Origin of the sequence: Sulfitobacter sp. 1A13353, assembly GCF_043557255.1 — a bacterium.
Taxonomy (GTDB): Bacteria; Pseudomonadota; Alphaproteobacteria; order Rhodobacterales; family Rhodobacteraceae; genus Sulfitobacter; species Sulfitobacter faviae.
Window position 1 is genome coordinate 1 of record NZ_JBIFFS010000001.1, and the last position, 57496, is coordinate 57496.

Genomic DNA, 57496 nt, shown 5'->3' on the forward strand with positions numbered 1-57496 from the left:
CCGTCTGGCGCCCCAGCGGTGCGTCTCAGCGCCGCCGGTAGAGGGGGTTCTAAGGTTACTGGGGCAAAGCCGCAAGCCGTTTTTTGAAGTTTTGTGCAGTTTTTGTGAAAGCCTTATAAAAGCCCTTCAAAACAGTGATTTATGGCATGCGAGACACTGCAGAGGTTAACCTAAACCCCCGTGATCTGCCGCCGTTATGTTAACGCCATCAGTTATCCACATGCCACAGCCCGGAATCGCGCGTTTCAGACGCGTGAATCACGACCTCTGTTGCCCCTTCCGAGTCGCCCATCCCCGCGGGCCTTTCTGCCAAAGGCCACTTAACGGCAGCCGATAGATCAAAAGCCCCGCGACAAGGCCGGCATAGACCAGCGGCTCTAGCTGAAACCCTTTCGCCAGCCATAGGAAATGTAGGGCTGCCAAGAGCGCTGCCACATAGGTCAGCCGGTGGAGCTTGCGCCAACGCGCCCCCAGCTTCCGCAGCGACCAATTGTTGGATGTGGCCGCCAGCGGCACAAGGCAGAGGAACCCCGCCATGCCGATGGTGATATAGGGCCGTTTGAGAATATCCGCCCAGATGCGCGACAGCCCCTGCACGTCGAGCAGCGCCCAGACCGCCAGATGCGCGAGCGCATAGACGAAGGTCATGACACCGATCGCCCGGCGAAAGCGCAGCAGGTTCACCCCAAATACCCGGCGCAGCGGGCTGATCGCCAGACCGGCGATCAGCAGGCGCAGCGCCCAGAGACCATAGAGGTGTTCGAGCCCCTTTACCGGATCGCGCCCCAGCCCGCCGGTGAGTCCTTGGTAAAAGAACCACGGGATGGTCAGGGCCAGCAGGAGATAGACTGCCCAGACCGGGGTGCGGCGGGCGGCCCGGTTCAGGGCATCGGTCAGGCGCGTCATGTTGCGGCCACGCCAGACTGAGGCGCTTGGACGAAAGGACGGGGCATATATATCGCGGCAGGCATCAGAAGTTCGCCGTCAGGTCCATGCCCTCGTAAAGCGACGCCACCTCTTCTTCGTAGCCGTTGAACATCAGCGTCGGCTGGCGCCGTGCGAAGAGCCCGCCGCCGATGAGGCGCTCATCGGCCTGCGACCAACGCGGATGGCTGACCTTGGGGTTCACATTGCTGTAGAAACCATATTCTCGCGGCGCAGCCTTGTTCCAACTGGTGGGCGGCTGCGTGTCGGTGAGCGTGATGCGCACCACGGATTTGATGGATTTATACCCGTATTTCCACGGCACGACCAACCGCAGCGGTGCGCCGTTCTGGTTCGGGATGTCCTTGCCATAGATGCCGGTGGCCATGATCGTCAGCGGGTGCATCGCCTCATCCAGCCGCAGCCCTTCGACATAGGGCCAGTCGAGCACGGGGAAACGCAGGCCCGGCATCTCTTCGGGGCGGTAGGCGGTCTCGAAGGCCACGTATTTCGCGCCGGATTGCACCCCGGCCATATTGAGCAGATCGGCCAGTTCGAACCCATTCCACGGCACCACCATCGACCACGCCTCGACACAGCGCAACCGGTAGATGCGCTCTTCGATGGTCATCGCCTTCATGATATCCTCGAAAGCGTAATCGCCCGGCTTGTCGACCATGCCCGCGATGGTCACGGTCCAAGGGGCGGTCGTCAGCCCGCCTGCGTATTTCGCGGGATCGTCCTTGCCCGTGCCGAACTCGTAGTAATTGTTGTATTGGGTGATGTCTTCATAGTCATTCGGGGTCAGCCCCTCTTGGGCCGCGGCGCCCTGCCCCAGCCCGGCAAGACCCAGCCCCGCCATCGCGCCGCCCATGATCTGCCGCCGGTTGAGGTATTGCGCCTCGTCGGTCACGTCACGGTCCGTCAGTCGATTGATCCAGCGATTGGCCATTTCAGCGCTCCCTACTATACTCATGCAAAGTTAGCGCCCGCCGGAAGCCATACCAAATCCTTTCGCCCGGATTTCAGCCAGCACACCGGAATGTCAGGCGCCGTTATTCAAAGGAGTGCCGCCATGATCCGTTTTCTTTTCGCCGCCGGTCTGATTTGGGCCAGCGCCGCCCAAGCGGATGAGATGGTCACCTATACCACCGACCAGAGCTTTGGTGATGTGACCTTCGGGGTGGAGAACGCGATCCTGAACCAAGGGCTCATCCCCGAGAACGTCAGCCATGTCGGTGAGATGCTCGACCGCACCCGCGCCGATGTCGGGTCGGACGTGGTGCTGTTCGAGGCCGCGGAGGTGTTCAGCTTTTGCTCGGCCGCGCTGTCGCGCAAGGTAATGGAGGCGGATGTGATGAACATCGGCTTTTGCCCCTACGACATATTCGTCATGCAACTGCCCGAGAGTGAAGAGGTGACCATCGGCTACCGCGCCTTTCCCGATGGCGCGATGCAAGAGGTGCAGAGCCTGCTCGACCAGATCGTGAAAGAGGCGATCGGGGAATAATGGGCGCCTTTCGCGGGCTTTAGTCCAAGCAAAAAGGCCGGGAAAACCCCGGCCTTTCTCAATGTTTTGGGCGTTTAATGCACCGTAGCATCATCCGGCTTGGGCCGGTTCGACGCGGCCACCTGATCGCCGATGATCAAGCCATCGGCCCCGGCGCGGACGGTGACAGTATCCCCATCCTTCACATCCCCGGCCAAGAGCATCTCAGCTAGCGGGTCCTGCACAGTACGCTGGATCACCCGCTTCAAAGGACGCGCCCCGAAGACCGGGTCATACCCCTCATCCGCCAGCCATTTTCGCGCGGCGTCGTCGAGATCGAGTGTGATCTTCCGCCCGGCAAGCCGCTTGAGCAGCCGCGCCATCTGGATATCGACGATCCCGTCCATATCCGCACGGCCCAGACGGTCAAAGATGATCGTCTCGTCCAGACGGTTCAGGAATTCGGGCCGGAAGTGCGCCCGGACCGCATCCATCACGTCACGCTTGGCCGCCGCCATATCGCCGCCCTCGGGCAGTTGGCTCAGCGCCTGCGCCCCGAGGTTGGAAGTCAGCACGATCAGCGTCTGTTTAAAGTCTACCGTGCGGCCCTGACCATCGGTCAGCACACCATCGTCGAGCACCTGCAAGAGCACGTTGAAGACATCGGGATGCGCCTTTTCGACCTCATCGAAGAGCACGACCTGATAGGGCCGACGCCGCACCGCTTCGGTCAGAACACCACCTTCGTCATAACCGACGTAGCCCGGAGGCGCGCCGATCAGACGGGCCACGGCATGTTTCTCCATGAACTCCGACATGTCGATGCGCACCATCGCATTGTCGTCGTCAAAGAGGAACTCGGCCACGGCCTTGGTCAGTTCGGTCTTGCCCACACCGGTCGGCCCGAGGAAGAGGAAGGAGCCCAGAGGCCGGTTCTCGTCGTTGAGCCCCGCACGCGCGCGGCGCACGGCATTGGCCACGGCCTTCACGGCGGCGTTCTGCCCGATCACGCGGTCATGCAACTGCTCTTCCATCCGCAGCAGCTTGTCGCGCTCACCTTCGAGCATCTTGCCCGCCGGGATGCCTGTCCAACGCTCGACGACGGAGGCGATCTGGTCCGGGCGCACGGCCTCTTCGACCATCATGTCATCCTCACGGCCTTCGGCGGTTTCAAGGTCGCGTTCCAACTGCGGGATCACGCCATAAGATAGCTCGCCCGCACGCGCGAGGTTGCCTTCGCGTTTCGCGATGTCGAGTTCGGCCCGCGCCTGGTCGAGCTTCTCCTTGATGTCACGCGCCCCGGCGAGCTTGTCACGCTCGGCCTGCCACTGCGCCGTCATCTCGGCGCTGCGGTCTTGCAGATCGCTGAGGTCTTTTTGCAAAGCCTCCAGCCGATCCTTGGACGCGGCATCGTCTTCCTTCTTCAGCGCCTCCGCCTCGATCTGAAGCTGCAGGATCTGACGGTCCAGCGCATCCAGTTCTTCAGGCTTGCTGTCGACCTCCATCCGCAGGCGGCTTGCCGCCTCGTCCATCAGGTCAATCGCCTTGTCGGGCAGGAAACGGTCGGTGATATAGCGATGGCTCAGCGTCGCCGCCGCGACCAGCGCGGTGTCGCTGATGCGCACGCCGTGGTGCAGCTCATACTTCTCTTTAATGCCGCGCAGGATCGAGACGGTGTCTTCCACCGTCGGCTCCTGCACGATCACCGGCTGGAACCGCCGCGCAAGTGCTGCGTCCTTCTCAACATATTTGCGGTACTCTTCGAGGGTGGTGGCACCGACACAGTGCAATTCCCCCCGCGCCAGCGCAGGCTTCAGCAAGTTCGACGCATCCATCGCGCCATCGGCCTTACCGGCACCGACCAGCGTGTGCATCTCGTCGATGAAGAGGATCACCTCGCCCGCGGCTTCGGTCACCTCGGTCAGCACGGCTTTCAAACGCTCTTCGAACTCACCACGGTATTTCGCGCCGGCGATCAGCGCCCCCATGTCGAGCGCGAGCAGACGCTTGTTGCGCAGGGATTCAGGCACGTCACCATGCACGATGCGCAGCGCCAATCCTTCGGCGATAGCGGTCTTACCGACGCCGGGCTCGCCGATCAGCACTGGGTTGTTCTTGGTGCGGCGGCTCAGCACCTGCATGGCGCGGCGGATCTCTTCGTCCCGGCCAATGATCGGGTCGATCTTGCCCTCTTCGGCCCGCGCGGTCAGGTCGAGGCTGTACTTCTCCAGCGCCTCATAGTTGTCTTCGGCAGTGGCGCTGTCGGCCTTGCGGCCCTTGCGCACATCATTGATGGCGGCATTAAGCCCTTGGGCGGTCACCTGCCCCGCTTCCAGCGCCGTCTTTGCGCCGGATTTCACCATGCAAAGCGCGGTCAGAATGCGCTCGACAGTGACGAAACTATCGCCTGCTTTCTTGGCAATCGCTTCGGCCTCGGCCAGCACCTTGGCGGTGGTGCCGTCCAGATAGACCTGCCCTGCATCGCCGGTGACTTTAGGGATCTTGCCAAGCGCCAGGTCAAGCGCCTGCACCACGCGCGCACCGTCGCCGCCCGACGCGGCGATCAGATTCCGCGCAAGTCCTTGGTCGTCGTCCAACAGTGCCTTGAGGACATGTTCCGGGGCCAACCGTTGGTGGCTTTCCCGTGTTGCAATGGTTTGCGCCGCCTGAATGAAGCCGCGCGATCTTTCCGTGAACTTGCTCAAGTCCATGGGTATCTCCTTTTCTACAAGCGCTCCAAAATGCCGCGCCCGATATGTGGCACGCGGCGGTCTGAGCCTCGGTATCAATTTGGGAAGCGGTGTTGCCGGTTCAAGACCATCCAGATGCAAAATACCGCCGAGAGCGGCGCCGCCAATAGGAAAAAATCAGCCAATAAGGCAAAAATACGGCAACTTTGAGACATAAAATACATCCCTATGTTACTGATATAAATACATTGTTAACCTTTATCCACAGAAGCTGTAACCATAATGAAACCATTTTGCCACCTCTCGCGTTTACCCAGCAGAGGAGAGCAGGACAAAGCAGCCTGCCAAGGTTCAGAAGAACGCAAGAGGTGAAACGATGCAGACGCGCCCGATCCAGTTGACAGATGTCACCTTTAATGCGGCCACTCAGTGTTTCGAAGCGCTGGTGACCGTCCAAGACGGGGAGCAGCTGCGCCGTTACGCCTGCGCCATTGATGCCCCGATCACCATGTCATACCACGATGCCGCCGACGGGCTGTCCCGTCAGGCGCTTCGTCGCCACGCACAAAAGCGTGGCCTGAGTTCCGAAGTTCTGCGCCACGTCCCCGCACAGCGGGCCGGACGCCGCAGCTTCGACCCACTGCGTTGGCTGGAAGAGGTCATGCACCTCCCCGGTCGCGACGCGGCTTGACCCCCTTCCGCGCGGCGCCTGCCTGCCGCGCGGCTGCCCGCGGACCTGCCGCCACCTCATCTGTCCCGATGTGGCGTTCCGCAAACCAGAGACCAGTGCCTGCCTGCTAAGTCTCTGATCACTTGGCCCGGACCCGCTCAGCGGCGTTCGGGCCTCTTTTTTGCGCCCTCCCCGCATGAATGATGGACTTGCCCCGCGCCGCGGCGTAGGTCAAAGCGGTTTGAAATTTGGCAGGAGCCCTCGCATGTCTGATGACCGTCTGATTGTCGCCCTTGATGTTCCCCATGCGGTCGCGGGGCTGGAACTGGCCGAAAAGCTCGGTGATGCCGTGGGCTTTTACAAAATCGGTCTGGGGATGCTGACCGGCGGCGGCTTGGCCTTGGCCAATGAGCTGAAGCAAGAGCATGGCAAGCGCATCTTCCTTGATATGAAACTTTTCGACATCGGCGCCACCGTCGAGGCGGCGGTGCGGGGCCTTGCGCAGTTCGATCTGGATTTCCTGACCGTCCACGGCGACCCGCATGTGGTGGCCGCGGCCAAACAGGGGGCCGCGGGCACCGATATGAAAATCCTCGCCGTCACCATCCTCACCTCACTGGACCGTGCCGATCTTGACGCCGCGCTCATCCAGCCGGGCGATCTGGGTGATCTGGTGCTGACCCGGGCGGGCCGGGCGCTGGACGCGGGCGCGGATGGGGTCATCGCCTCCCCCCAAGAAGCCGCCGCGATCCGCGCCCTGCCCGAAGCGGGCGGCAAACTGATCGTCACCCCCGGCGTGCGCCCCCAAGGGGCCGCATTGGGCGACCAGAAACGCGTCGCCACTCCGTGGCAGGCCATCACGGACGGGGCCGATCACATCGTGGTAGGCCGCCCGATCTGGCAGGCTGAAGACCCCGCCGCCGCCGCCCGCGCCGTGCTCCAAGAAATTTCCGAAGGTTAACAACGGGCTCGCCCCCGCCTGTAGCAAATCGACCACAGCGCGCTAACATGCGCGCGAGCGCTTTCATCAACGTTAGGCGAAAACGGCCCCATATGTTATGTTGAACCCAGGTGATACTCCCCGACGAACTGGTTCTTCCTGATGTTCGTCACCTCCCCCCGCTCACGCAGGCGGGGGGCCTTTATTTGCCCGAAACCTTCGTGTCCGCAAGATAGACCCGCAAGCGGTCCTGAAAGGCGGGCACCGCGCGGGGATGGTTGAGAAACTCCGCCACGGTCATCAAGCGCCAGCGCTGCCCCTCGTCGCCAAAAACGATCTGGGCCTCTGCCTCGGCAGGCAAGCGCGCGACGAAGAACCATTTGATCCGCCCGCCCTCGTCAAAGCTGCCTTCCCAGATCACGGCACCTTCAGGCACCACGATCCCCAATTCTTCGCGGCATTCACGCAACGCGCAGGCCAACGGGGTCTCATCCCCCTCGCGGCCCCCGCCGGGCAAATCCCAGTGATCGGCAAAGAGCAGCCCCGGCGTGTCATCGCGCAGGATCACGGCCAGCTTGTCCCCAAGGTAGAGCGCGAGCTTGGCGCCATCAAAGACCATGTTCAATCCCTCGCGATCTGGTTAGAATCGTCGCCCGAACCCTGCCCTCCCGGTGTACCCATGGCTACCCTCTGTCGCGATTGTCTGTCTGAAATCCCGCCGTCGCGGCGCTGTCCGCGCTGCGGCAGCCCGCGCGTGCTGTCCCACCCGGAACTCTTTGACCTCTCCATCGCCCATATGGATTGCGACGCCTTCTATGCTTCGGTCGAAAAACGCGACAATCCCGAACTCGCGGGCAAACCCGTCATCATCGGCGGGGGACGGCGCGGGGTCGTGTCGACCGCTTGCTATGTCGCGCGCATTCGCGGCGTGCGCTCGGCCATGCCGATGTTTCAGGCGCTCAAGCTCTGCCCCGAAGCGGTGATCATCAAGCCGCGGATGGAGGTCTATGTCGAAGCCTCCCGTGCGATCCGCGCCATGATGGAAGAGATGACCCCGGCCATCGAGCCGCTGTCGCTGGACGAAGCCTTTCTCGACATGACCGGCACCGCGCGGCTGCACGGCCAGCCCCCGGCGATGATGCTGGCGCGGCTGGTGCGGCGGATGAAAACCGAACTGGGGCTGACCGGCTCCATCGGGCTGAGCCACAACAAGTTTCTGGCCAAGGTCGCCTCGGACCTCGACAAGCCGCATGGGTTCTCTGTCATCGGCGCGGGGGAAACGGCGGACTTTCTGCGCGACAAACCCGTGGGCATGATCTGGGGCGTCGGTGCCGCCACCCAGACTGCACTGGAGAAGGCCGGCATCCGCAGCTTTTCCGATCTCCTGCGGTGGGAACAGACCGATCTCATCGCGCGCTTTGGCAGCATGGGGGACCGGCTGTGGCATCTGGCACGGGGCCAAGACACCCGCCGCGTCTCGCGCCACCGCCCGGTGAAGTCGATCAGTAATGAAACGACATTCTCCGACGATACGGGCGACGCGGAGATTCTGGACGGCCATATCTGGCGTTTGGCGGAAAAGGTGGCGGACCGCGCCAAGGCGAAAGAGATGGCGGGCCGGGTGGTGACGCTCAAGCTCAAACGCGCCGATCATACCGTGCTGTCGCGCCGCCTCTCGCTGCATGATCCGACCCAATTGGCCGACCGGATTTACCGCACCGCCCGCGCGCTTTTTGATCAGGTCGACCACCAAAGCGCGTACCGGCTCATCGGCGTGGGCCTATCCGATCTTTCGGGTGCGGAAGGGGCGGATATGGCGGGCGATCTGCTCGACCCCGGTGCAGCACAACGCAGCCGCGCGGAACGCGCCGCCGATAGCATCCGTAGCCGTTTTGGTGAAAAAGCCATCGTCAAAGGCCGCGCGCTGCGCTGAGCCTACTCCGCGGCAAGCGGAAGCCGCTCCTGCCCGATCTGCGCCACCTCGGCCACGACGCGTTGCAACGCCGCCTGTACCGCCTCGAAAGCGCCATTGGGGCGAATCAACCGCTCGTTCATGTAAAGCGCGCGGTCGATTTCCACCTGCACCGCATGCTGCCCCCGGGACGGGCGGCCATAGGCTTGGGTGATATAGGCCCCCGCGAAGGGCGAATTGCGCGTCACCACGAACCCCGCGTCGACGAAGGCCGCTTCGATCCGGTCGACCACCTCGCCCCCCGCTGCCGCGCCAAAACGATCCCCCAGCACGACATCGGGCCGCCGCATCCCACCGCGCGCCACGCCGTCCATCGCCTCATGCGGCATGGAATGGCAATCGACCAGCACCGCTTGGCCATGGCGGCGATGCGCCCCGCTCAGCAACTCCTGCAATTTCGCGTGATAGGGCCGCCAGTAGCTGTCGATTCGCAACTGCGCCTCTTCTTGGGTCAGTTTGCCGCGATAAATCGCCCGGCCATTGGCCACCACGCGGGGAATCACCCCCAGCCCCGAGGCCACGCGCGGGTTATGCCCCTGCCGCGGAATGCCTTCGATGACCGACGGATCCAACTCCTCCGGCGCGCGATTGAGGTCGATATAGGCCCGCGGGGCCCCGGCTTTGATAAAAGAAGCGCCATGCAGCGGTGCGCAGTCGAACAAGAGATCAACAAAGGCATCTTCGGACGAACGGATCGCATGTTCGTCCAAAACCGACCGCCGCAGGAAAGACGCCGCATAATCCCGCCCCGAATGGGGCGATGCAAAAACCACGCAAGAGCGGTTTCGGTCCGGATGCAGTACTTCGTAAGCGGTCATCGGCATAATAAATTCCTCTAAGTCGAACATAGCGTGTTTATTCCGCGCCAAAAGCCCTTGATCCCGCCGCCGACTCCTTTTATAGGACCCCAACGGCGCGAAATTTCGCGCCCCATTTAGTTTTGGGGCCGATACGGAAACGCTGAAAAGTGGGTGATTAGCTCAGCGGTAGAGCACTTCGTTGACATCGAAGGGGTCACTGGTTCGATCCCAGTATCGCCCACCATTTATTCATCGACCCGCCCTTGGCGGGTTGCCCGCAACCCAGGCGCTGGCCCGCGCCACGACATGAGGAGACGACCATGAAGGTTCGCAATTCGCTCCGCTCGCTCAAGAATCGGCATCGCGATTGCCGTGTTGTGCGTCGCAAAGGCCGCGTTTACGTCATCAACAAGACGCAGCGCCGGTTCAAAGCCCGTCAGGGCTGAGCTTCGCAGCTATTCGATTTAAAGGCCGCTCCTTCGGGGGCGGCTTTTTTCGTTGCGCCTATCTGCTTGCAACCCCGGCGCAAAACCCCACCTTCAAGGCAGGCTTGAATAACAAGGAAGACCATCATGTCGGACACCCCCGAATATACGCCCCCCAAGGTTTGGAAATGGGAATCAGAGAGCGGCGGCAAATTCGCCAGCACCAACCGGCCCATCGCTGGTGCGACCCATGACAAGGAACTGCCCGTTGGAGAGCATCCCTTTCAGCTTTACTCCCTCGCCACGCCCAACGGGGTCAAAGTCACGGTGATGTTCGAAGAGCTGCTGGCGGCGGGCCACAAAGCGGCGGAATATGACGCGTGGTTGATCGATATTTCCGAGGGCGATCAGTTCGGCTCCGGCTTTGTCGAGGTGAACCCTAATTCGAAAATCCCCGCGCTGCTGGACCGTTCCGGCGACACGCCGCAGCGGGTCTTCGAATCGGGGGCGATCCTGCTCTATCTCGCCGAGAAGTTCGGCGCCTTCCTGCCCCAAGACCCCGCCCGCCGGACCGAAGCGCTCTCGTGGCTCTTCTGGCAGATGGGCAGCGCGCCCTACCTCGGCGGTGGTTTTGGCCATTTCTATGCCTATGCGCCCGAGAAGTTCGAATACCCCATCAACCGTTTCGCGATGGAGACCAAGCGCCAGCTTGACGTGATGGACAAACATCTGGCCGAGCACGAATATTTCGCCGATGAATACTCCATCGCCGATATGGCGATCTGGAGCTGGTATGGGCAGTTGGTTCTCGGCAGGCTCTACTCCGCGGCGGAATTCCTCGATGTGACCTCTTACAAGAACGTGATGCGTTGGGCCGAGGCGATTGACGCGCGCCCTGCCGTGACGCGGGGCCGGATGGTCAACCGCGCCTTCGGCGATGACCTGTCGATGCAATTGCACGAGCGTCACGACGCCAGCGATTTCGACACCAAGACCCAAGACAAGATCGGCAGCAAAGACTGACCACGCAGCCCCCCGGCCCGGCTTGGCCGGGGGCTTTCCGACCAAATCTCTCGGAATTGGTTGCAGGAAGGGGTGAAATCTGTTTCTTACTGTTTCAGTCAAGTTATCCCAATGGAACAGGACCCTGATATGACCTTCTGCAAAACATCGACTGCCGCCGCCGCGCTGATGGCGCTGGCCCTTCCTGCGCTGGCCGATGGCGAGTTGAACCTCTACTCTTCGCGTCACTACGACACCGATGAGCGGCTCTACTCCGACTTTACCGAAGCGACCGGCATCACCATCAACCGCATCGAAGGCAAGGCCGACGAACTGCTGGCCCGTATGGAAGCCGAAGGCGCGAACTCCCCCGCCGACGTCCTGCTGACCGTGGACACAAGCCGCCTGAAGCGCGCCAAGGACTTGGGCCTGCTGCAAGCTGTTGAGAGCGAGACGCTGGAAGAGCGCATCCCCTCGAACCTGCAAGACGACGACAACCAGTGGTTCGGCCTGTCGCAGCGTGCGCGGATCATCTTCTTCAACAAAGAGACGATGGACAACCCGCCCGAGACCTACATGGACCTCGCCGATCCGGCGTACAAAGGTCAGGTCTGCATCCGGTCCTCGACCAACACCTACAACCAGACCCTGCTGGCCTCCATCGTGACCCATGAGGGCGAAGAAGCCGCGACCGAATGGGCGCAGGGCGTGGTCGACAACATGGCGCGCGCCCCGCAGGGCGGTGACACCGACCAGCTGCGCGGCATCGTTTCCGGTGAGTGCGACATCGCGGTCTCCAACAGCTACTATTTCGCCCGTGCGATCCGCACCGATGTCGATGGCGTGAGCGCCGATATCGGCAAGATCGGCGTGATCTGGCCGGATCAGGAAGGCAACGGCGCGCATATGAACCTCTCGGGCGGCGGTGTGGCCAAGAACGCGCCGAACCGTGAGAACGCGGTGAAATTCCTTGAGTATCTCGCCTCGGATCAGGCGCAGGTCTACTTCTCGGCGGGCAACGACGAATTCCCCACCGTGGAAGGCGTGGAACTGGCCGACAGCGTGAAACAGCTGGGTGAGTTCAAGGCCGACGACGTGAACCTGTCGGACGTGGCCGAGAACATCGGCACCGCGCAGAAGATCTTCAACACGGTCGGCTGGGAATAATCAGCACGGCAATCGCGCAGGAGGCGGGCTTTCGGGCCCGCCTTTTTTTGTTGCGCTGCGCTGCCCGCATCTAGCGCCCCGCCCGTGGGAACCACGGGCATCGCCCTCCCTCCCCCCGGAGGGCGATTTTGCAACGCTGGCCCATGACGCAGCGCCTGCGCCCTTGGCAATGACAATGCAGAAAGCAGGCCGATCATCGCCCCCCAGGGAGGGCGCTGCCCTCATCGCCAGACGGCCCGGAATCAAGCCGCAGGCGCCGGGCCATCGCCTGCCCGTCCCGTCACGCCAAAGGCGTGCCGATCAATAACGGCGCACCTCTGGTGCGACGGGGGGGCGATTTGGTGAGGCTGGGTGGAAGTCATCTAAGTCACACCAAGGCGGCACCATAAATTGGCACGAAGGCACGTTAGGATCGCCACCCCACGGGAAGGCGCTGGCCCTCGAAATCTACCGCTGACGCCCCACCTGTCGGCAGATCAGGATCACCGGCAACAGCCCCATTGCCACGATCACCAAGCTCGGCACCGCCGCCCCATTGAGCCGCTCGTCGCTCGCCAACCGATACGCCTGCACGGCCAAAGTGTCATAGTTGAACGGCCGCATGATCAGCGTCGCGGGCAATTCCTTCATCACGTCGACGAAGACGATCAGCAGCGCGGTCAGCAGGCTCGGCGCGAGGATCGGCAGATGCACCCGGCGCAAAGTACCCAGGGGCGTCTGCCCCAGCGAGCGCGCAGCGGCGTCCATATTAGCATGCACCATGGACTGCCCGCCCTCGTAGGCGCCAAGCGCCGCGGCCAGAAAACGCACCAGATAGGCCAGCACCAACAACCAGATCGACCCGGTGATCAGAAGCCCGGTGGAAATGTCGAAGGTCTCGCGCATCCAAGCGTCAAGCGCGTTGTCGAAGGCCGCGAAAGGCACCAGCAGCCCCACCGCGATCACCCCGCCCGGCACCGCGTAGCCAAGCCGCGCCACATAGGCCGCACCCTGCGAGACCCGTCCCGGGCGCAGCCGCCGGTAGAACCCCACGCTGATCGCCGCCAGCACCGTCAGCACCGCCGCGACCCCCGCAAGCGTCACCGAATTGCGCATGAAACCGAGGTAGCGCGGGCTGAACAGGCTCTGCTCACTGTCGAGCCCCATGGTCACGAGGATCACCACCGGCAACACCGCCCCGAAGAGCACCGGCACCCCGCAAAGCACGATCGCCGCCGCGGCCTGCCAGCCCTTCAACTCGGCCGGCGGCGCGGACTGGGTCCGGCGCGCGGGGTCGTGATACTTGGCCTTGCCACGCTGTGCGCGCTCCAGCATCGCCAGCAGCAGGGCGAAACTCAGCAGGCAGAGCGCCAGTTGCGCCGCCGCGGCGCGGTCGAACATCGAAAACCAGCTGGTGTAGATGCCGGTGGCGAAGGTCTGCACGCCGAAATAGGCCACGGTGCCGAAATCGGCGATGGTCTCCATCACCGCCAGCAGCACGCCGCCCGCAATCGCGGGTCGGGCCAGCGGCAGGCTGACCTTGAAAAACGCGGCCCATGCGCTGGAGCCGAGCGCGCGGGCGGCCAGAAAGGTCGTCCCGCTCTGCTGCAGAAAGGCGGCGCGCGCCAGCAGATAAACATAGGGATAGAGCACCAGCACCAGCATCGCCGCCGCCCCGCCGAGCGAGCGGATCTCGGGGAACCAGTAGTCGCGCGGCCCCCAGCCGGTGACGTCGCGCAGCACGGTCTGCACGATGCCGGGATGGTCCAGCACATGGGTATAGGCATAGGCCAGCACATAGGCCGGGAAGGCCAGCGGCAGCACCAGCGCGATTTCGAGAAGTTTCGCCCCCGGAAAACGCGTCATCGTGACCAGCCACGCGGCCCCCACACCGATGGCGAAGGTGCCCAGAGAGACCAGCAGCACCAAGAGCAATGTCGTGACCGTGTAGCGCCCCAGCACCGTGTCGATCAGGTGCTGCACCGTCTCCGTCCCGCCGCTGAGGGCGGCGATCAGCACCGCCAGCATCGGCAGCGCACAGAAGACGGCCACGGTCAGGGCGACGGCCGACAGGGCGCGCAGCCCGTCGCGGGCGCGGCGCAGATGGGGCGTCTCGGTGGAGGCGGCGTTCAGCGTCATGCGCCCTATTTCGACGATTTCACTCGGAAATGCCAGAGGGCGCGACGCCGCGCCTCAATCGTAGCTGCGGGTATCCTCGATCACCAGCCCGTCGCGCGGCAGGCTGCCGGGGGCAACCAGTTCGACACGCCCCTTGAGCTTGAGCAGATCGGCCACGGATTGGGCATAGGCGTCCTTGTCCTCTCCGGCGGTCTCGATCTGCACCGTCATGACATCGGCCTCGCCTTCCCGGCTGGCGATGACGCGGGCCTTCTCGATCTCGTCGTGCTGGGCGACCAATGCGGCGACCTGCTCGGGCCGGACGAACATGCCCTTGATCTTGGTGGTCTGGTCGGCGCGGCCCATCCAGCCCTTGATGCGCATATTCGTGCGTCCACAGGGGCTTTCACCCTCCAGCACGGCGCTGAGATCGCCAGTGGCGAAGCGGATGAGCGGGTAGTCGGGGTTGAGCGTGGTGACCACGACCTCGCCGACCTCGCCCGGGGCCACCGGGATTCCGGTGCCGGGGGTGACGATCTCGACGATGACCTGCTCGTCGACGATAAGCCCCTCCATCGCGGGGCTTTCATAGGCGATATTGCCCAGATCCGCCGTGGCATAGGATTGCAGGCAGGTGATGCCGCGCTCCTGATAAAAGGCGCGCAGGCTCGGGAACAGCGCCCCGCCGCCGACCGCCGCCTTGGTGATGTTCAGCTTCACCCCCATGGCATCGGCCTTCTCAAGAATCACCTTCAGGTAATCCGGCGTGCCGGCATAGGCGGTGGAGCCCACGTCGCGCGCCGCGGTGACCTGAAGCTCGGTCTGGCCGGTCCCGGCAGGCAGCACGGTGGCCCCCACGGCGCGCGCGCCGCTTTCGAAGATCATGCCCGCGGGAGTCAGGTGGTAGCCAAAGCAATTGTGCACCACGTCGCCCGCGCCGATCCCGGCAGCATGCAGGAACCGCCCCATTCGCCACCAGTCGGGATCGTTGCTCGACGGCTCATAAATCGGGCCGGGGGATTGGAAGACATGGGAGAAGTCATGCACCGGCTTGGTGGTGAAGCCACCGAAGGGCGGCTGGCCGGCCTGCGCCTTGCCGAGCTCAGACTTTCGCAGCACCGGCAGGTCGGCGAGCGCCTCGGCCGAGGTGATCTGCGTGGCATCCACATCCTTCAGCGTGTCGCCATAGCCCGGCAAACCCTGCGCGCGGGCGATCTGCTGCGGCAAGGCCTGCGCCAGATCGGCCGCCCGTTGGTCGGCACTGCGGGTTTCCAGATCGTCGAAATGGGGCTTGGTCAGCATCCCTGTCACTTTCCTGCTATAGCATCACTGGAGAGGGCATAGGCCCGCTCTGGTCTTCTCTTGGGTCTTTCCTTCGGGGCCGGGCGAAGCCGGCTTAGCTGAGCCAGCGCTTGCGGCGGCGGTAGCTGCGCACGTCGCGGAAGCTCTTGCGGCCTTCGTCGGACATGCCGAGGTAGAATTCCTTCACGTCCTGGTTCTCGCGCAGGTCCTTGGCGGGACCGTCCATCACCACGCGCCCCGATTCGAGGATGTAGCCGTAATGCGCGAAACGCAGGGCCACGTTGGTGTTCTGCTCGGCCAGAAGGAAGGTCACCCCCTCCTGTTCGTTCACCGATTTCACGATCTCGAAGATCTGCTCCACCAGCTGCGGGGCCAGACCCATCGACGGCTCGTCCAGAAGGATCGTCTCGGGGCGGGACATGAGCGCGCGGCCGATGGCGCACATCTGCTGCTCGCCGCCCGAGGTATAGCCCGCCTGAGATCGGCGGCGCTCCTTCAGACGGGGGAAATAATTATAGACCATCTCAAGGTCCTGCTGGATCGCGGCATTGCCGTCGCTGCGCGTGTAGGCGCCAGTGAGCAGGTTTTCCTCGATGGTGAGGTGTTCAAAACAGTGCCGGCCTTCCATGACCTGCACGACCCCCTGTTTCACGATCTCGGCGGGGTCTTGATGCTGGATCGCGCCGCCGCGGTACTTGATCGAGCCCTTGGTGACCTCGCCACGTTCCGAGGCCAGCAGACCCGAGATCGCCTTGAGCGTCGTCGTCTTGCCCGCGCCATTGCCGCCCAGAAGCGCGGTGATGCCGCCCTTGGGCACGTTCAGGCTGACGCCCTTCAGCACGAGGATGACGTGGTTGTAGATCACCTCGATATTGTTGACCTCGAGCAGGTTGTCGACTGCGACGTCATTGGTGTTGGCGGCATCCAGCATGGGCATGACCTTTCTTGGGGTTCGAAGGTGTCCCCGGCCACCCGCAAGGTGGCCGGGAGCAGGGTTCTTAGCAGTTGCCCTCGATGGCGTTTTCCTCGGCATAGGCCGAGCTGTCGGCATCGATCAGCGGCTGGATCACGTCCTGATCCGACTGCATGAAGTCCGAGACGAGGTTCCACTCCTTGGCCTCGGCATCCCACTGCGTCACGGCCACGAAACCTTCGCCGCCGTGGTTCTCGCAAGAGACGCTGAACTCGGGGCCGAAGTCCGGCAGGCCAAGCGCCGCCATCTTCTCTTCGGTGATCTCAAGCTGCTCCATACCGTCGCGCATCTGGCCGCTGGTGATGTCGGTCACGCCGTGGATTTCCTGCGCGGTGCGCGCGGCCTCGGCCACCAGCATCGCGGCGTAGATGCCACGGTTGTACAGAACGGAGCCGACCTGATCGCCTGCGCCCGCGGCTTTGCCCGCGTCGACAACGTATTCCTGAAGGTCGTCATAGAGCGGGTAATCGGAACCGACGTTGTGGAAGGTCAGCGCCTTGTAGCCATCGGCCTTGGCGCCCGCGGCCAGCACGTCGTTCTCGGAGCCGGACCACCAGATGCCGATGAACTTGTCCATCGGAAAGCGGATGTTGGCGGCTTCCTGAACGGCAACTTGGTTCATCACGCCCCAGCCGTACATGATCACATAGTCGGGCTTGTCACGGCGGATTTGCAGCCACTGTGATTTCTGCTCCTGACCGGGGTGGTCAACGGGCACTTCCTTCAGCTCGAAACCATGTTTCTTGCTCAGTTCCTGCAGGGTGCGGATCGGCTCCTTGCCATAGGCGGAGTTGTGATAGACCAGCGCGATCTTCTTGCCCTCAAGGCTGCCGCCCTCCTGCTCCATGATGTGCTTTACCGCGACCGAAGCGCCATCCCAATAGTTGGCCGGGAAGTTGAAGACATGGCTGAAGACATTGCCGTTCTTGGCCGAGGTACGGCCCAAACCGGAGGTCAGCATCGAGATGTCATCGGCGGTGACCTTGGGGATCAACTGGTAGGTGATGCCGGTCGAGAGCGGCTGGTACACCAACGCGCCTTCACCCTTGGTGGATTCGTAGCATTCCACGCCCTTCTCGGTGTTATAGGCGGTCTCGCATTCCGGGACGCGGATAGGCTCGCCACCGATGCCGCCGTCACGCTCATTGAGCAGGGTGAAGTAATCGGCATAGCCGTCGGCGAAGGGGATGCCGCCCGCGGCATAGGGCCCGGTGCGATAGCTCAGCGACGGAAAGACAAGGTCCGCCATCACGGGGCTTGCGGCCATCAGGCCAGCTACGGCCAGTGTTCCCAGTTTGTATTTCATCGGTGTTTCCTCCCTTGGATTGTCCGACTTGGGTGTTTGGGCCGGGTTTCCTCCCTCCGGCCTCGCTTTTCATGGCTCCCGCTTAGTGCGGGAAGGGCCACAATCTCAATTTCTCCTTGGCCACGCGCCACAGCTGCGCCAGCCCGTGCGGCTCTGCGATCAGGAAGACCACGATCAGCCCGCCCACGATCACCAACTGCAGGTGCGCCACGATATCCGTGGGCCAGCCCAGCCAGTCCACGCCGACGATCTTGAGCAAGACAGGCAACAGTACAAGGAACGCCGCCCCGGCGAAGCTGCCAAAGATGCTGCCCAAGCCGCCGATGATGATCATGAAGAGCACGAGGAACGATTTGTTGATACCAAAGGCTTCGCCCACTTCGACCGCGCCCAGATAGATCGAGAAGAAGAGCGCGCCGGAGATGCCGATGAAGAAGGAGCTGACCGCGAAGGCCGTGAGCTTGGCGCGCAGCGGGTTCACCCCGATGATCTCGGCGGCGATGTCCATGTCGCGGATCGCCATCCACTTACGGCCCACCGAGCCGCGCGTCAGGTTGCGCGCCACCAGCGCCGAGCCCACGGTGAAGATCAGGCAGAACATGTAGGTCGCCCAGGCTTCGGTATTGGGGCCGGTGATCAGGATGCCGAAGGTGTCCCGCTCGGGCGCGCTGATTTGGCCGGAGGCGGAGTAGTTGTAGAACCACGGCACCCGGTTGAAGAGCCACACGAGGAAGAACTGCGCCGCCAGCGTCGCCACGGCGAGGTAAAAGCCCTTGATCCGCAAGCTCGGCAGACCGAAGAGCGCGCCCACAGCGGCGGTGATGCCGCCCGCCAGCAGGATGTGGATGAACATGCTGACCTCGGGCATGGCCGTCATCAGCTTGTAACAGGCGTAAGCCCCCACCGCCATGAAGCCCCCGGTGCCAAGGCTCACCTGCCCGCAATAACCCACGAGGATGTTCAGCCCGATCGCCGCGATGGCGTAGATCAGGAAGGGCAGGAACAGCGAGTTCACCCAGTAGTCGTTGACCACGAAGGGCACGACGAAGACCGCGATGAACAGCACCAGATAGTAGCGGTACCGGTCGAACCGGATCGGGAAGGTCTGCTGGTCCTGGGCGTAGGATGTGTTGAAATCGCCCGCTTCACGATAGAACATTAGACTGCTTTCCCTTCTGCGGTAGTCATTTGCACTGCGCTTGCCTGCAATGCCGTGCCATAGGGTGCGCGCGCGCCGCGCACCAAGCCGTTATCAACCCGGGGCTTCGCCCTTTGAACAGGCGAAACTGTCCCCCGGACAGTTTCCGGGTAGCCTGTATCAAACCCGTTCAATGATCTTCTCCCCGAAGAGGCCCTGCGGGCGGAAGACAAGAAAGACCAGCGCCAGCATGTAAGCGAACCAGTTCTCGGTCGCGCCGCCAAGGAAGGGGGCGCCGATCAGGAACTCGAAGAGCTTCTCGCCCACGCCGATGATCAGACCGCCGACGATGGCGCCGGGGATCGAGGTGAAGCCGCCCAGCATCAGCACCGGCAGCGCCTTCAGCGCGATGAGCGAGAGCGAGAACTGCACCCCCGACTTGGCACCCCACATGATCCCCGCGACCAGCGCCACGAAACCCGCGAGCGACCAGACGAGGATCCAGATGAAGTTCAGCGAGACACCGACCGAAAGCGCGGCCTGATGGTCATCCGCCACGGCACGCATGGCGCGGCCTTGTTTGGTGTATTGCGCAAACATCACCAGCCCGATCACGAGCACCGCCGCGACGATGGAGGCCACGATATCGAGGTTGTCGATGAAAAAGCCGTAGCCGGTGGCGTTATAGGTGAATTCGTCGATCCAGACGTTAATGCCCTGCGGCAGGCCGACGTCGAGCGTCTTGATCTCGGACCCCCACATCAGGTCGCCGACCCCTTCGAGGAAATAGGCCAGACCGATGGTCGCCATGAAAAGGATGATCGGCTCCTGCCCCACGAGGTAGCGGAAGACGAAGCGCTGCACGCAATAGGCCAGCACGATCATCACGACCATGGTCAGCACGATGGCAAGGAACGCCGGAATGTGCCAGCCGAAGTGATGCACCTCGGTGCCAAGGATCGCGTTGATCAGATGGCCGAAAGGCACCTGCCCTTCCATGATCCCCACCAGCGTCAGCGCGGCAAAAAGCGCCATGACGCCTTGCGCGTAGTTGAAGATGCCCGAAGCCTTGTAGATCAGCACGAAGCCAAGCGCCACGAGCGCATAGAGCACCCCGGCCATCAGCCCGTTGAGAAAGACCTCGATCGTAAACGCCAGTTGCTCAGGCATCATTGGCCCTCCCCAAAGTCAGAACGGCAGTGTCGTTGCGGGTGATCGTGCAGCGCTCAGTCATGGGCCACCCCCAGATAGGCGTCGATCACCTCTTGGTTGTTGCGCACCTCGTCGGGCGAGCCGTCGCCGATCTTGCGGCCGTAATCCATCACGACCACGCGGTCGGACAGATCCATGACCACGCCCATGTCGTGTTCGATCAGCGCGATGGTGGTGCCGAACTCGTCGTTCACGTCGAGGATGAAGCGGCTCATGTCCTCTTTCTCTTCGACGTTCATGCCCGCCATCGGCTCGTCCAGCAGCAGGATCGTCGGCTCGGCCGCCAAGGCGCGGGCCAATTCAACGCGTTTCTTCAAACCGTAAGGCAGACGCGCCACGGGCGTCTTGCGGATCGCCTGAATTTCCAGAAAGTCGATGACCTTCTCGGCGATCTCGCGGTTCTCAATCTCTTCACGCTCCGCTGCGCCTTTCCAGAAGGATTGCGCCAGCATCCCGGTTTTCATCTGCGTCAGACGCCCCGTCATCACGTTGTCGAGCACCGACATGCCTTCGAAAAGCGCGATGTTCTGGAAGGTCCGGGCGATGCCCTGCTGGGCCACCTGATAGGGTTTCATCGGGGGCCGCTTGGCGCCCTTGTACCAGACCTCCCCCTCCTGCGGGACATAGAAGCCGCTGATCACGTTCAGCATCGAGGACTTGCCCGCCCCGTTCGGCCCGATGATCGCGCGGATCTCGCCCTCGCGGATGTCGAAGGAAATATCCTTGATCGCCTCCACACCGCCGAAGCGCAGGGTGATGTTCTTCATCTCCATCACCGTCGGGCCGATGGTGCGGCCGTCGTTGGTGACATAGCTGTCAGCCTGATCTTTCACGCTGTCCCTTTCCATAGTTCCCGCCTGCCCGGCACTGACGCTTGCCGCGCTCATTCCGCTGCCATCCGGCGGCTGACCGGCTGCACCGCGGCGTCGCGGATTTCGAGCGTCGCTTTGATCGAGCCCTTGCGCCCGTCCTCGTAGGTCACTTCGGTCTCGGTGCTGACCTTGTCGGACCCGTCATAGAGTGCGGCGATGATATCGGCGTATTTCTCCTCGATGATCTTGCGGCGCACCTTGCGGGTGCGGGTCAGCTCGCCATCGTCGGCGTCGAGTTCCTTGTGCAGCACGACAAAGCGGTGCACCTGACAGCCCGAAAGCATCTCGTCCTCGGCGACCGAGCGGTTCACCTCCTCCACGTGGGCTTGGATCGTGTCCATCACCTGCGGATGCCGGGCCAGTTCCTGATAGGAGGCGTAGCCGATATTATTGCGCTCGGCCCAGTTGCCCACCGCCGTCAGGTCGATGTTGATGAAGGCGGTGCATTCGGTGCGCTGGTTGCCAAAGACCACGGCCTCAAGGATGTTGGGGAAGAACTTGAGCTTGTTCTCCACGTATTTCGGCGCGAAGAGGCTGCCGTCGGCCATCTGGCCCACGTCCTTGGCGCGGTCGATGATGCGCAGATGGCCCGAGCTTTCCTCGATGAAACCCGCGTCGCCGGTGGCGACCCAGCCTTCCGGGTCCTTGGTGTCGGCGGTGCTTTCGGGGTTCTTGTAGTATTCCACGAAGACACCCGGCGAGCGGTAGAAGACCTCGCCATTGTCGGCGATCTTCAACTCCACGCCCGGGCAGGTGACGCCCACGGTATCGCTGCGCACCTCGCCATCGGGCTGCGCGGTGATGAAGACCGTCGCCTCGGTCTGGCCGTAGAGCTGCTTCAGGTTGATGCCGAGCGAGCGGTAGAAATCGAAGATTTCAGGCCCAATCGCCTCACCGGCGGTATAGCCCACGCGCACGCGGCTAAAGCCGAGGGTGTTCTTCAGCGGGCCATAGATCATCAACTCGCCCAACGCGTATTTCGCGCGGTCCCAAGCGGACACTTTTTTGCCGTCCAGAATGGCGGGGCCGACCTTGCGGGCATGGGCCATGAAAGTGTCAAAAAGCCATTTCTTGAACCGGCTCGCGTCCTCCATGCGGATCATGACGGAGGTCAGCTGCGTCTCGAAGACACGCGGCGGGGCGAAGTAATAGGTCGGCCCGATCTCGCGCAAGTCGACATGCATCGTGTCGGCGCTTTCGGGGCAATTGGTGCAGAAACCGGTCCAGAGCGCTTGGCCGACGGAGAAGATGAAATCCCCCACCCATGCCATCGGCAGATAGGCAAGAATCTCGTCATTGCGCTTGAGGTCGTCGAACTCCGACGACGACTTCGCCGTCTCGATCACGTTGCGGTTGCTCAGCACCACGCCCTTGGGCTTGCCGGTGGTGCCCGAGGTATAGAGCATCACGCCGGTGGAATCGTAATCCAGCTTGGCCTGACGCGCCTCCAACTCGGCGATATGTTTCTCGCGGTTGGCGCGGCCCATCTCCTGCACGGCGGTATATTGGTCGAGCTTGGAATGGTCGTATTTGCGAAGGCCACGCGGGTCGAGGTAGATCATCCGCTCGAAGTCGGGCAGCTGGTCCTGCACCTCGATGATCTTGTCGACCTGCTCCTGATCGCCCACCACGGCAAGACGCGCGCCGCAATGGCCCATGACATAGGCCATCTCTTCGGCATTGGCGTCCTGATAGAGCGGCACCGGCACGGCCCCGGCCATCTGCGCGGCCATCATCGCCCAGTAGAGATAGGGACGGTTCCGCCCAATGATGGCGACGAAATCGCCCTCGTTCAGCCCCAGTTCCAGAAACCCGAGGGCCAGCGCCTCGACCTCGTCGCGGGTCTGCGACCAGGTCCAGCTTTGCCAGATCCCGTATTCCTTCTCCCGGTAAGCGGGGGCGTTTGCGAATTCACTTGCGTTGCGGTGCAACAGCGCCGGCACGGACTGAGGTCCGTCGGCACGCGTCAGCGGCTTGGCCAAATTGTCTTCCTCCCATGCCCGCCCTCCCCGGCGGGTTCGATCGCTTGTGCGATTCTATGATCCCACAAGTGACGTTCTCTTTTTTGTGGAGGTCAACTTTTTCCTGATCTTTTCCGAATTCTAACGAATTGTTACAGCGCCCCCGCGGCCCATTTTCCGCTAGTCGATCCCGTTGGCGCGCTGCACTTCGCGCACATAGGTCACGATTGATTTCACCTCTGCCGGGGTAATCCCTTCGACCGGGGGCATATTGCCGAAAGACCAGTGATGCTGGCGCACGCCATTGGTGGCCGCGACCATGAATGATGCATCGCCGTGATGGCTGGGCTCATAGATCTTATGGATCAGCGGCGGACCACCCCCCTCGCGCCCGGCGGCGTTGACCCCGTGGCAGGCGGCGCATTGCGCCTCGAACGCCCGCGCGCCGATCTGCGCGGGGCCACTCAGGCTCTCCGGCACGGTGACCCTTACCATGGCCGCGCCGCTGGCAGCGGGGGCCGGGGCGTCTTCGGCCTGCCACCAGATATATCCGCCTGCCAAGACCAGTGCCGCCGCTGCGCCTGCTCCGATTTTCTTGTTCATGCTCTGCCTTTCCGGTTTCCATTCGGCGCGCTTCTCGGGGCCTCCAGCGCAAGAAGGTCAAGCGCGATTTACGCGCGGCTCTTTGCCTTTCGTCCGCGCGGTGCTAGCCCTATGCGAAAGGATGCCGATGCAGATCACCGACGACCAAACCAAAGCGCTGACCAATGCCGGTCTGAACCTGATCGCTCAGGCGCTGACCATCTATGACAGCGACCTTCGGCTCGCGGTCTGCAACGCCCCGTTTCAATCCATGTTCGACCTGCCGGACCGGCTGGTGACCCCCGGCGCGCCCTTTGAGGATACGATCCGCCATCTGGCTGGCACCGGCGAATATGGCGAGGTGGGGAATGTCGACGCCTTCGTGGCCGAACGGGTGGAACAGGCCCGCGCCTTCGTGCCGCATTACATGGAGCGGACCCGCTCGAACGGGCGCACCATCAGTGTCGAAGGCTCGCCCCTGCCACAGGGCGGCTGGGTCACCGTCTATACCGACATCACCAACACCAAGCGGCAAGAGGCGCTGTTGCGCGCACGTTCAGACGCGCTGAGCGATCAACTGCTGTCCCATGCCGAACAACTGGCCGCCACGAACCGCCAGTTGGAGGCGACGATTACCGCGCTGGAGGAAGCCAAGCGACAGGTCACCGAAAGCGAGGCCCGCACCCGGCTCACGACCGAGATGATGCCCGCCCATATCGCCCATGTCGACGCGAGCGGACATTACATCTACTCCAACCGCCGCCTTAGCAGCGTGATGCCGGGGCGGCCCAGCAACATCTACGGGCTGCATATCAGTGACGCGCTTGGGGCGGCGGCCTATGCGCGGATCAAGCCCGCGCTGACCCAAGCCTATGCGGGCAGCCCGGCGGTAATCGAATTCACCCATGATGAATCCGCCCGCCGCATTCGCGGTGCCTTTACCCCCGATGGGCGCGGCGGGGTCTATATCCTGTCGATGGACATCACCGAAGAGACCCAGACCCGCGTCGCCCTGCAACAGACGCTGAAACGCGAGTTGGCCTCGCGGATGATCTCTGGGCTGGCGCATGACTTCTCGAACCTTTTGACGATCATCCTCGGCATGCAATCGAAACTGGCCCGGCTGCCCGACATGCCGCCACAAGCGGGCGAATTGGTCGAAGGCACCTTGGCCGCCGCACGGCGGGGCGGCACGCTGCTGAGCTCCATCGCCGATGTGACCGAACCCCGCGCCCTGCGCCCCGTGGCCACCGACCCCGCCGCTTTGCTGAGTGAGCTTTCTACCCTCGCCGCCCCCACCCTGCCGCCGAAATGCGCGCTGATGGTGCGCAATGACGTGCCCGAAGGCGCGGTGCTGCTCGACAAAGGTCGGGTGCAGGATGCGCTGTTGAACCTCATCCTCAATGCCCGCGACGCCTGCGGCGCGCGGGGCACCATCACGCTGACCCAACGGCTGGTGCATGACACTTGGATCGAATGGGTGATCCACGACACCGGGCCGGGCTTTTCGCCCTCTGCTCTAGAGCGTGGGGTCGAGCCGTTTTTCACCACCAAGGGCAGCGAGGGATCGGGGCTGGGCCTGTCGATGGTCTACGACATGACCAAATCCTCGGGCGGCGATCTGCGGCTGAGCAATGCGCCCGAGGGCGGCGCGCAGATCAGCCTGCGCCTGCCCTACCGTGCCGCCGTGCCCGCCACCACCGGGCTGGTGCTGCTGGTCGAGGACACCACCGATATCCGCGCCGTGGTGCGCGACATGCTGATGGATCAGGGCCATTCGGTGATTGAGGCGACCAGCGCGGATGAGGCCACCGCCCTCATCGCCGATCTGCCCGATATCGCGCTGGTCCTGTCGGACATCCAGCTTTCGGGCGAGGGCACCGGGATCGACCTTGCCCGCCGCGTCGGCAGCAGCCTACCACTTTTGCTGATGACCTCCCTGCCCCCCGATCACCCGCTTTTCGTCGAGGCGCAGACCCTCGCGCCGGTGCTGCGCAAACCCTTTGAAAAAGACGATCTGCAAGCCTTGATCGCCCCACTGAAAGCCACCGCCCCATGAGCCGTGATACCGCCCCCCGCCCGCTGGTCACCATCCTCGACGACGAACCGGAGATCCGGCAGATGCTGTCGGACACGTTGCAGGAAGCGGGCTTTGACACGCTCAGCTTTGGCCGTGCGCGGGCCTTTGAGGCCGCATTGGCGAGCCATACGCCCGATGTCTGCCTTGTCGATCTGTCGCTGCCCGACACCGACGGGCTGACGCTGGTGCATCGTCTGGCGCTTGAGCAGGGCGCCATCGTGATCATCATCTCGGGCCGCGCGCAGGTGCAGGACCGGGTCACGGGGCTGGAGTTGGGGGCCGACGACTACATCATCAAACCCTTCGACCCGGCTGAGGTCGTGGCCCGCATCCGTGCCCGCCTGCGCAGCGCCAAGCCGACGCCGCAGGCCGGCACCACGGCGCGGTTCAACGGCTGGACCGCGCATTTCGACCGTTATGTGCTACAGGACGCCTCGGGCGCCGAGGTGACCTTTTCTCATGCCGAGGGCGAGGTGCTGCGGCTCTTCCTCGACGCGCCGAAACGCCTGATCAGCCGCGCGCAAATGCAAGAAAGCCTCGGCGGCGTCGCCTCGGAAAGCTTCGACCGGGCGATGGACGTGCGCATCTCGCGGCTGCGCACGAAGCTTGGCGAAGACCCGAAGAACCCGCAGTTGATCAAGACGATCTACGGCGCGGGCTATATCTTCCTCGGCGATGTGGACTGGGACTAACGGCGCTCAAAGCGCCGCCACCGCCCGCCCCAACACCTCGACTGCCGCGACCAAATCGGCCTCATCCGTGTCCTCCTCAAAAGCATGGCTGATCCCGTTGATCGACGGCGCGAACAGCATCGCCACCGGCATCAGCCGCGCCACATTGGTCGCGTCATGCAGCGCGCCTGAGGGCATCTTGCGCCATTTGCCGGGGGCCACAGCTTCAGCCGCCTCCGCCAGCGCATCGCGCAGCTGCGCGTCCATGGAAACCGGCTCCAGTCCCAGTATCGGGCCAAAGGACAGATCCATCCCGCGGCCCTTGGCAACCTCTTCGGCGGTTTCGCGAATGATCTTCTCCATCCGCCCCAAACGGTCGCTATCCCCGTCGCGCCATTGCATGGAGAACACGGCCTTGCCCGGCACAATGGACGAGGCATTGGGGTGCAGGCTGACGTGGCCGATGGTCCAAACGGTGCTCGGCGTCACCACATTGCGCAGCCGGTCGTTCAACAGACTGTTAAACTCCGACACCGCCTGAAAAGCATCGCGCCGCACCGCCATCGGGGTGGTGCCCGCGTGGTTCTGCTGGCCCTCAAAGGTCACCTTCATGTCGCGGATGCCGACGATGTCGCTGACCACACCGATCTGCTCACCGCTGTCATCCAGCGTCGGCCCCTGTTCGATGTGCAACTCGATATAGCCGGTGAACTGCGCGGGATCGACGGGGCCGGTGACCATACCCGCCATCGCGCGGCGCGCCTCGGCCAAGCTGACCCCGGCGTCGTCGGTAAAGCCATCGGCCTCGGCCTGATCCAAAGCGCCGGACCAGACCGTCGAACCGGTGGTCACGCCAAAGCGCCCTTCTTCGTCCTGAAACGACACGACCGAGACCGCAGGCCCTCCGGCCTCACCCGCCGCACGGGCGACTTCAAGCGCGGCAATCACGCCCAAGGCCCCATCAAGCCAGCCACCTTCAGGCTGGCTGTCGGAATGCGACCCCAGCAGGATCGAGGGGCCGTCAGCAAGCCCAAAGAGGTTGCCCATGGCATCGACCTCGACCTTCAACCCGGCATCGCGCATCCGCCCGGCAAGCCACTCGCGCGCTTCCACATCGGCGGCGGAATAGGCCGGGCGCACCACGCCCTTGCCCACACCCGCAGCGCCGATGGCGCGCAGATCATGCAGGTCTTTCAAGAAACGGGCGGCATCAATCTTCATTCTTCCAAACTTTCCTTACTCGGCGGCGACGGCCCCTCTCGCCGCCTCCACCTTAACGGCAGAGAACTTAAACTCCGGGATCTTGCCATAGGGGTCAACCGCTGGATTTGTCAGGATATTCGCCGCCGCTTCGACATAGGCGAAGGGCAGGAACACCATGTCGGGCGCCACCGCGCGATCCTCGCGGGCCATAATCTCGATACTGCCGCGCTTGGTCGACAGCCGCACATGTTCCCCCGGGGCCACGCCGAGCCGGCGCAGCGTTGACGGGTGGAGCGAGCAATTCGCCTCCGGCTCCAGCCCATCCAGCACCTTGGAGCGCCGGGTCATCGAGCCGGTGTGCCAATGTTCCAACTGCCGCCCGGTGGTCAGGATCATCGGATAGGCGTCATCCGGCGCGTCATCCGGCGCCACGATCGCGGCGGGGGTGAATTTGGCGCGGCCTTCGGGTCGGGGGAACCCCTCGCTAAAGACAATGGCCTGCCCGGGATCGTTTTCGCTGAGCGACGGGTAGGTCACCGCATTCTCCTGAGCCAGCCGCTCCCAGGTGATGTTGTCGAGCGAGGCCATGTTGCGTTTCATCTCGGCAAAGACCTCCGCCGGGCTTTCGTAGTCCCAGCCCAGCCCCAGCCGCTTGGCCAGTTCCACCTCGATCCACCAATCCTCGCGCGCTTCTCCGGGGGGTGTCACCGCCGGGCGGCCCATCTGCACCTGCCGGTTGGTGTTGGTCACCGTGCCGGACTTCTCGGCGAAGGCCGAGGCGGGGAGGATCACGTCGGCGTAATTCGCTGTCTCGGTCAGGAAAATGTCCTGCACCACGAGGTGGTCGAGTTTCGCAAGCGCCGCCCGCGCGTGATCGACATCCGGGTCCGACATCGCCGGGTTCTCGCCCAGCACATACATCGCCTTGATCTCGCCCTCGTGCACCGCGTCCATGATCTCGGTCACCGTCAGCCCCTTCTCGGCGCTGAAATCATCCGACCCCCAAACCTCGGTGAAAGCCGAGCGCACGCCATCGTCGCCGACGGGCTGGTAGTCGGGCAGGAACATCGGAATGAGGCCCGCATCCGAGGCGCCCTGCACGTTGTTCTGCCCGCGCAAGGGATGCAGCCCGGTGCCGGGGCGGCCGACGTGGCCGGTCATCAGCGCCAGCGAAATCAGGCAGCGCGAATTGTCGGTGCCGTGGATGTGCTGGCTCACCCCCATCCCCCAGAAAATCATCCCCGCTTTGGCCCCCGCGAAGGTCCGCGCCACGTCGCGCAGCACCTCGGCCTCAATGCCGCAGACGGCGGCCATGGCTTCGGGCGGGAAATCCTTCAGATGCGCCTTCTCGGCCTCCCAGTTCTCGGTATAGGCCTTGATATATTGCTCGTCGTAGAGGCCTTCTTCGACAATCACATGCATGATCGCGTTCAGCATCGCCACGTCGGTGCCGGGGCGGAACTGCAGCATATGCGACGCGAAACGCCGCAGGCCCTGCCCGCGCGGGTCCATGACAATGAGCTTGCCGCCGCGCTTGGTGAACTGCTTGAAATAGGTCGCGGCGACGGGGTGGTTCTCCACCGGGTTGGCGCCGATCACGATGGCCACGTCGGCGTTCTCGATCTCATTGAAGGTCGCGGTAACCGCGCCGCTCCCGACATTCTCCATCAGCGCCGCGACCGAGGAGGCATGGCACAGCCGCGTGCAGTGGTCGACGTTGTTGTGCCCGAACCCCTGCCGGATCATCTTCTGGAACAGATAGGCTTCCTCGTTAGTGCATTTGGCACTGCCGAAACCCGCCACCTCGCGCCGGCGCCCTTTCAGGCCCTTGGCGGCAAAATCGAGCGCCTCGTCCCAGGACGCCTCGCGGAACACCTCGCCCCAGTTGCCCGGATCGACGTTCAGCCCCTTGGCGGGCGCGTCGTCGCGGCGGATCAGCGGCTTGGTCAGGCGGTGCTCGTGGTGGATGTAGTCGAAGCCAAAGCGCCCTTTGACGCAGAGCCGCCCCTCGTTGGCCGGGCCATTGATCCCCTCGACATATTTGACCTTGTTGTCCTTCACCTTCAGCGAGATCTGGCAGCCGACGCCGCAGAAGGGGCAGACGCTTTCGACCTCGCGGTCATAATCCGCGCTATCACCCACTTGCGCCTCGTCGACCACGCTGGCGGGCATCAGCGCCCCCGTCGGACAGGCCTGCACGCATTCGCCGCAGGCCACGCAGGTCGAGGCACCCATGGGATCGTCGATGTCGAAGACCGGATAGGCGTCATGGCCGCGTCCTGCCATGCCGATCACGTCATTGACCTGCACCTCACGGCAAGCACGAACGCAGAGGTTGCACTGGATACAGGCGTCGAGATTAACCCGCATCGCGACATGGCTGTCGTCCAAAAGCGGCACGCGGTCGCGCTCCAACTTGGGAAAACGGCTTTCCTCTACGCCGCTCTGCGCCGCCATCTCACGCATGTGGCTCGACTTGTCATGCGCCACGTCCTGCGCGGGCTGGTCGGCCAGCAGCAGTTCCATCACCATCTTGCGCGCATTCTCGGCCCGCGCGTTGTTGGTGGTCACGACCATCCCCTCGGCAGGTTCGCGGATGCACGACGCTGCCAGCACACGCTCGCCCTCGATCTCGACCATACAGGCGCGGCAGTTGCCGTCGGGGCGGTAGCCGGGGGTGGGTTTGTGGCACAGATGCGGGATTTTCAAACCCCGACCGTTGGCGACCTCCCAAATGGTCATGCCGGCCTCGGCCTCGACGGTCTGCCCATCAAGCGTGAATGTGATCCTCTCGGCCATGGCTGCCCCCTCCCCTTGGCTATTGCCCAAACTATAGGCAAAATCCGGCGCTTGTCAGGGGCCAATCCCGACACCCCGTCACGGATAAACGCCGCGGCGGTGCATTGGGGCGCAGTGCATTGTATGGCCAGACAAGCTGCCCTATCACTTGGGCGAACAGTGAAAGCCATTTGATGTCCCACATTACCCTGATCCGCCACGGCCAAGCCAATTCCACCGCCAAGGACGAGCTGAGCTATGATCAACTCAGCCCGCTTGGCCATGAGCAAGCCGCGTGGCTGGGCGACCATCTGCGCCAGAGCGAGACCTACCACACAAGGCTCTATACCGGCACGTTGACCCGCCATATCGAGACTGCCGAGGGGATGAACACCGGGCTGGAGCCCATCCGCGATGCGCGGTTGAACGAGTTGGAGTATTTCACCCTCGCCAATCTAATGGAGCAGCAGCACAAGGTGCCCTTCCCGCGCGAGGGCGAGTTCGTGCACCACCTGCCGCAGGTCTTCGACTATTGGAAGGCGGGCAAGCTCGCCGACACGCCCGAAACCTACGAGAGCTTCGAGACGCGGGTGCAATCCGTCCTTGCCGAGATCGCCGAGGGCGAAGGCCCGGCGCTGGTGGTGACCTCGGGCGGGCTGATCTCTCTCGCGATGGCGCAGGCGATGGGCGTGGGAATCCCGGCGATGGCACGGCTGGCGCTGGCGATCATGCATACCTCGATGCACCGGCTCTTTCCCATCGGCGGCCATTGGTCGCCGGTGCTGTTCAACGCGGTGCCGCATCTTGACCGGCCCGACCGCCGCCTTGCACAAACGCATATGTAACCCCTCGCCCGCGAAAGGCTGACCCATGCTGAAACTTCACTACGCCCCCGGCACGATCTCGGTCGCAGTTGCCATCGCCCTCGAAGAAGCGGGGCTGGCCTATGAGCCGGTGAAGGTCGATTTCGCCAGCGCCGAACAGACCGCAGCACCCTATCTGGCGCTGAACCCCAAGGGCCGCGTGCCGACCCTCGTGACCGAAGCGGGCAGCGCCCTGACCGAGACCGGCGCGCTGTTGGACTATGTCGCCGCCCGTGCGCCCGATGCGGGGCTGGTCCCTGCCGACCCTGAACGCGCGGCGCATATGCGCGGGGTGATGTATTACCTCGCCTCGACCATGCATGTGGCCCACGCGCATAAAATGCGCGGCCACCGCTGGGCCGATCAGCAATCCAGCTTTGACGATATGAAAGCCAAGGTGCCGCAGACCATGGCCGATTGCGCCGCCTATATTGAGAACCACGCCTTTAGGGGTGACTTCGTGGCGGGTGATGCCCTGTCGCTGGCCGATCCCTATCTCTTTGTCGTCTCGGGGTGGCTGGCCGGTGACGGGGTCGACCGTGCGGCCTACCCACGGCTCGACGCCTTCGCCGCCCGGATGGAAGACCGCGACAGCGTCAAGGCCATGCGCGCGAAAGGATTCTTGGCATGACCCACCTATGGCTCCGCGCCGAGCAGCGCGACAATGAGACCCGCACCGGGCTGACGCCCGAAGGGGCCGCCGCGCTGATCGCATCCGGCACGAAGGTGAGCATCGAAGACAGTGACAGCCGCGTGATCCCCACCGCCGCCTATGCGCGGGCGGGGTGCGAGATCGTTCCGGCCCATAGCTGGCCCGAGGCCCCGCGCGATGCGGTGATCTTTGGCCTCAAGGAACTGCCCGAAGACGGCACGCCCCTGCCGCATACGCACATCATGTTCGGCCATGCCTACAAGGGCCAATCCTCGGGCCGCAAACTACTAGAGCGGTTCAAGGCCGGCGGCGGCGCGCTGCTGGATTTGGAGTACCTGACCGATGACGATGGCCGCCGCGTTGCCGCCTTTGGCTATTGGGCGGGCTTTGCGGGGGCAGCCGTCTCGGTCAAATGCCGCATCGCGCAGCTGCGCGGAGAGACCTGCGGGCCGGTTGCGCCCTACGCTAACGCCGAAGCGCTGAAAGCCGCATTGAGCAAAGAACTCGCCCAAGTCGACGCGAGCGGCGACCGCGCGCTCGTGATCGGGGCCTTGGGCCGGGTGGGACGCGGGGCGAGCGATCTTTGCGCGGCACTTGGCATCCCCGTCACCGGTTGGGACATGGCAGAGACCGCCCACGGCGGACCCTTCCCCGAAATCCTCGACCACGCCTATTTCTTCAACTGCATCCTCGCAGGGCCAGACACCCCCGCCTTCGTCCGCCCCGATGCCCCTCAGGCCGAGCGCGCCCTGCGCGTGATCGGCGACATCGCCTGCGACCCCGACAGCGCCTTCAACCCGGTGCAGGTCTATGACCGCGCGACCACTTGGGCGGAGCCAGCGCTGCGCGTGCATGACGCGCCGCCGCTGGATGTCATGGCCATCGACAACCTGCCATCCATGCTGCCGCGCGAAAGCTCAGAGGATTTCGCGGGCCAGTTGCTGCCGACCCTGCAGGCGCTGTCAAAGACGGATCATGCCGTCTGGCAACGTGCGCGAGATCTGTTCGATCAGCATGTCGCCGAGGTCTGACCTTCAGGAAAAGAACCGGTAATACAGCCAATCCGGCAGGAAGCGCCCCAAACGGAACAGCAGTGAGAAGCCGTAAGGGAAATCCAGTTTAAAACTGTCGCTGTTCATATGCTCGAAGACGCGCCGCGCGGCGTCATCGGGCTCCATCAAAAAGGGCATTTTGAAATCGTTCTTGTCGGTCAACTGGGTCTTGATAAAGCCCGGGTTGATCGCCTGCACCTGCACGCCCGTCTTGCGCAGATCGGCATGCATGCATTCCGCCAGCGACAGCGTCGCCGCCTTGGAGGCCGTATAGCCGATGGAGCCGGGCAGCCCGCGATAGGCGGTCAGGCTGGAGGTGATGACGATATGCCCGTGATCGCGGGCGACCATCTGCGGCACCACCTGCCCCAAGACGCGCATCAAGCCGGTGAAGTTCACGTCGGCCATGGTCACCCCATGTTTCGCGTCCCAATCCCGCGCGCCAAAGGGCCAATAGGCCCCCGCCAGATAGACCAGCCCGTCGATCGGCCCCACATCCTTGGCCGCCTGTGCGACGTCTTCGTCATCGGTCACATCCATGACCCGCACCCGTGCCCGCCCCGGCAGCGCCTGCGCGAGTTCGGTCAGCTTGTCTTCGGACCGGGCCGAGAGGATCACCTCGGCCCCGGTGCGGCTCAGCTGATGCGCCAGTGCTGCGCCAAGCCCGTCGCTCGCGCCCACCAGCCAATAGGTCTTGCCTTGCCAGTCTTTCATCTTTCCTCCGTCGGTCGCAGGGTGGCGACCAATTCTGCTACTTTGATCCCGAACTTCCGAAACTGGCTGCGATTGACGATGGTGCCATCGGGGGTGAGATACATCCAATCGACGGTTTTCAGCACATGGCTGCCCAGTTCCTCGGGCAGTTGGATACGATAGCGCAACTGCAATGTCGGACCAGCCTGAACGCCCTGCCCCACCCCGATCACATCCGGCGCAGTGCTGGTGAAACGTCCATTCTCGCCCAGTGTCACGGTCCATTCGCGCTGCTGACGCGAACCATCGTTATAGCGAAAACTCTCGGCAACTGTGGCGACATCGCCCTCCCAAGACACGTCGAACTTGGCCGTGAAGCTGCTGGTGACCCGGCCAAGGGGGCCGAAAATCACGCCCTCGCAGATCATCTCATCGCGCAGATGCAAACGCAGGTCGAAGACGGGGAAGGAATCCACATAGTCGCTGGGCGATTGCCCGTGAAACTCCCCCAACCGGCGGCGCAGGAAGGTGAGCAATAGACCAAGGCCCAGCCCGACAGCGATAAAGATCAGCGGCTCTGTCACGATGTCTCCACGTCTTTTGCACCGGCGAGAAGAGCGATCGCCAGCAATTTCAGGGCGCAAGGTACACCGGCATAGAACCAGATCAACAGGGAGATGGATGTGTCGGAACTGGTTCCCGTCGCGGTCTGCAACCCTGCGCCTTCTAGGGCGGGAAGTAGGGCCGCCGCCGCGAAAGCCAAGGTCAGTTTGGACACGAAAGACCAAAGGCCAAAGCCTTCGGCCGCCGAGGGAGAGATCTGCGCCATGCGGTTGGCGAACATGGCAGGCAGTAGGGTGAGGTCGGCCCCCAAGACCGCGCCGGAAGCCAGACAGACCAAGGCGAACAGCACCACATCCCCCGGACCCAGAAACAGCGCCCCGCCGAAAGCGGCGATGCCCAAGGCCATCGCCGCCAAAAGTACCCGGCGCGGGCCGTGGCGTTCGGCCAGCATCCCCCAAAGCGGAGCTGCCGCCGCCGCTGCGATGAAAAACAGCAGCAAGAGCGGCCCCTCCCATCCCGGTGCCTCAAGCGCCAGTTCGACGTAAAAGAGAAACAGGGTCGAGGTCACGGCCACCGGGGCGGCATTGACCAGAGCGATCAGCAACAGCCGCCGCGCCTGCCCGTCGCGCAAGACGATGCCGAAACCGCTCGCCCCCGGCAACCCTGTCGCCCGCCACTCCCTGCGCATCGCGACCACGGCCCAGAGCGCTAGAACCGCGAACCCGATCGCGAAACCGGCAAAAGGCCGGTCCAGCGCCAAGCCCAGCAGCAGGGGCGCGACAGAGGCGAGACAGACGCCCAAAAGCGCCCCGGTCTCGCGCCAGCGGGCGAGGGTCAGATGTCCGGCCCCCGGCAGGCTGTCGGCCTTGGCCACCCCTTGGGCATAGAAACAGATGGTCAGAAAGCTGAAGGCCGAGAAGACCAGCGTCAGCATCAGGGCGAACCACAGCACGGGCGCCATTGGCGCGGGCACCGCGAAAAGCCCCAGCATCGCCAGCGCCATCACCGCCCCCGCCACCGTCACCGCCAGCCCGCGTTTGTGGCGCAGCGCTTGGGCCAGCCATCCAAGCGCGGGGTCTTGCACCACGTCCAACAGCCGCAATCCAAAAAGCACAGAGCCAAGCGCCGTCAGCGAAACCCCGTATTCATCGACATAGAACTTCGGCGCGTGAATGTAGATTGGCAGCCCCGCCGCGGCGAGCAATGCGGCGAAAAGCGCATAGGCGGGCAGCCGGGCCGCGCGCGCCCTCATCGCCCGCCCGCGCCATGGGCCGCATCGCGGGAAACCTCGACCTGCGGTGCCTCGGGGCGGTTGCGGAACCCCGCCCCCTTGAGCCAGAGCTTCAGCGCCTGCCAATGGATCAGCGCCAGCACCCGCCGCGCCCCAAAGGGGCGGCGCAGCAGCGACCATAGGATACGGCCATTGGTCAGCGGCGCACGCGGCCCGGTCAAGGTGGCGATCAACCCGTTCTCCCCATCCGAGAAATCGATCCAGATGCCGATCCGCTCAGCACTGATGTCAAAGCGAAAGACATAGCCGCCCGAGATGTCCTGAAAGGGCGAGACATGCATGAGCTTTGCAGCCCGCAAGCGATCCTCAGGCGCGATGGGGCGCAGGTCGGGGTGATGGCAGAGATAGGAATGCCGGTCGCCATAGGTATTCGTGACCTCGGCAATCACGGCAATCAGCGCATCATCGGCCCGACGGCAGAGCCAAAAGCTGACCGGGTTGAAGACATGGCCCAGCATCCGCGGCTGCGCCAGAAGTTCGATCCGCGCGACCCCGGTGATGTCATGCGCCGCCAAAACCTCGCGCACCCAAGGGGCGCCGCGCCCCTGCCCCGGCGCGCCGCCGTGGTCGCTGTCGTGCAGGCTGGTCACATTCGCACCATTGCGGGCGAAAAGCGTGGGCGTCCTTAACGCCCCGGTCTCGGCGTCGCAGATCACATAGTCGACCGAATAGCGGAAACGGTTCTCGACCGCGCCCTTGCGGCCATGGAAGGTCTGGCCGCGGATATGATCGACCTGAGCCGTCACTCCGCCGCCAAGGGCGCCGCCCGCGCGGCCTGCATCCGTTCGACCACATCCACCGCGCTGGCCAGCCCGTCTTCGTGAAAGCCATTGCGCAACCATGCACCGCAGAACCATGTGTTATGGCTGCCGTTGAAGGCGCGTACCTCGTCCTGCGCGGCTAAGGCGGCAAGGTCATAGACCGGATGGCGCAGGGTCACTTGGTCATAGATCAGCTCTTCGCGGATGGTGCGTTTGGTGTTGAGCGTGACAAAATGCGGATCGTCCTGCGGGATCGGTTGCAGCGAGTTCATCCAATAGGTCAGGTCGATCCGGTCGGACTTCTGCTCACGATCCTCGGTATAAACCCACGATGCCCAAGTGGAGCGCCGCTTGGGCATGATGCTGGCATCGGCATGCAGCACGATGTCATTGGGCTGGTAGCGGATGGCGCCGAGGGCGCGCTGCTCGGCCTCGGTCGGGTCGGACAACATCGACAGCGTGTCGTCGGAATGGGTGGCAAAGATCACCTCGTCGAAAGTCTCCCACTCCCCGCCATAGGCGCGGACCTCGGCCCCCTGCGCCGTGCGGCGCACCGCCTGCACAGGGCTGTCGGTGCGCAGGTCGACACCTTTGGTGCGCAGCGCACTCTCCAACCGGTCGACATATTGGCGCGAGCCGCCTTTGACCGTGTACCACTGGTGCTGGCCGGAATAATTCAGCAGCGCGTGGTTTTCGAAGAAATTGACCATGGCATGGGCGGGGAAATCCATGATCTTTTCCGTCGGGGTGGACCAGATCGCACCCGACAGGGGCGACAGGTAGAAGTCGCGGAAATATGGCCCGGTGCCCAGCTGGTCGAGAAACTCTGCGATGGTCATCGACGGGTCGCGCGACACCGCCAGCGCGTTCTTGTTGAAATGCAGAATGTCCCGCAGCATCCGCAGGAAAGGCGGGCTGAACATATTGCGTTTCTGGGCGAAGACCGCGTTGAAATTGGTCAGCGCATATTCCAGCCGCCCGCCATCAATCGACGCGCCGAAGCTCATGTTCGAGGGTACGACCGGCACGTCCAATTCCGCAAACAGCGCCGCAAGATGCGGGTAGTTGGCATAGTTGAACACGATGAAACCGGTATCGACCGGCTGATCGCCATTCTTGCCCGCGATCACCGTCCGCGCATGGCCGCCGATCTTGGCCCCCGCCTCATAGAGGGTGACGCGGTCCGCAGGTGCCAGCATATGCGCCGCCCCCATGCCGGAAATCCCGCCGCCAATCACGGCGACACGCCGCCCAAGCGGCTGTGGAGGGAGGGTACTGTCGTTCAGAGCTTCGAAAGGCATAGGCGTCCTGCTTTGGTCCGGAACTTTGGATATGGGGCACCCACGGGTAAAGGGGAGTTAAAGTTGCAGCGCCCGATAGATTTTCTTGGAAGAATGCACGCAGCACCGCGACCGCGTGCAAAGCCCTTGGAGGGCACTAGGACAGCAGGCTGTCGAGCGCCGCTTGCCCGCGGCTGAGCTGGCCCAAATAGCTGTCGGTGTCGATATTGGCCCCGCAGACGATCACGCCGACGCGCCGCCCAGCCAATTGACCACGCAGGGGGCCGAACGCGCCCGCCATCGCGGCCCCGGCGGCAGGTTCCACCGCCAGTTTTGCCGCCTGTTGCAACACCACCATCCCGGCGCAGATCGCATCGTCGCTGACCGTCACCACGTCATCGACATAGACCGCGCAAAGCGCATGGCCGAAAGGCAGCGCCATCGGCGGGGCAAGGCTGTCGGCGATTGTGTTGACCTGAGGGATCGTCACCGGCGCGCCGGAGGCGAGGCTTTGCGACATGCTGTCGGCGCCCTCGGGCTCCACGCCATAGACCCGACAAGCGGGGTTGATCGCCTTGACCGCGGCGGCGACACCGCTGATCAGCCCGCCACCGCCGACCGAGACGACGACCGCGTCCAAATCCGCCACCTGCGCCATCAGTTCCAGCCCCACCCCGGCGGTGCCGAGCGAGGTGTGCAGCCCCTCGAAAGGATGGATAAAGAACCGCCCCTCTTCGCGCACCAACCGCTCGGCCTCGGCAAAGGTCTCTTGCCCGGCGGGTTTCAGGATGACCTCGGCCCCGGTGGCACGGGCGAGGGCGACGCGAAAGGGGTTGGCATTGTCCTGCATCACCACCTTGGCGCTGATGGCAAGCTTGGCCGCGGCCCAGCCTGCGGCAATGGCGTGGTTGCCCGCGCTGGCCGCGGTGATCCCGCGCCCGCGGGTGTCATCGTCAAGCTGTCGCGCCACCGACAGCGCGCCGCGGGCCTTGAAGGTGCCGGTATGCTGGAAACACTCCAGTTTGAGCGCGACCCGCGCGCCGCCCAGCACCTCGTCGACCATGGGAGAGGAGAGCGTCACCACCGGTGTTTGCACGATATCGCCCCGCAACGCGGCGGCCCGCGTCTGCATCGCCTCCAGCGTCATCCCGGTAATGTCCACGTCGTTCATTCAGCCGTTCCCTTCGGGTGTCCTTAGGGGAACAATAGCCTCGGTTTTGGCTTCTGCCAGTTCTTCGAAGTCGAAATTATGCAAGCGCCCCGCGCGTTTGGCGGCTTTTTCGCTGCTGACTTTGATCTCTTCCACGTCCCGCCGCGCTTGGGTGAAATGCCGGTCGAGGTTGCCCACCCGGGTCGCCAGACGTTCTACATCCTTGTTCAGATTGCCCAACTCTTTGCGGATCGCGCCTGCCTGTTCGCGCATCCGCGCGTCCTTCAGGATCGCGCGCATGGTGTTGAGCGTGGCCATGCAGGTGGTCGGGCTGACGATCCAGACGCGTTTCTCAAAGCCTTCGCGCACGAGTTCGGAAAAATTCGCGTGCAACTCGGCATAGACCGCCTCGGAGGGCAGGAACATCAAGGCGCCTTCCGCCGTCTCCCCCTCCAGAATGTATTTGTCGGCGATGGCATTGAGGTGCACCCGCACGGCGGTCTTCATCTGTTGGGCGGCGGCGCGGGTCTCGGCTTCGGTCTTGGCGCGGCGCAGGGCCTCATAGGCTTCCAACGGGAATTTACTGTCGATCACGATCGGCCCGGGCGGGTTGGGCAGATGGATCAGGCAATCGGGCCGCTTGCCGTTGCTGAGCGTGGCTTGCAGCGAATAGCTGTCGCTTGGCAGGGCTTTCGACACGATATCCTGCAACTGGATTTCACCGAAGGATCCGCGCGTTTGCTTGTTGCTGAGGATGTCTTGGAGCGACAGCACGTCGCCCGACAGTTTGGTGATATTATCCTGCGCCTTGTCGATCGAGGCCAGACGCTCCTGCAACTGCGCAAGACTGGAGGTGGTGCGTTTGGACGAGCCGTGCAGCGTCTCGGTCATGCGCTGCTGCATCTCGGCGAGCGAGCGCGCCGAGCGGGCAGCGTTGTCGGCCAGCCGGTCCTGCATCTGCTGCTGCACATAGGCCAGCCGCGCTTCCATCGTCTGCATCATCTGCGCTTGGGTGTTGCTTTGCGTGTCCGAGACCATTTGCAACCCGCCGCGCAGCTGCTCCTGCCCTTGCCCCAATTGCTGCACATGGCCGCCAAGCACGCGCATCTGCTGCGCCAAGGGGGCGGCCACACGGGCCGAACGGCCCGCGGCGCGGACCGCCATGATCAGCAGGATGACGATGAGCAACAGCAGCCCCGCGCCCGCAAGGGCCAAGAGCGTTACAGGGTTGGAGAGGGTCAGGGTCGTGCCGCCAAGCTCCATCAAGTGCGCCCGAAGAGCCGTTCAATATCGGCGAGTTTGAGTTCAACATAGGTGGGCCGCCCGTGGTTGCACTGGCCCGAATGCGGCGTCGCCTCCATCTCGCGCAAGAGCGCGTTCATCTCTTCGGCGCGCATCCAGCGGCCCGAGCGGATCGAGCCATGACAAGCCACCCGGCTTAGGATCGCTTCGATCTTGGCCTGAACGATGTTGCTGCTCTCGCCCTCAGCCAACTCATCGAGCACGTCGAGGATCAGCGCACGGGCGTTCACGGTGCCGAGGATCGCAGGCGTCTCGCGCACAGCGATGGCGCTGCCGCCGAAGGCTTCGATGCCAAGGCCAAGTTTCGCCAGTTCCTCCGCCAGTTCCAGCAGGCGCGCGCAGTCATTGGCGGACAGTTCGACGATCTCGGGGATCAGCAGCGCTTGGGCCGCGACGCCGTTCTCGTTCATCTGCCGCTTGAGTTTTTCATAGACCAGCCGCTCATGCGCCGCATGCTGATCGACGATGACCATGCCATTGGCGGTCTGGGCGATGATGTAATTTTCGTGCACCTGCCCCCGCGCGGTGCCAAGCGGGTAATCGGGGGTGGGCGCGGCCTCTTCCGCTTCGGGGGCGGCGGCATGGCTCGGCGCGGGGGTCTCGGGCAGCGGCGTGCCCTCCACCCGGCCCCAAACGCCTGCGGTCTCGGCAAAGCCGGGGGCCTGCGTCTGATAGGCGGCCTCCCGTGCGGCGGGGCTGGGGCGGTCCATGCCCGCGCGGTCCATCTGATAGACCCGCGCGCCCTGCGGCTCAGGCTGCATCGCGCCCAGGGTCGCCTGCGCCACGGTGGTCGAAGCGCGGTGTCCCGCTTCAGCCAGCGCGTGGCGCAGGGCCGAGACGATCAGCCCCCGCGCCAGCCCCGGATCGCGAAAGCGCACTTCGGATTTCGCGGGATGCACGTTCACATCGACGAGCGTCGGCGGGCATTCCACAAATAGCGCCGCCGCCGGGTGACGGTCCCGGCTCAGGAAATCGAAATAGGCCCCGCGCAAAGCTCCGGTCAGCAGTTTGTCCCGCACCGGGCGGCCATTCACGAAGAGATATTGTGCCACGGCAGAGCCGCGCGAGTAGGTCGGCAGAGCAGCGAAACCGGTCAAATGCAACCCCTCGCGCATGGCGTCGATGGGCAGGGCATTCTCGGCAAACTCGCGCCCCAGCACCTGCGCCAGTCGGCCATGCAGCGCATCGAAGAGATCGCCCTGCTCGGCCTCGGCGCGGAACACATCGCGGCCCTTACCGTCACCTGAGACATCGCGCAGCACGAAACGCACGAAAGGCTCGGCCATGGCCAGCCGTTTGATGACATCGCCGATCGCCTGCGCCTCGGCCCGGTCGGTGCGCAGAAACTTGAGCCGCGCAGGCGTGGCGAAGAACAGATCGCGCAGGGTGACGATAGTGCCCCCGTTCAACGCCGCCGGGCGCACCTCGCCCATGCGGCCCCCGTCGACGGTGATCTCGGCCCCGTCGAACCCGGCCGCGCGGCTGGTAATCGTGAGCCGCCCGACAGCGCCGAGCGAGGGCAACGCCTCGCCGCGGAAGCCGAAGGTGTGGATATCCAGCAGGTCGGAACCGTCGATTTTGGAGGTCGCATGACGCGACAGGGCCAGCGGCAAATCTTCGGGCGCGATGCCGCAGCCGTCGTCCGTGACACGGATCATCGTCTTGCCGCCATCGGCATATTCCACGGTGATGCGCCGCGCGCCCGCGTCGATGGCGTTCTCGACCAATTCCTTGACCGCCGAGGCGGGCCGTTCGACCACCTCGCCCGCGGCGATGCGGTTGATCGCGGAATCGTCCAACTGACGGATGACGGGGCGAACTTCGCTTATATTGGGGGTCGGGCTGGGCATACCGCAAGACCTAGCATGGCGGCTTTTGATTCTGCCAGATGTGAATGCGTCTATGAGAGCCGGGTATCAGAGGTTCTGGGCAAAGTCAGCGGACCGCCGCCAAAGGTGGGGCGATCCGCTGCTGGGTCGGCTACTCGGCGCACTGGTGCTTTTGTTATTCCGGTCTTATCAGAGCGGCGGGCGACCCGGGTACAAGTCGTCTCCGGCGGAGCTTGTCACCTGTATAGACGCAGGACGAATCACAGGTCAAAGCAAAAGCGAATCAGTCGCCGATAAAACGAATCGTTGCGATTCGGTTAAGCAGTGGGCGCGGCGGCGCCTCTATGCCGATGCGGCCCCATCACTGCCGCGGCGCCAAGGATCAGCCCTGAGACAGTCGCGATCATCCCCGCCGCCGAGACCGAATCCCGCAGCCCAATCCACAGCGGCCCGTAACCTGCCAAGACATAGCCCAAAATCGCGGCCACCGTGGCAAAACCCACCGACCATGCAATCTGATGCTCCAGCCGGTTGGTCATCATCCGCGCCGCAGCGGGCGGGCAGATGAACATGGCGATCACGATGATGCTGCCCACCGCGTCAAAGGCGGCCACGGCGGCAATGGCGGCGACGATCACCAGCCCAAGGCCCAAAGGGCCGGTCTTCATCCCGATGGTGCGGGCAAAGCCTTCGTCGAATGTGCTGATCTTGAGCGGACGCCAGAACACCGCCGTGAAAAGCGCAACGAAAAGAAACGTGATCGCCATGCGCGGCAGCTCCACCGGGATGGTCGCCAGCGCCTCGGGGTCGAGCAGCGCCCCCCAGCCGGTCGCATCCAGCCAGATCAGGCTTTCGAGGTTGCCATAAAGCGCATGTTCCACGTCGAGATGCACATTGCTGGTGTCGGATTGTTCCAGCAGCAGCACGCCGCCCGCGAACATCGCGGTAAAGACCACGCCCATGGCCGCGCCGGATTCGATCTTGCCCAAACGGCGCACGCCTTCGATGGCCAGCACGGCGACCAGCGCCGCGCCCGCCGCGCCCAGCAGCATCGGCCAAGTGCTGACCACACCGGTCAGCAGGAACGCCACCACGATCCCCGGCAGCACCACATGGCTGATCGCATCGCCGATCAACGCTTGGCGGCGCAGGACAAGGAAGTTCCCCGGCAAGGCGCAGGCCACCGCCACGAAGATGCCCGTCAGCATCGGCACCAAAGACAGGGGGACGAATTCGGAACCGTTCATGCCATCACCCCGCCGCGCATGTCGATGCGGCTGTCGATTTCGCGGATTTGGTCGGCGGTCAGCACCGTCTCGATGGGGGTCAGACCGTCATATTGCTGGGCCGCCGCCTCGTAAGCTGGATCGCGGCGGATCAGTTGCCAGCGGGTTTCATCGCGCAGCGCCTTGGCCGCGCGGCCCCGGCCCGCCTTGGTGGCGACCCCATCGGGCAGGGCGTAGCCCTCGGCCCGCAGCAGGCGGAGGGTAAGTTGTTCGTAGATCGGCTGCCCATGGGCCAAGGCCAAGAGCCCCTGCCGCAGATGGACCCGACGCTGATAGCGCCGGTGCCGCAGTAGCGCCGACAGCGCCCCGCGCCCCGGTGCCAGCAGCAGCGACAGCGCAAAGAGCGCGAAGCCCACCAGAACGATGATCGGCCCCGTTGGCAGGTTCGGCTGGGCCGCTGACAGCGCCGCGCCGATATAGGCCGCAATGCCGCCGAGCGCGCCCGAGATCAGCACCACATGGTCGGTTCGCTCGCTCCAGAAACGCGCGGTGACGGGCGGGATGATCAGCAGCGCCACGATCAGGATCAGCCCCACGATCTTGAGCCCGACCACCGTCACGGCCAGCACCAGCCCCATCATCGCCAGATCCGTGCGCGGCACGTTCTGCCCGATGGCGGTGCCATATTCAGGATCGAAGGAGGCCAGCGTCAGCGGGCGGCGCAAGAGCAGCACCAGCGCCAGCGTCAGCGCCGCCGCCACGGCGATGATCAGCGCATCGCTGCGCAGCATCCCGGCGGTAGAGCCCAAAAGGAAATCCTCCAGCCCCGCCTGACGCCCCGCGCTCATGGTCTGGATCACTGTGAGCAGCACGATGCCAAGGCCAAAGAAAACCGACAGGACCGACCCGATCGCCGCATCTTCGGCCAGTCGCGTGCGGTTGCTGAGCCATGAGACCAAGAGCAGCCCCACCCCTGCCGACAGCGCAGCCCCCAGCAGCAGGCCGATCAGGTTGCGCCCATCGCCGCCCAAAGCGACCATCACCATGAAGGCCAGCGCCACGCCGGGCAGTGTCGCATGCGAAATTGCATCGCTCACCAACGCCCGTTTGCGCAGAAACAAGAAGGTGCCGCCGACGCCTGCCGCCATGCCCAAAAGCGTGGCCCCCAGCGTCACCAGCGTGGCGTTATAGCCCAGTTGCAGTGTCAGCGCGTCCCAGATCATGACAACTGCAAAGCATCCATCTGCGCGCCCGCCAAACGCCCGCCATAGGCGTCTTGCAGGTGGTTGGACTTGAAAACCTCCGCGACGCTGCCCTCGGCCACGCGGTGGGTGTTGATCAGGAAGACATTGTCGAAATACTCAGGCACCGTGGACAGATCATGGTGCACGGCGACGACCGTCTTGCCCGCATCCCGGAGGGATTTCAGCACAGCGATGATCGCCTTTTCCGTCGCCGCATCGACCCCGGCAAAGGGTTCGTCGAGCAGGTAGAGATCCGCATCCTGCGCCAAGGCCCGCGCAAGGAACACCCGCTGCTGCTGGCCGCCCGAGAGTTGGCCGATCTGGCGGGTGGCGAAATCCTCCATCCCGACGCGGGCCAAACAATCGGCGGCGCGGGCGCGGTGCACGGGGCGGATGCGGCCCAAAAGGCCCAGTTGCGGGTAAAGCCCCATCAGCACCACGTCGATCACGCGGGTTGGGAAATCCCAATCCACACTCGCGCGCTGCGGCACATAGGCGATGCGGTGGCGCTGCTCGGCCACCGGCTTGCCATAGACGGTGGCGGTGCCCGCCAGCGGGGTAAGGATGCCCAAAGCGGCCTTGAGCAGCGTCGATTTCCCCGCCCCGTTCGGCCCGATGATCGCCGTCATCTTGCCCGGCTCGACGGTCATATCCACCGAAAAGACCGCAGGCTTCTGCCCGTAGGAAACGGTCATCCCACGCAGGGCGAGCGGGCTGTCGGCGCGGGCGGTCGGCGCGGTCTCACGCGTACGGGCGAGTTCGAGTGTCATGGATCAGCTTCCCTGTGCCAGCTTGCCGGTCATCCCGCCCGCATTCACCGGCGCGCCGAGCGCGCGGGCGATGGTGGTGACGTTGTGATCGATCATACCGATATAAGTGCCCTCATAGCTGCCCGGTTCCCCCATGGCGTCACTATAGAGCGACCCGCCGATCACGACCTTATGACCGCGCGCCGCAGCCCCCTCGACCAGTGCGCGCATGTTACGGTCGGACACCGAGGTTTCGACGAAAACCGCGCCGATCTCGCGTTCGACAAGCTCATCGACGAGCGAAGAGATGCGATTGAGCCCCGCCTCGCTGTTGGTCGAGATGCCTTGAATGCCGATCACCTCGAACCCAAAGGCGCGCCCGAAGTAGCTGAAAGCGTCATGCGCCGTGACCAAGACACGCTGGCCTTCGGGCACCTGCGCCACGGTCTCGGCGGCATAGGCTGCGAGTTGGTCCAGTTCCGCGCGGTAGGTCTTGGCATTCGCGGCAAAGGTCTCGACCCCCGCCGGATGTGCTTCGCTCAGCGCGCGGGTCACCTCATTCACCACGGCGATCCATGTGTTGGGGTCCATCCAGACATGCGGGTCATAGCGGCCCTCGTAATCCGGGTGGCTGAGCAAACCATCCTTGGGCAGCGCATCGGCCACGGCGATCACGGCGCGTTTGCGGCCCAGATCTTCAAAGAACCGCTCCATCTGCGCCTCAAGGTAAAGGCCGTGCCAGAGCACCAGATCGGCCCGGGTCAGCGCCACGATGTCGCTGCGTGTCTGGCGGTAGCTGTGCGGATCGACGCCCGACCCCATGAGCGAGCGGACCTCCACCAGATCGCCACCGATCCGCCGGGCGGCGTCAGCGATCATGCCGGTGGTCGCAACGACGTTGAGCTTTGGCGCGGCAAAGGCAGCGGGCGCGGCCCCGAGCAGGGCAAATGCGCTCAAGCCGCCGATTAAAGCGGTGCGGCGGGACGGGCGAAACAGATCAGATGCATGTGTCATGGAGGTATTAATGAGAACGATTCTCAATTAAGTCAACAGTTGAGAATGGTTCTCATTAACAATTTCCACATTTCGCCTGTTTTTCAGGCATTCGACCGGTGACGCGGGGTTAGCGTCGCTTGCTTTGGCCCCTGCCCCATGCCATTTTGCGCGCCTGACCAAACCGGAGAGACCCCGATGGCCACCCAGACGACCCCGCAGCACCGTGAGACAGAGACCGACGCGCCGGGCCATCTGCCCCAGGTCACCGAACCCCGCGTCGAACCGATGCCGCTTGATATGGATTGGCTGCGCTCGGTGCAGGCGAATACCTCGGCGATCGAACGCCGCGCCGCCGCCCTGCCCGCCCGCCGTTCGCTGAAAAAGGACCACCAAGCTGCGTGGCTGCTGCGCGCGGTGACCTGTATCGACCTGACGACCCTTTCGGGCGACGACACCGCACGCCGGGTCGAACGGCTTTGCGCCAAGGCGCGGCAACCGATTGCGCCCGATCTGCTCGACGCGCTTGGCATGGCGCCGATCACCACCGGCGCGGTCTGCGTCTATCACGAGATGATCCCCGCCGCGCGGCGCGCGCTGGAGGGGACGAACATCCCCATCGCCGCCGTCTCAACCGGGTTCCCGGCAGGGCTGTCGCCCTTGGAACTGCGCATTCGCGAGATCGAGATGAGTGTTGAGGCCGGGGCGAGTGAGATCGACATCGTGATCTCGCGCCGTCATGTGCTCTCGGGCGACTGGCAGGCGCTTTACGATGAAATGCGCGCCTTCCGCGAGGCCTGCGGCGAGGCCCATGTAAAGGCGATCCTCGCCACCGGCGAATTGGGATCGCTGCGCAATGTGGCGCGGGCGTCGCTGGTTTGCATGATGGCCGGGGCCGATTTCATCAAGACCTCGACCGGCAAGGAAAGTGTTAACGCCACCCTGCCCGTGAGCCTCGTCATGATCCGCGCGATCCGCGAGTATTACGCGCGCACCGGCGTGCGCGTGGGCTACAAGCCCGCGGGCGGCATCTCGAAGGCCAAGGATGCGATCACCTATCTGGCGCTGATGAAGGAAGAGCTGGGCGACCGTTGGTTGCAGCCTGACCTGTTCCGCTTTGGGGCGTCCTCGCTCTTGGGCGATATCGAGCGGCAGTTGGAGCATCATGTGACCGGCAATTATTCGGCGGCTTACCGCCACGCGACCTCCTGAGCCCGTTGCTGGCTGCGGGAAGGTATTTGGAAAAGGATGAAGGCATGAGCGTGTCCGACATATTCGAAAGCATGGAATACGGGCCAGCCCCGGAATCGGCGGCAGATGCGCTGGCGTGGATCGTCGATCAGGGCGGGCGGTTTGGCCATTTCATCGATGGCGCCTTCACTGCGCCGGGGGCGGGGTTTGACAGCACGAACCCGGCGACGGGTGAGGTCTTGGCCAGTCTAACGCAGGCGTCGCAGGGCGATATTGACGCCGCCGTGAAGGCGGCGCGCAAGGCGCAGCCCAAGTGGGAGAAGCTGGGCGGCCATGGCCGGGCGCGGCATATCTATGCGCTAGCGCGGCTGTTGCAGAAACACGCGCGGTTGTTTGCAGTTTTGGAGGTCTTGGACAACGGCAAGCCCATTCGTGAGGCGCGCGATATTGACGTGCCCTTGGCGCAGCGGCATTTCTATTATCACGCGGGCATGGCGCAGTTGATGGAGAGCGAACTGCCCGATGCGCAGGCGCTTGGGGTTTGCGGGCAGATCATCCCCTGGAACTTCCCCCTGCTGATGCTGGCGTGGAAGATCGCGCCCGCACTGGCGATGGGTAATACCGTGGTGTTGAAACCTGCGGAATACACCTCGCTGACCGCGCTCTTGTTTGCCGATATCTGCCGTCAAGCGGGGCTGCCCAAGGGTGTGGTCAATATCGTGACGGGCGATGGCACCGTGGGCGAGATGATCGTCGGCCATCAGGATATCGACAAGATCGCCTTTACCGGCTCCACCGCCGTTGGCCGCCGCATTCGCGAGGCGACGGCGGGGTCCGGCAAGGCGCTGACCTTGGAGTTGGGCGGAAAATCACCTTACATCGTTTTCGACGATGCCGATCTGGATAGCGCCGTCGAAGGGCTGGTCGATGCGATCTGGTTCAATCAGGGGCAGGTCTGCTGTGCCGGCTCGCGCCTGCTGGTGCATGAGCCGGTGGCGGATCGGTTCTATGCCAAGCTGCGCGCGCGGATGGAGAAGCTGCGCGTCGGCGATCCCTTGGACAAAAGCATCGACGTGGGCGCGCTGGTCGACCCGGTGCAATACAAGCGCGTGAACGAGATGGTCGAGGCCAATACCGCCGGTGAGCGTTTCGTGGCACCGGGGGCGATGCCTGAGAATGGCTGTTTCTATCCGCCCACCCTGATTACCGGGCTGAACCCGGCGGATCGGCTGATGCAGGAAGAGATTTTTGGGCCTGTGCTGGTCTCCACCACCTTCCGCACGCCCGGCGAGGCGGTGCAGCTGGCCAATAACACGCGCTACGGTCTGGCGGCGACGGTCTGGACCGAGAATGTGAACCTTGCCCTCGACATCGCGCCGAAGTTGGAGACCGGGATCGTTTGGGTCAATGGCACCAATATGATGGATGCCGCAGCCGGGTTCGGCGGCAAGCGTGAAAGCGGCTTTGGCCGCGAGGGTGGTTGGGAAGGTCTGGCGGGCTATACCAAGCCGAAGACCTCCGCGAAGCCCTTGAAAGAGATCGAAGCTTTCTCAGGTGAGGGCGCGCCGGAGGAGGGGATCGACCGCACCGCGAAGCTTTATATCGGTGGCAAACAGGCGCGGCCCGATGGCGGCTATTCCGCGCCGGTCTGGGGCAAGTCCGGCGGGCTTTTGGGGCATGTGAGCCTCGCCAACCGCAAGGACCTGCGCAATGCGGTCGAGGCGGCACATGCGGCGAAGGGCTGGTCGAAAACCACCGGCCATCTGCGGGCGCAGATTCTGTACTACATTGCCGAGAACCTTTCGGCGCGCGGGGATGAATTCGCAGCACGTCTGGATGCGATGCAGGGCACGAAGACGGGCCGCAAGGAGGTCGATGCGGCCATCGACCGGCTGTTCACCTATGCCGCTTGGGCCGACAAATACGACGGGCAGGTGCATGGGGTGCCGATCCGCGGCGTGGCGCTGGCGATGAAGGAACCCGTGGGTGTGATCGGCGCGCTTTGTCCTGCCGAGGCGCCTTTGCTGGGGCTGATCTCTTGCATGGCGCCCGCCATCGCCATGGGCAACCGTGTGATCCTTTCGGCCTCCGAACCCTTCCCGCTGGCGGCGACGGACTTCGTTCAGGTGCTTGAGACATCGGACATGCCCGCGGGCGTGGTGAATATCCTGACCGGCCCGCAGGCGGATCTGGCCGAGGCGATGGCGCGTCATATGGATGTGGATGCGGTCTGGTCCTTCGGCGCCGCGGCGCTTTCCGGCATTGTCGAGAAAGGGGCCGCGAGCAACATCAAACGCAGCTGGGTCAACCATGGCATGGCGCGGGATTGGTTCGGGGCCGAGGGCGCGGGGCGCGACTTCCTGCAGGCCGCGACCGAGGTCAAGAATATCTGGGTGCCCTACGGCGAATAACGCCCACCGCCCGGCCTAAGCAGAAGCGCCGCCCCCTTTCGGGAGCGGCGCTTTTTTCATTCCTGCGCTGTGTCTGCGGCCTCTAGCCCTTCGGGCTGGCCGACAACAACGAAATGCAGGTTTTCAGGCTCCAACAGCTCGGCAGCGACGCGTTTGACGTCTTCGAGCGTGACCGCCTCGACCCTGTCGTTGCGGGTGGCGATATAGTCGGTTGGCAGGCCCAGCATCTGCATGCCGACGAGGATATTGGCAATGGGCGTATTCCCATCGAAGCGCAGCGGATAGGCGCCGGTGATATAGGTTTTGGCGGCGTCCAGTTCCTCTTGCGTGATGCCTTCGGCGGCGGCCTTGGCCCATTCGGCGCGGATCACCTCGATCGCGTCGGCGATGCGGTCATTGGACGAGCTGACAGAGCCGAGGTAGGTCTCGGCCAGATCACGCGGGGCGAGGTAGGAATAGACGCCGTAGGTCAGGCCACGTTTCTCGCGCACCTCGGTCATCAGCCGGGATTCGAAACCGCCGCCACCGAGGACGTGGTTCAGCACCGTCGCGGTGAACCAATCGGGATCGTCCTGCGCGAGGCCGGGCTGACCAAAAAGCGCGACGGACTGCGGGGTGGCGAAATCGACCACGGTGGTGCCACTGGGGATATCGACCTCGGCCCGGGGCGGCATCGGCGCACCCTCGGCGGGCAGCCCCCCCAACAGTTTGTCGAGCATCTGGCCCAACTCCTCGGGTGTGATGTCGCCCACCGCGCCGACGATGATGCGGTCCCGCGCCAGCACCGCGCGATGCGCGGCGAGCAGATCGTCACGGGTCAGGCCAGCGACGCTTTCCAATGTGCCATTGAGCGAACTGCCATAGGGGTGATCCCCAAAGGCGATCCGGTCAAAGGTCTGTTGGGCGATTTTGTTGGGGTCTTTCTGGTTCGACTGGATGTTCGAAATCACTTGGCCGCGCACCCGCTCAATGGCGTCTTCGTCGAAACGCGGCTCCTGAAGGGCCGCGCGCAGAAGGTCGATTGAGGGCGCGAGGTTCTCGGTCAGGAAACGTGCGGAGACGGAAAGCGCATCGTCAGAGACATCAAAGCTGAGGTTCGTGGCCAGCGCTTCGGTCGCGCGGCTGAAGGCGCGGGCGTCCATCTCGCCCGCCCCTTCTTCCAAGAGGCCGGTCATCAGGTTGATCGCACCGCGTTTGCCGGGGGCATCGAGAGACGCGCCGCCACGGAAACGGATTTCCAACGCCACGAAGGGGATCGAAGGCTCCTCGACCAGCCAAGCGGTGATGCCGCCGGGGCTGGTCACCTCCTGAATATCGACCTCGGCGCGGGCGGGGAGTGCGGCAATTACCGTCAGGATCAGGGCGTAGATCAGTCTCATTGCGCGTCCTCCTTCATCAGCCAACCGGTGACCGATGCGCGTTTGTCGAACAGGTCGCGGGCGGCCTGCATGATGTCCTCGGCGGTGACGGCCTGAAGCACATCGGGCCATGCCTGCACGTCCTCGACCGTAAGCCCGATGGCGAGGGCCGAACCATAGCGGTGCGCTACGCGGTCCGCGTCGTCGCGGGCGTAGATCTGATCGGCACGCAACTGCGCCTTGAGACGTTCGAGGTGTTCCGGGTCGACACCGGCCTCCATAAACTGCGCGAGCGCCTCGTCCAGCGCCTCTTCGGCCTGTTGCAGGCTGACGCCGGGCACGGGCAGCACGACAAGGTCAAAGGTCGTGTCGTCCAGCGTGTCGGCCTTGTAGAAGGCGCCGGTGTAATTGGCGATCTGCGCGTCGAATTGCAGTTTCTCGGCAAGGTAGGACGTGGTGCCGCCGCCCAGCAATTCGCTAAGCAGCAAGAGCGCCGCCGCTTCCTCCTGTTCGCCGCTGTCGCGTTCCTGCGCAAGGTAGGAGCGGCGGACATAGGGCTGGGCCACGCGGGCGTCTTTGTAGATCAACCGGCGCTCGGCGATCTGGGGCGGCTCTTCGGTGCGCAGACGCTCCGGCAAGGCGGGGTTGGCGGGGATTTGGCCATAGGTGGCCTCGGCCAGTTCGCGCACTTCTTCCGGCGTCACATCGCCGGAGACCACGAGGATGGCGTTATTGGGCGAGTAGTAGAGTTCATAGAACGACAGCGCATCTTCGAGGTCCAACTCCTCCATCTCATGTTTCCAGCCGATGATCGGCACGCCGTAGCGGTGGTTGAGATATTGCGCGGCGTTGAGTTGTTCGCTGAACAGCGCGGCGGGGTTGTTCTCGGTCCGCTGGTTGCGTTCTTCGAGGATCACATCGCGTTCGGTTTCGATGTTTTCGGGGGTCAAACGGATGTTCTTCATCCGGTCGGCCTCCATCTCCATCATCAGGCCAAGGCGGTCTGCCGCGACGCGCTGGTAATAGGCGGTGTAATCGTAGCTGGTGAAAGCGTTGTCGCGCCCGCCGTTGGCCGCCACCGTGGCGGAAAATTCGCCCGCTTCCAGCTTGTCGGTGGCTTTGAACAGCAGGTGTTCAAGGAAATGCGCCACGCCGGATGACCCTTTGGGTTCATCCGCCGATCCTGCGCGGTACCAGACCATCTGCTGCACGACCGGGGCGCGGTGGTCTTCGACGACCACGACCTCCATGCCGTTATCAAGGGTGAAATGGGTGACCGCTTCGTTCTCGGTCTGCCCCGCCTGCGCGGCGGGGGCTGTGAAAAGCGTTGCCACCAGGGCCGCCATCATCGGCAGTCGGATCATTGCTTACCTCGAAATATATCGCCTCTCGCATTACCTACGCGGTCTGGCGCTACTTTCAAGAAGCCTAGCGAAAACGTGTGTCCTGCGGCGGGTAGGACGGCGTCCGCCCGCCTGCCCTGCGCCAGCGCTCCGCCTCGCTATGGGCGTCGAGGATCATGCGCTTGTAGGCTTGGCCGTAGCGATCAACCGGGACAATGCGGAATTGGGTAAAGCGGCCCTTGCGCTTGCGGAATTTCGCGTCGGCCTCGGCCAAGCTCTCACGGATGCCGGGCTGCACGCCCATCCGGCCCGCATGTTGGACCAGCGCCGCATCTCCCGCCGGGATGCCAGCAGAGGTATCCAAACGCCCGCCGAATGCCGCCACCCCTTCGGCCACCGCCGAGCGGTCGGTCAGGTTCGCCTGCCCCGGCGCCGGCGTGGGCAGGGTGTTCAGGTTGTCGGGACGCTCCAGCGGCTTAACCGGTTGGATCAGGAACTCATCAGGCCCTTCAGAAGTCGGCTGCAAATCGCGAAGGCCCTGATTGCTGCAGGCGGCGAGGGCCAGCGGGATCAAGCTGATGAGGGCAATGCGGCGCATGGTGTCTCCTTTCGGGGTCTGCTTGTTCAATATCGCAGGCAAGCGGGCAATGTCACTGACCTTTTTTGCCCCGGCGTTTGGGCGCGCTTTTCGGCTCTCCGGTAAAGAGGATCAGGCCAAGGGCGCCGACAAAGATAAAGACGTCCGCCAAGTTGTAGACGAAGGGGTTGTTGATGCCGCAGCAGGAGTTGTTCAGGAAGTCCAGCACATAGCCATAGATCAGCCGGTCTGCCACATTCGCTAGCGCCCCGCCGACCAGCAGGCCACCGCTGAGCTGCGCCCAACGCCCATGCGGGCTGCGCCAGAGCCATAGGGTGACGCCCGCGCAGATCACCAGCGCCACCACGATCAGCACCCATTGGCTCATGTCGCCGCCAAGGCCAAAGTTGATGCCCCGGTTTTCCCCATAGCGGAAATTCAGCACCGGCGGCAGCACGTCGATGGAGCGGACACGCGCCAGTTCCATCATGTGAATGACCACATATTTGCTGATCTGGTCGATCAGAAAGGCCACGAAGGCCGCGATGCCGAATGTCCGCATGGGGCTCCCCTTTGCCTAGTGCCGGAAGTGGCGCATGCCGGTGAAGACCATGGCAAGCCCCGCCTCATCGGCTGCCGCGATCACCTCGTCATCGCGCATGGAGCCGCCGGGCTGGATCAGCGCCGTGGCACCGGCCTCTGCCGCGGTGATCAGACCGTCGGCGAAGGGGAAGAAGGCATCGGAGGCCACGACCGACCCTTGGGTCAGGGGTGCCGCGATATCCATCACCTCGGCCATGTCCTGCGCCTTGCGCGCGGCGATGCGCGTGCTGTCCACCCGGCTCATCTGGCCTGCGCCCACGCCTACGGTGGCACCGTCTTTGACATAGATGATGGCATTGGATTTGACGTGTTTCGCCACGGTCCAGGCAAAGAGCATGTCATCGAGTTCTTGATCCGATGGCTTGCGCTTGGTCACCACTTTCAGGTCATCGCGGGTGATACGGCCCACGTCTTTGTCCTGCACGAGGAACCCGCCCGAGACCTGCCGCACGGCGAGCGCAGCGGCAGTCGGGTCGGCCAGACCTTCGGTAGTCAGCAGACGCAGGTTCTTCTTGGCGGCGAAGATGCGTTTGGCATCCTCGTCCGCACCCGGCGCGATGACGACTTCGGTAAAGATCGCGGCGATGGCCTCTGCCGTTGGCCCGTCCAGCGGCTGGTTCAACGCGATGATGCCGCCGAAGGCCGAGGTGCGGTCACAGTCGAAGGCCCGTTTATAGGCCTCGAGCAGGGTCTCCCCGCGCGCCACGCCACAGGGGTTGGCGTGTTTGATGATCGCGCAGGCGGGGCCGTCCTTGGGGTCGAACTCGCTAACCAGCGCAAAGGCCGCGTCGGTGTCGTTGATGTTGTTGTAGGACAGTTCCTTGCCTTGGTGCTGCACGGCGTTGGCCAGACCGGGGGCATTGGAGCCATCGGTGTAGAAGGCCGCCTGCTGATGCGGGTTCTCGCCATAGCGCAGGGTCTGGGCCAGCGTGCCGCCGAAGGTGCGGCGGCGCGGCGTGGCCTCGACCTGCGCGGCCATCCATGTGCTGACGGCGGTGTCATAGGCCGCGGTGCGGGCATAGGCGGTCTGGGCCAGACGCTGGCGCAGAGCGTAGGTGGTCTGACCGTCGTTGGCCTCCATCTCGGCAATCACCTCGGCGTAGTCCTCGACATCCACCACCACATTGACGAAACCGTGGTTCTTCGCCGCCGAGCGGATCATCGCCGGGCCGCCAATGTCGATGTTCTCGATCACCTCGGCGTATTCCGCGCCCTTGGCGACGGTTTCCTCAAACGGGTAAAGGTTCACCACCACCAGATCGATCGCGCCGATGTTGTGTTCGTTCATCGCGCCGACGTGTTCGTCATTGTCGCGCAGGGCCAGCAGACCGCCATGCACGACCGGGTGCAGCGTTTTCACGCGCCCGTCCATCATCTCGGGAAAGCCGGTCACATCGGCCACATCCAGAACCTCAAGCCCCGCGTCGCGCAGCGCTTTCGCGGTGCCGCCGGTGCTGAGCAATTCGACGCCCCGCGCCGCCAAAGCCTTGCCAAGGTCCAAAAGACCGGTCTTGTCGGATACGGAAAGCAGGGCGCGTTTGATGGGATAGAGGTCGGGCATGGGGCTGGTTCCTTGGTCAGTCTTCATCAGCATAGGGATCGTCGATCGACAAATCTCGCACGCCAATCGCAGTTTCCTGCGCTTTTGACAACGACCAGCGCACCCGCGTGGCATAGTTCATGGCATAGCCCGAGAGCACGATCTGCTGCGCGGCGCGCGGTTTTAAGCGGGTCGTCTCAAGGTAAACCCCCGGTTCCAAAGACAGATTATGGGTGCCATCATGGCGAAACACCCAAATCTCCCCGCTTTTCAGCGCCATGGATATTGCAGCCCCGCCAAGGTCCAGCGTGGCATCCACATCCGGGTGCAGGTGAAACCGGATGTCGAAGGCGACCCCCTTTGACTGGGCAGCGTTCAGCACCTTGTCAAAGCGCCGCTTCTCCGCCCCCTCGATCGCCAGCAACATATCCTCCCCCGAGAGGCCGCGCCCGTCTGCGGTCAACTCCAGCCGCCGCGCATGGGTCAGACCGTGGCTGCGCAGATAGGCGTCATGCGCGCCTTCGAAACGCAGCCCATCCGCCGCCTCTCCGATCTCGACGGGCACGTGGCGCGGGCCCGCGATCAACGCCTCCGCCCCGCTATGCGGATCAGGCTCCGCCAGTCGCGCGCTGGAATGGCCGACGAGCGACAGGGCCGAATGCGACGGCGTGGCGCGCCCCGCCCGCCGCCACTCCAGCCCGAAGGACGCGCCGGAGCCGCAGTTCACCACCAAGGGCCGCCGCCCCGAGGTGAGCTCGAATGCCAATGTGGAGGCATGGGCATTGGTCGAGGCCGCACCGCTTGGCGGGGCTGCCGCATCGACGATCACGCTGGTGCGGCCTGCGGACAGTCTTGCAAAGCCCATGGCCAGCCCATCGGGCTGCCGCGTCCTGACCTTTGCCGCCGCCAGCGCGTGGTCCAGCCAGCCCTCCATGCCGCGCCCGCCGCCGTGAAACCGCGCCAACGCCCCATCCGCATGGCGTAGGCTGCGCAGGGTCGGCGCGATGCGCTCGATCGCGGTCAGATGCTCCCTGGGCGTGCTGCGGCCCGCATCGCTCAGCGCGGCGGCGGCCCATGTCAGCAGGGTGAAGACGGCCAGCAGTTCCTCGGGGTTGCGCGTGGGCAGCCCCCCCTCGGCATCGATCTGGCTGGCGCATTCCCGGGCGAGGGCCTTGACCGCCGGATCGGCCAGTTCGGCCAGCCCCTCAAGCGACAGGCTGGCATAGATCAGCCCGGCCAGCGCCTCAAAACGCGGCAGGCCGGGGGCCGCCCCGCGCCAGCGTTTCGACAGGAACCGGGTCTGCCGTTCGAGGGATCGGTAGAAGGCATCGCTCTGCTCGGTCTCCGTCCCCCGCAGCATAAAAAGCGCGTGATTGATCCACCGGATCAGCCGCCGCCCCGTCAGCGCCGGGGTCCAGCCCGGCCCCTGCCCGCGCCCGAAACGGTCGATCCAGCCCCAAAGCCACGCCTGCGCCGCCCCCCGCGCCCGCGCATCGCCCACCGCAGCGAGGTCATCGAGCCACGCAAAACCGTGCAGTTCCGCGGCAAAGGCGGGGTCAGGCGGGCTAAGGTCCCACATGGCGGCTTGCGGCGCGGTCAGCAGGCTGCCGGCAAAGAGGTAATTGCCCGCCATCAACTGCCGCCCCCGCGCGAAAGAGCCGATGGTGCGCGGCTCGGGCGAGGAGGTGAACGCGACGACCCGCCCCCGGCCTCGGGTCGCACGCCAAGCGTGCCAGCGGTTCAGAAACCGCGCCCTGCGGGCCATGACGCTGGAAAGATTAATCATATCAAGCTGCCCCTGACGCTCTGCTGGCGTTTGGCGGCAGCATAACCGCGGCCCCACAATGAGTCACCGGATTTTCCCCGCGCGGCGGAGGATCGGCGGGGAACCGACGCTTGCCACCGCGCGGCGGCGCGGCCTAAACAGGAACACCCCAAGCGGAGCCGCCGATGATCGCCAGCCTGATGATGTACCTGCGCCCCGAGACAGCCGAGGCGACAGGGCGCTACTGGGCGTTAATCCGTGACGCGCTGCGCGCACAGGGCATCCCGGCCCCGGAAAGGCTGAGCGATGATGCCGAGGAATTCGCCGTCTGGACCGCGCTGGACCTCACCCTTTCCCAGACCTGCGGGATGCCTTACCGCCTGTGGCTGCACGACCGTGTCACGCTGATCGGCACGCCGGACTTTGGCGTCGAAGGCTGCCCGCCGGGGTATTACAACAGCGTTTTCGTGGTTCGCGCCAATGATCCCCGTGAAACAATTTCCGATTTCCACGCGGCGCGCTTCACCTACAACCAGACGTTCTCGCAATCAGGCTATGCCGCCCCCTACGCGCATTGCCGGGCGCGGGGCTTTTGGTTTGCAGAGCGTAGCCAAAGCCACAGTCACCGCGCCTCGGCCAAGGCCGTGGCCGAGGCGCGCGCGGAGATCGCGGCGCTGGATGCAGTCTCTTGGCGGCTGATCGAAAGCCATGACGCTTTCGCGGGCGACCTGCGGGTGCTAGAACGCACGGCCCCCACCCCCGGCCTGCCCTATATTGCGGCAGCGGGTGCCGATGCGGTGGCAAC

49 protein-coding genes and 1 tRNA gene (1 of these 50 cut by a window edge) are annotated in these 57496 nt (G+C 64.1%); 16 read left to right on the forward strand and 34 right to left on the reverse strand.

Going from position 1 to position 57496, the window contains the following annotated elements; genetic code table 11:
- Positions 1–258 precede the first annotated feature (258 nt).
- Positions 259–906, reverse strand: coding sequence for a protein-methionine-sulfoxide reductase heme-binding subunit MsrQ (msrQ, locus tag ACGYLO_RS00005; RefSeq protein ID WP_271688908.1), 648 nt, complete (start codon positions 904–906; stop codon positions 259–261).
- A gap of 64 nt (positions 907–970) precedes the next feature.
- A complete protein-coding gene (gene msrP / locus ACGYLO_RS00010; RefSeq protein WP_271688907.1) occupies positions 971–1876 on the reverse strand; it encodes a protein-methionine-sulfoxide reductase catalytic subunit MsrP in 906 nt (301 codons plus the stop codon).
- A gap of 123 nt (positions 1877–1999) precedes the next feature.
- Between msrP and ACGYLO_RS00015 the strand changes: the two genes are divergently transcribed.
- The gene (locus tag ACGYLO_RS00015) at positions 2000–2434 is read left to right on the forward strand and encodes a DUF302 domain-containing protein (RefSeq protein WP_271688905.1); all 435 of its coding nucleotides are present in this window, start codon (positions 2000–2002) and stop codon (positions 2432–2434) included.
- Positions 2435–2508: 74 nt separating this feature from the next.
- Here ACGYLO_RS00015 and clpB read toward each other — a convergent pair whose 3' ends face one another.
- The gene (clpB, locus tag ACGYLO_RS00020; RefSeq protein WP_271688904.1) at positions 2509–5124 is read right to left on the reverse strand and encodes an ATP-dependent chaperone ClpB; all 2616 of its coding nucleotides are present in this window, start codon (positions 5122–5124) and stop codon (positions 2509–2511) included.
- 355 nt (positions 5125–5479) lie between these two features.
- Here clpB and ACGYLO_RS00025 point away from each other — a divergent pair, with 355 nt between their 5' ends.
- Both ACGYLO_RS00025 and pyrF read left to right on the forward strand, forming a co-directional pair.
- Positions 5480–5794, forward strand: coding sequence for an orotidine 5-phosphate decarboxylase (locus ACGYLO_RS00025; protein ID WP_394376334.1), 315 nt, complete (start codon positions 5480–5482; stop codon positions 5792–5794).
- A 244-nt stretch (positions 5795–6038) separates the two neighbouring features.
- Complete coding sequence (pyrF, locus tag ACGYLO_RS00030) at positions 6039–6734, forward strand: orotidine-5'-phosphate decarboxylase (protein ID WP_271688903.1); 696 nt, start codon at positions 6039–6041, stop codon at positions 6732–6734.
- 181 nt (positions 6735–6915) lie between these two features.
- Here the strand turns inward: pyrF and ACGYLO_RS00035 are convergent, their stop codons facing one another.
- Positions 6916–7332 carry an NUDIX hydrolase gene (locus ACGYLO_RS00035; protein WP_271688902.1) on the reverse strand — a complete coding sequence of 139 codons (417 nt, stop codon included), beginning with the start codon at positions 7330–7332 and terminating at the stop codon, positions 6916–6918.
- A 60-nt stretch (positions 7333–7392) separates the two neighbouring features.
- Here ACGYLO_RS00035 and ACGYLO_RS00040 point away from each other — a divergent pair, with 60 nt between their 5' ends.
- The gene (locus tag ACGYLO_RS00040) at positions 7393–8646 is read left to right on the forward strand and encodes a DNA polymerase IV (RefSeq protein WP_271688901.1); all 1254 of its coding nucleotides are present in this window, start codon (positions 7393–7395) and stop codon (positions 8644–8646) included.
- A gap of 2 nt (positions 8647–8648) precedes the next feature.
- On the opposite strand, the gene ACGYLO_RS00045 is transcribed toward ACGYLO_RS00040, so the two are convergent.
- Entirely contained in the window at positions 8649–9509 is an 861-nt protein-coding gene (locus ACGYLO_RS00045; protein WP_209218410.1) for an N-formylglutamate amidohydrolase, read from the reverse strand.
- Positions 9510–9654: 145 nt separating this feature from the next.
- Here ACGYLO_RS00045 and ACGYLO_RS00050 point away from each other — a divergent pair.
- The 4 genes from ACGYLO_RS00050 (at position 9655) to ACGYLO_RS00065 (ending at position 12079) form a co-directional block, all read left to right on the forward strand.
- Positions 9655–9729, forward strand: a tRNA-Val gene (locus tag ACGYLO_RS00050).
- 76 nt (positions 9730–9805) lie between these two features.
- Complete coding sequence (ykgO, locus tag ACGYLO_RS00055; RefSeq protein WP_005850168.1) at positions 9806–9931, forward strand: type B 50S ribosomal protein L36; 126 nt, start codon at positions 9806–9808, stop codon at positions 9929–9931.
- Positions 9932–10057: 126 nt separating this feature from the next.
- Positions 10058–10933, forward strand: coding sequence for a glutathione-dependent disulfide-bond oxidoreductase (yghU, locus tag ACGYLO_RS00060; protein WP_271688899.1), 876 nt, complete (start codon positions 10058–10060; stop codon positions 10931–10933).
- Between the two features lie 129 nt (positions 10934–11062).
- On the forward strand, positions 11063–12079 hold the full coding sequence (locus ACGYLO_RS00065) for a Fe(3+) ABC transporter substrate-binding protein (RefSeq protein ID WP_271688898.1): 1017 nt from the start codon (positions 11063–11065) through the stop codon (positions 12077–12079).
- Positions 12080–12526: 447 nt separating this feature from the next.
- Here the strand turns inward: ACGYLO_RS00065 and ACGYLO_RS00070 are convergent, their stop codons facing one another.
- From ACGYLO_RS00070 to ACGYLO_RS00110, 9 genes are all read right to left on the reverse strand, one after another.
- Positions 12527–14086 (reverse strand): ABC transporter permease, encoded by a 1560-nt coding sequence (locus ACGYLO_RS00070; RefSeq protein ID WP_394374328.1) that lies wholly within the window; start codon positions 14084–14086, stop codon positions 12527–12529.
- A 165-nt stretch (positions 14087–14251) separates the two neighbouring features.
- Positions 14252–15478 carry a phenylacetate--CoA ligase family protein gene (locus ACGYLO_RS00075; protein WP_271688896.1) on the reverse strand — a complete coding sequence of 409 codons (1227 nt, stop codon included), beginning with the start codon at positions 15476–15478 and terminating at the stop codon, positions 14252–14254.
- Positions 15479–15572: 94 nt separating this feature from the next.
- Entirely contained in the window at positions 15573–16409 is an 837-nt protein-coding gene (locus tag ACGYLO_RS00080; protein WP_067267747.1) for an ABC transporter ATP-binding protein, read from the reverse strand.
- A 67-nt stretch (positions 16410–16476) separates the two neighbouring features.
- On the reverse strand, positions 16477–17757 hold the full coding sequence (locus tag ACGYLO_RS00085) for an ABC transporter substrate-binding protein (protein ID WP_271688895.1): 1281 nt from the start codon (positions 17755–17757) through the stop codon (positions 16477–16479).
- 82 nt (positions 17758–17839) lie between these two features.
- The gene (locus tag ACGYLO_RS00090) at positions 17840–18916 is read right to left on the reverse strand and encodes a branched-chain amino acid ABC transporter permease (RefSeq protein WP_067267750.1); all 1077 of its coding nucleotides are present in this window, start codon (positions 18914–18916) and stop codon (positions 17840–17842) included.
- Positions 18917–19075: 159 nt separating this feature from the next.
- Positions 19076–20065 carry a branched-chain amino acid ABC transporter permease gene (locus ACGYLO_RS00095; protein WP_271688894.1) on the reverse strand — a complete coding sequence of 330 codons (990 nt, stop codon included), beginning with the start codon at positions 20063–20065 and terminating at the stop codon, positions 19076–19078.
- A gap of 56 nt (positions 20066–20121) precedes the next feature.
- The gene (locus ACGYLO_RS00100; protein WP_271689917.1) at positions 20122–20940 is read right to left on the reverse strand and encodes an ABC transporter ATP-binding protein; all 819 of its coding nucleotides are present in this window, start codon (positions 20938–20940) and stop codon (positions 20122–20124) included.
- 50 nt (positions 20941–20990) lie between these two features.
- Entirely contained in the window at positions 20991–22961 is a 1971-nt protein-coding gene (locus ACGYLO_RS00105; RefSeq protein WP_271688893.1) for an AMP-binding protein, read from the reverse strand.
- Between the two features lie 159 nt (positions 22962–23120).
- Positions 23121–23543 carry a cytochrome c gene (locus tag ACGYLO_RS00110; RefSeq protein ID WP_271688892.1) on the reverse strand — a complete coding sequence of 141 codons (423 nt, stop codon included), beginning with the start codon at positions 23541–23543 and terminating at the stop codon, positions 23121–23123.
- A gap of 127 nt (positions 23544–23670) precedes the next feature.
- Here ACGYLO_RS00110 and ACGYLO_RS00115 point away from each other — a divergent pair, with 127 nt between their 5' ends.
- Together ACGYLO_RS00115 and ACGYLO_RS00120 are read left to right on the forward strand one after the other, a co-directional pair.
- Positions 23671–25581: a PAS-domain containing protein gene (locus tag ACGYLO_RS00115; RefSeq protein WP_271688891.1), complete on the forward strand. Its 1911-nt coding sequence runs from the start codon at positions 23671–23673 to the stop codon at positions 25579–25581.
- Positions 25578–26294, forward strand: a complete 717-nt coding sequence (locus ACGYLO_RS00120; RefSeq protein WP_271688890.1) for a response regulator transcription factor — start codon at positions 25578–25580, stop codon at positions 26292–26294. Before ACGYLO_RS00115 ends, ACGYLO_RS00120 begins: the two co-directional genes overlap by 4 nt.
- Positions 26295–26300: 6 nt before the next feature.
- Here ACGYLO_RS00120 and ACGYLO_RS00125 read toward each other — a convergent pair whose 3' ends face one another.
- Complete coding sequence (locus tag ACGYLO_RS00125) at positions 26301–27494, reverse strand: Zn-dependent hydrolase (protein ID WP_271688889.1); 1194 nt, start codon at positions 27492–27494, stop codon at positions 26301–26303.
- Between the two features lie 15 nt (positions 27495–27509).
- Positions 27510–30275, reverse strand: a complete 2766-nt coding sequence (gene fdhF / locus ACGYLO_RS00130; RefSeq protein WP_271688888.1) for a formate dehydrogenase subunit alpha — start codon at positions 30273–30275, stop codon at positions 27510–27512.
- Positions 30276–30448: 173 nt separating this feature from the next.
- Here fdhF and ACGYLO_RS00135 point away from each other — a divergent pair, with 173 nt between their 5' ends.
- The 3 genes from ACGYLO_RS00135 to ACGYLO_RS00145 are packed head-to-tail and all read left to right on the forward strand — an operon-like array spanning position 30449 to position 32800.
- Positions 30449–31099 (forward strand): histidine phosphatase family protein, encoded by a 651-nt coding sequence (locus ACGYLO_RS00135; RefSeq protein WP_209218422.1) that lies wholly within the window; start codon positions 30449–30451, stop codon positions 31097–31099.
- Positions 31100–31124: 25 nt separating this feature from the next.
- Entirely contained in the window at positions 31125–31748 is a 624-nt protein-coding gene (locus ACGYLO_RS00140; protein WP_271688887.1) for a glutathione S-transferase family protein, read from the forward strand.
- Entirely contained in the window at positions 31745–32800 is a 1056-nt protein-coding gene (locus ACGYLO_RS00145) for a saccharopine dehydrogenase (protein WP_271688886.1), read from the forward strand. Before ACGYLO_RS00140 ends, ACGYLO_RS00145 begins: the two co-directional genes overlap by 4 nt.
- 3 nt (positions 32801–32803) lie before the next feature.
- Here ACGYLO_RS00145 and ACGYLO_RS00150 read toward each other — a convergent pair whose 3' ends face one another.
- The 12 genes from ACGYLO_RS00150 to ACGYLO_RS00205 all read right to left on the reverse strand — a co-directional run bounded on the left by ACGYLO_RS00150 (position 32804) and on the right by ACGYLO_RS00205 (position 45924).
- Entirely contained in the window at positions 32804–33535 is a 732-nt protein-coding gene (locus ACGYLO_RS00150; RefSeq protein ID WP_271688885.1) for an SDR family oxidoreductase, read from the reverse strand.
- Positions 33532–34098 carry a DUF3833 family protein gene (locus tag ACGYLO_RS00155; RefSeq protein WP_067267771.1) on the reverse strand — a complete coding sequence of 189 codons (567 nt, stop codon included), beginning with the start codon at positions 34096–34098 and terminating at the stop codon, positions 33532–33534. The genes ACGYLO_RS00150 and ACGYLO_RS00155 overlap by 4 nt, the downstream gene beginning before the upstream one ends.
- Positions 34095–35330 (reverse strand): MFS transporter, encoded by a 1236-nt coding sequence (locus ACGYLO_RS00160; RefSeq protein WP_271688884.1) that lies wholly within the window; start codon positions 35328–35330, stop codon positions 34095–34097. Before ACGYLO_RS00160 ends, ACGYLO_RS00155 begins: the two co-directional genes overlap by 4 nt.
- Positions 35327–36115 carry a DUF1365 domain-containing protein gene (locus ACGYLO_RS00165; RefSeq protein ID WP_271688883.1) on the reverse strand — a complete coding sequence of 263 codons (789 nt, stop codon included), beginning with the start codon at positions 36113–36115 and terminating at the stop codon, positions 35327–35329. Before ACGYLO_RS00165 ends, ACGYLO_RS00160 begins: the two co-directional genes overlap by 4 nt.
- Complete coding sequence (locus ACGYLO_RS00170) at positions 36112–37431, reverse strand: NAD(P)/FAD-dependent oxidoreductase (protein WP_271688882.1); 1320 nt, start codon at positions 37429–37431, stop codon at positions 36112–36114. Before ACGYLO_RS00170 ends, ACGYLO_RS00165 begins: the two co-directional genes overlap by 4 nt.
- A 136-nt stretch (positions 37432–37567) precedes the next feature.
- A complete protein-coding gene (locus ACGYLO_RS00175) occupies positions 37568–38581 on the reverse strand; it encodes a pyridoxal-phosphate dependent enzyme (RefSeq protein ID WP_271688881.1) in 1014 nt (337 codons plus the stop codon).
- A complete protein-coding gene (locus ACGYLO_RS00180; RefSeq protein WP_271688880.1) occupies positions 38582–39826 on the reverse strand; it encodes a DNA recombination protein RmuC in 1245 nt (414 codons plus the stop codon).
- Positions 39823–41712, reverse strand: coding sequence for a DNA mismatch repair endonuclease MutL (gene mutL, locus ACGYLO_RS00185; RefSeq protein ID WP_271688879.1), 1890 nt, complete (start codon positions 41710–41712; stop codon positions 39823–39825). Before mutL ends, ACGYLO_RS00180 begins: the two co-directional genes overlap by 4 nt.
- A 296-nt stretch (positions 41713–42008) precedes the next feature.
- On the reverse strand, positions 42009–42938 hold the full coding sequence (locus ACGYLO_RS00190; protein WP_271688878.1) for a metal ABC transporter permease: 930 nt from the start codon (positions 42936–42938) through the stop codon (positions 42009–42011).
- Positions 42935–44140: a metal ABC transporter permease gene (locus tag ACGYLO_RS00195; RefSeq protein WP_067266713.1), complete on the reverse strand. Its 1206-nt coding sequence runs from the start codon at positions 44138–44140 to the stop codon at positions 42935–42937. Before ACGYLO_RS00195 ends, ACGYLO_RS00190 begins: the two co-directional genes overlap by 4 nt.
- Positions 44137–44931, reverse strand: coding sequence for a metal ABC transporter ATP-binding protein (locus ACGYLO_RS00200; protein WP_271688877.1), 795 nt, complete (start codon positions 44929–44931; stop codon positions 44137–44139). The genes ACGYLO_RS00195 and ACGYLO_RS00200 overlap by 4 nt, the downstream gene beginning before the upstream one ends.
- A 3-nt stretch (positions 44932–44934) precedes the next feature.
- A complete protein-coding gene (locus ACGYLO_RS00205) occupies positions 44935–45924 on the reverse strand; it encodes a metal ABC transporter solute-binding protein, Zn/Mn family (protein ID WP_271688876.1) in 990 nt (329 codons plus the stop codon).
- Between the two features lie 177 nt (positions 45925–46101).
- Between ACGYLO_RS00205 and deoC the strand changes: the two genes are divergently transcribed.
- The gene (gene deoC / locus ACGYLO_RS00210) at positions 46102–47115 is read left to right on the forward strand and encodes a deoxyribose-phosphate aldolase (protein WP_271688875.1); all 1014 of its coding nucleotides are present in this window, start codon (positions 46102–46104) and stop codon (positions 47113–47115) included.
- Between the two features lie 44 nt (positions 47116–47159).
- The gene (locus ACGYLO_RS00215) at positions 47160–49505 is read left to right on the forward strand and encodes an aldehyde dehydrogenase family protein (protein ID WP_271688874.1); all 2346 of its coding nucleotides are present in this window, start codon (positions 47160–47162) and stop codon (positions 49503–49505) included.
- A gap of 56 nt (positions 49506–49561) precedes the next feature.
- Here the strand turns inward: ACGYLO_RS00215 and ACGYLO_RS00220 are convergent, their stop codons facing one another.
- From ACGYLO_RS00220 to ACGYLO_RS00245, 6 genes are all read right to left on the reverse strand, one after another.
- Positions 49562–50884 carry a pitrilysin family protein gene (locus ACGYLO_RS00220; protein ID WP_271688873.1) on the reverse strand — a complete coding sequence of 441 codons (1323 nt, stop codon included), beginning with the start codon at positions 50882–50884 and terminating at the stop codon, positions 49562–49564.
- Positions 50881–52227 carry a pitrilysin family protein gene (locus ACGYLO_RS00225; protein ID WP_271688872.1) on the reverse strand — a complete coding sequence of 449 codons (1347 nt, stop codon included), beginning with the start codon at positions 52225–52227 and terminating at the stop codon, positions 50881–50883. The genes ACGYLO_RS00220 and ACGYLO_RS00225 overlap by 4 nt, the downstream gene beginning before the upstream one ends.
- 64 nt (positions 52228–52291) lie before the next feature.
- Entirely contained in the window at positions 52292–52804 is a 513-nt protein-coding gene (locus ACGYLO_RS00230; protein WP_271688871.1) for a DUF3035 domain-containing protein, read from the reverse strand.
- Between the two features lie 52 nt (positions 52805–52856).
- Entirely contained in the window at positions 52857–53345 is a 489-nt protein-coding gene (gene lspA / locus ACGYLO_RS00235) for a signal peptidase II (protein WP_271688870.1), read from the reverse strand.
- Between the two features lie 15 nt (positions 53346–53360).
- A complete protein-coding gene (purH, locus tag ACGYLO_RS00240; protein ID WP_271688869.1) occupies positions 53361–54947 on the reverse strand; it encodes a bifunctional phosphoribosylaminoimidazolecarboxamide formyltransferase/IMP cyclohydrolase in 1587 nt (528 codons plus the stop codon).
- A 16-nt stretch (positions 54948–54963) separates the two neighbouring features.
- Complete coding sequence (locus ACGYLO_RS00245; protein ID WP_271688868.1) at positions 54964–56712, reverse strand: heparinase II/III family protein; 1749 nt, start codon at positions 56710–56712, stop codon at positions 54964–54966.
- A 164-nt stretch (positions 56713–56876) separates the two neighbouring features.
- Here ACGYLO_RS00245 and ACGYLO_RS00250 point away from each other — a divergent pair, with 164 nt between their 5' ends.
- A protein-coding gene (locus ACGYLO_RS00250) for a phosphate/phosphite/phosphonate ABC transporter substrate-binding protein (protein WP_271688866.1) crosses the window boundary here: on the forward strand, positions 56877–57496 show its 5' portion. It continues 130 nt past the right edge of the window; only the first 620 of its 750 coding nucleotides appear in the window; it begins with the start codon at positions 56877–56879; its stop codon lies beyond the right edge, outside the window.

Bases quoted from the DNA above. Each gene is read 5' to 3' on its own strand.
- msrQ (WP_271688908.1), bottom strand. From the start codon at position 906: ATGACGCGCCTGACCGATGCCCTGAACCGGGCCGCCCGCCGCACCCCG.
- msrP (WP_271688907.1), bottom strand. From the start codon at position 1,876: ATGGCCAATCGCTGGATCAATCGACTGACGGACCGTGACGTGACCGAC.
- ACGYLO_RS00015 (WP_271688905.1), top strand. From the start codon at position 2,000: ATGATCCGTTTTCTTTTCGCCGCCGGTCTGATTTGGGCCAGCGCCGCC.
- clpB (WP_271688904.1), bottom strand. From the start codon at position 5,124: ATGGACTTGAGCAAGTTCACGGAAAGATCGCGCGGCTTCATTCAGGCG.
- ACGYLO_RS00025 (WP_394376334.1), top strand. From the start codon at position 5,480: ATGCAGACGCGCCCGATCCAGTTGACAGATGTCACCTTTAATGCGGCC.
- pyrF (WP_271688903.1), top strand. From the start codon at position 6,039: ATGTCTGATGACCGTCTGATTGTCGCCCTTGATGTTCCCCATGCGGTC.
- ACGYLO_RS00035 (WP_271688902.1), bottom strand. From the start codon at position 7,332: ATGGTCTTTGATGGCGCCAAGCTCGCGCTCTACCTTGGGGACAAGCTG.
- ACGYLO_RS00040 (WP_271688901.1), top strand. From the start codon at position 7,393: ATGGCTACCCTCTGTCGCGATTGTCTGTCTGAAATCCCGCCGTCGCGG.
- ACGYLO_RS00045 (WP_209218410.1), bottom strand. From the start codon at position 9,509: ATGCCGATGACCGCTTACGAAGTACTGCATCCGGACCGAAACCGCTCT.
- ykgO (WP_005850168.1), top strand. From the start codon at position 9,806: ATGAAGGTTCGCAATTCGCTCCGCTCGCTCAAGAATCGGCATCGCGAT.
- yghU (WP_271688899.1), top strand. From the start codon at position 10,058: ATGTCGGACACCCCCGAATATACGCCCCCCAAGGTTTGGAAATGGGAA.
- ACGYLO_RS00065 (WP_271688898.1), top strand. From the start codon at position 11,063: ATGACCTTCTGCAAAACATCGACTGCCGCCGCCGCGCTGATGGCGCTG.
- ACGYLO_RS00070 (WP_394374328.1), bottom strand. From the start codon at position 14,086: ATGCTGGCGGTGCTGATCGCCGCCCTCAGCGGCGGGACGGAGACGGTG.
- ACGYLO_RS00075 (WP_271688896.1), bottom strand. From the start codon at position 15,478: ATGCTGACCAAGCCCCATTTCGACGATCTGGAAACCCGCAGTGCCGAC.
- ACGYLO_RS00080 (WP_067267747.1), bottom strand. From the start codon at position 16,409: ATGCTGGATGCCGCCAACACCAATGACGTCGCAGTCGACAACCTGCTC.
- ACGYLO_RS00085 (WP_271688895.1), bottom strand. From the start codon at position 17,757: ATGAAATACAAACTGGGAACACTGGCCGTAGCTGGCCTGATGGCCGCA.
- ACGYLO_RS00090 (WP_067267750.1), bottom strand. From the start codon at position 18,916: ATGTTCTATCGTGAAGCGGGCGATTTCAACACATCCTACGCCCAGGAC.
- ACGYLO_RS00095 (WP_271688894.1), bottom strand. From the start codon at position 20,065: ATGCCTGAGCAACTGGCGTTTACGATCGAGGTCTTTCTCAACGGGCTG.
- ACGYLO_RS00110 (WP_271688892.1), bottom strand. From the start codon at position 23,543: ATGAACAAGAAAATCGGAGCAGGCGCAGCGGCGGCACTGGTCTTGGCA.
- ACGYLO_RS00115 (WP_271688891.1), top strand. From the start codon at position 23,671: ATGCAGATCACCGACGACCAAACCAAAGCGCTGACCAATGCCGGTCTG.
- ACGYLO_RS00120 (WP_271688890.1), top strand. From the start codon at position 25,578: ATGAGCCGTGATACCGCCCCCCGCCCGCTGGTCACCATCCTCGACGAC.
- ACGYLO_RS00125 (WP_271688889.1), bottom strand. From the start codon at position 27,494: ATGAAGATTGATGCCGCCCGTTTCTTGAAAGACCTGCATGATCTGCGC.
- fdhF (WP_271688888.1), bottom strand. From the start codon at position 30,275: ATGGCCGAGAGGATCACATTCACGCTTGATGGGCAGACCGTCGAGGCC.
- ACGYLO_RS00135 (WP_209218422.1), top strand. From the start codon at position 30,449: ATGTCCCACATTACCCTGATCCGCCACGGCCAAGCCAATTCCACCGCC.
- ACGYLO_RS00140 (WP_271688887.1), top strand. From the start codon at position 31,125: ATGCTGAAACTTCACTACGCCCCCGGCACGATCTCGGTCGCAGTTGCC.
- ACGYLO_RS00145 (WP_271688886.1), top strand. From the start codon at position 31,745: ATGACCCACCTATGGCTCCGCGCCGAGCAGCGCGACAATGAGACCCGC.
- ACGYLO_RS00150 (WP_271688885.1), bottom strand. From the start codon at position 33,535: ATGAAAGACTGGCAAGGCAAGACCTATTGGCTGGTGGGCGCGAGCGAC.
- ACGYLO_RS00160 (WP_271688884.1), bottom strand. From the start codon at position 35,330: ATGAGGGCGCGCGCGGCCCGGCTGCCCGCCTATGCGCTTTTCGCCGCA.
- ACGYLO_RS00170 (WP_271688882.1), bottom strand. From the start codon at position 37,431: ATGCCTTTCGAAGCTCTGAACGACAGTACCCTCCCTCCACAGCCGCTT.
- ACGYLO_RS00175 (WP_271688881.1), bottom strand. From the start codon at position 38,581: ATGAACGACGTGGACATTACCGGGATGACGCTGGAGGCGATGCAGACG.
- mutL (WP_271688879.1), bottom strand. From the start codon at position 41,712: ATGCCCAGCCCGACCCCCAATATAAGCGAAGTTCGCCCCGTCATCCGT.
- ACGYLO_RS00190 (WP_271688878.1), bottom strand. From the start codon at position 42,938: ATGAACGGTTCCGAATTCGTCCCCCTGTCTTTGGTGCCGATGCTGACG.
- ACGYLO_RS00195 (WP_067266713.1), bottom strand. From the start codon at position 44,140: ATGATCTGGGACGCGCTGACACTGCAACTGGGCTATAACGCCACGCTG.
- ACGYLO_RS00200 (WP_271688877.1), bottom strand. From the start codon at position 44,931: ATGACACTCGAACTCGCCCGTACGCGTGAGACCGCGCCGACCGCCCGC.
- ACGYLO_RS00205 (WP_271688876.1), bottom strand. From the start codon at position 45,924: ATGACACATGCATCTGATCTGTTTCGCCCGTCCCGCCGCACCGCTTTA.
- deoC (WP_271688875.1), top strand. From the start codon at position 46,102: ATGGCCACCCAGACGACCCCGCAGCACCGTGAGACAGAGACCGACGCG.
- ACGYLO_RS00215 (WP_271688874.1), top strand. From the start codon at position 47,160: ATGAGCGTGTCCGACATATTCGAAAGCATGGAATACGGGCCAGCCCCG.
- ACGYLO_RS00220 (WP_271688873.1), bottom strand. From the start codon at position 50,884: ATGAGACTGATCTACGCCCTGATCCTGACGGTAATTGCCGCACTCCCC.
- ACGYLO_RS00225 (WP_271688872.1), bottom strand. From the start codon at position 52,227: ATGATCCGACTGCCGATGATGGCGGCCCTGGTGGCAACGCTTTTCACA.
- ACGYLO_RS00230 (WP_271688871.1), bottom strand. From the start codon at position 52,804: ATGCGCCGCATTGCCCTCATCAGCTTGATCCCGCTGGCCCTCGCCGCC.
- lspA (WP_271688870.1), bottom strand. From the start codon at position 53,345: ATGCGGACATTCGGCATCGCGGCCTTCGTGGCCTTTCTGATCGACCAG.
- purH (WP_271688869.1), bottom strand. From the start codon at position 54,947: ATGCCCGACCTCTATCCCATCAAACGCGCCCTGCTTTCCGTATCCGAC.
- ACGYLO_RS00245 (WP_271688868.1), bottom strand. From the start codon at position 56,712: ATGATTAATCTTTCCAGCGTCATGGCCCGCAGGGCGCGGTTTCTGAAC.